Source organism: Bradyrhizobium sp. i1.15.2 (assembly GCF_040548425.1).
Lineage (GTDB): Bacteria > Pseudomonadota > Alphaproteobacteria > Rhizobiales > Xanthobacteraceae > Bradyrhizobium > Bradyrhizobium canariense.
Genome location: NZ_JBEPRQ010000006.1, coordinates 114,193 through 171,613, shown reverse-complemented (window position 1 = coordinate 171,613; position 57,421 = coordinate 114,193). Strand labels below are relative to the sequence as shown.

The 57,421-nt window shown below is 64.0% G+C and carries 49 protein-coding genes (2 of these 49 running past the window's edge); 26 read left to right on the top strand and 23 right to left on the bottom strand.

The genetic code is table 11. From position 1 onward, the window contains the following. Positions 1-65, top strand: partial view of an amino acid ABC transporter permease gene (locus ABIB80_RS14000; protein WP_354127699.1) — the final stretch only. 1,042 nt of this gene lie to the left of the window's left edge; only the last 65 of its 1,107 coding nucleotides appear in the window; its start codon lies off the left edge, out of view; its stop codon occupies positions 63-65. A gap of 70 nt (positions 66-135) precedes the next feature. Here the strand turns inward: ABIB80_RS14000 and ABIB80_RS13995 are convergent, their stop codons facing one another. From ABIB80_RS13995 to ABIB80_RS13985, 3 genes are all read right to left on the bottom strand, one after another. Beyond that, positions 136-1,554 carry an amidase gene (locus ABIB80_RS13995; RefSeq protein ID WP_354127698.1) on the bottom strand — a complete coding sequence of 473 codons (1,419 nt, stop codon included), beginning with the start codon at positions 1,552-1,554 and terminating at the stop codon, positions 136-138. A gap of 113 nt (positions 1,555-1,667) precedes the next feature. Next, positions 1,668-2,444 carry an SDR family oxidoreductase gene (locus ABIB80_RS13990; RefSeq protein ID WP_027568933.1) on the bottom strand — a complete coding sequence of 259 codons (777 nt, stop codon included), beginning with the start codon at positions 2,442-2,444 and terminating at the stop codon, positions 1,668-1,670. 5 nt (positions 2,445-2,449) lie between these two features. Then, positions 2,450-2,590, bottom strand: a complete 141-nt coding sequence (locus ABIB80_RS13985) for a hypothetical protein (RefSeq protein WP_198288235.1) — start codon at positions 2,588-2,590, stop codon at positions 2,450-2,452. 11 nt (positions 2,591-2,601) lie between these two features. Here ABIB80_RS13985 and ABIB80_RS13980 point away from each other — a divergent pair, with 11 nt between their 5' ends. Next, positions 2,602-3,675, top strand: a complete 1,074-nt coding sequence (locus ABIB80_RS13980) for a tartrate dehydrogenase (protein ID WP_219682664.1) — start codon at positions 2,602-2,604, stop codon at positions 3,673-3,675. 167 nt (positions 3,676-3,842) lie between these two features. On the opposite strand, the gene ABIB80_RS13975 is transcribed toward ABIB80_RS13980, so the two are convergent. From ABIB80_RS13975 to ABIB80_RS13960, 4 genes are all read right to left on the bottom strand, one after another. After that, positions 3,843-4,916 carry a malate/lactate/ureidoglycolate dehydrogenase gene (locus tag ABIB80_RS13975; protein WP_354127697.1) on the bottom strand — a complete coding sequence of 358 codons (1,074 nt, stop codon included), beginning with the start codon at positions 4,914-4,916 and terminating at the stop codon, positions 3,843-3,845. 121 nt (positions 4,917-5,037) lie between these two features. Then, positions 5,038-5,949, bottom strand: coding sequence for an NAD(P)-dependent oxidoreductase (locus ABIB80_RS13970; RefSeq protein WP_354127696.1), 912 nt, complete (start codon positions 5,947-5,949; stop codon positions 5,038-5,040). Positions 5,950-5,961: 12 nt separating this feature from the next. Continuing rightward, the gene (locus ABIB80_RS13965) at positions 5,962-7,212 is read right to left on the bottom strand and encodes a Zn-dependent hydrolase (protein ID WP_354127695.1); all 1,251 of its coding nucleotides are present in this window, start codon (positions 7,210-7,212) and stop codon (positions 5,962-5,964) included. 32 nt (positions 7,213-7,244) lie between these two features. After that, entirely contained in the window at positions 7,245-8,162 is a 918-nt protein-coding gene (locus ABIB80_RS13960) for a LysR family transcriptional regulator (RefSeq protein ID WP_354127694.1), read from the bottom strand. Between the two features lie 120 nt (positions 8,163-8,282). Between ABIB80_RS13960 and ABIB80_RS13955 the strand changes: the two genes are divergently transcribed. The 6 genes from ABIB80_RS13955 (at position 8,283) to ABIB80_RS13930 (ending at position 13,862) form a co-directional block, all read left to right on the top strand. After that, positions 8,283-9,098 (top strand): putative hydro-lyase, encoded by an 816-nt coding sequence (locus ABIB80_RS13955; RefSeq protein ID WP_354127693.1) that lies wholly within the window; start codon positions 8,283-8,285, stop codon positions 9,096-9,098. Between the two features lie 89 nt (positions 9,099-9,187). Then, on the top strand, positions 9,188-10,432 hold the full coding sequence (locus ABIB80_RS13950) for an ABC transporter substrate-binding protein (RefSeq protein ID WP_354127692.1): 1,245 nt from the start codon (positions 9,188-9,190) through the stop codon (positions 10,430-10,432). Positions 10,433-10,584: 152 nt separating this feature from the next. Continuing rightward, the gene (locus ABIB80_RS13945) at positions 10,585-11,463 is read left to right on the top strand and encodes a branched-chain amino acid ABC transporter permease (protein WP_007593739.1); all 879 of its coding nucleotides are present in this window, start codon (positions 10,585-10,587) and stop codon (positions 11,461-11,463) included. Further along, positions 11,463-12,446 carry a branched-chain amino acid ABC transporter permease gene (locus ABIB80_RS13940; RefSeq protein ID WP_354127691.1) on the top strand — a complete coding sequence of 328 codons (984 nt, stop codon included), beginning with the start codon at positions 11,463-11,465 and terminating at the stop codon, positions 12,444-12,446. The genes ABIB80_RS13945 and ABIB80_RS13940 overlap by 1 nt, the downstream gene beginning before the upstream one ends. Continuing rightward, the gene (locus tag ABIB80_RS13935; protein WP_007593737.1) at positions 12,443-13,174 is read left to right on the top strand and encodes an ABC transporter ATP-binding protein; all 732 of its coding nucleotides are present in this window, start codon (positions 12,443-12,445) and stop codon (positions 13,172-13,174) included. The genes ABIB80_RS13940 and ABIB80_RS13935 overlap by 4 nt, the downstream gene beginning before the upstream one ends. Beyond that, positions 13,158-13,862, top strand: coding sequence for an ABC transporter ATP-binding protein (locus ABIB80_RS13930; RefSeq protein ID WP_354127690.1), 705 nt, complete (start codon positions 13,158-13,160; stop codon positions 13,860-13,862). The genes ABIB80_RS13935 and ABIB80_RS13930 overlap by 17 nt, the downstream gene beginning before the upstream one ends. A 377-nt stretch (positions 13,863-14,239) precedes the next feature. On the opposite strand, the gene ABIB80_RS13925 is transcribed toward ABIB80_RS13930, so the two are convergent. Continuing rightward, positions 14,240-15,271, bottom strand: a complete 1,032-nt coding sequence (locus tag ABIB80_RS13925; RefSeq protein WP_354127689.1) for an IS110 family RNA-guided transposase — start codon at positions 15,269-15,271, stop codon at positions 14,240-14,242. A 170-nt stretch (positions 15,272-15,441) separates the two neighbouring features. Next, positions 15,442-16,110, bottom strand: a complete 669-nt coding sequence (gene otnC / locus ABIB80_RS13920) for a 3-oxo-tetronate 4-phosphate decarboxylase (protein WP_354127688.1) — start codon at positions 16,108-16,110, stop codon at positions 15,442-15,444. Between the two features lie 103 nt (positions 16,111-16,213). On the opposite strand from otnC, the gene ltnD reads away from it, so the two are divergent. From ltnD to ABIB80_RS13885, 7 genes are all read left to right on the top strand, one after another. After that, entirely contained in the window at positions 16,214-17,131 is a 918-nt protein-coding gene (gene ltnD / locus ABIB80_RS13915) for an L-threonate dehydrogenase (protein ID WP_007593728.1), read from the top strand. 14 nt (positions 17,132-17,145) lie between these two features. After that, positions 17,146-17,928, top strand: coding sequence for a 2-oxo-tetronate isomerase (otnI, locus tag ABIB80_RS13910; protein WP_354127687.1), 783 nt, complete (start codon positions 17,146-17,148; stop codon positions 17,926-17,928). Further along, the gene (gene otnK / locus ABIB80_RS13905) at positions 17,925-19,214 is read left to right on the top strand and encodes a 3-oxo-tetronate kinase (RefSeq protein ID WP_354127686.1); all 1,290 of its coding nucleotides are present in this window, start codon (positions 17,925-17,927) and stop codon (positions 19,212-19,214) included. Before otnI ends, otnK begins: the two co-directional genes overlap by 4 nt. 168 nt (positions 19,215-19,382) lie before the next feature. Then, on the top strand, positions 19,383-21,074 hold the full coding sequence (locus tag ABIB80_RS13900) for a methyl-accepting chemotaxis protein (RefSeq protein WP_007593721.1): 1,692 nt from the start codon (positions 19,383-19,385) through the stop codon (positions 21,072-21,074). Between the two features lie 273 nt (positions 21,075-21,347). Further along, complete coding sequence (locus tag ABIB80_RS13895) at positions 21,348-23,042, top strand: methyl-accepting chemotaxis protein (RefSeq protein WP_354127685.1); 1,695 nt, start codon at positions 21,348-21,350, stop codon at positions 23,040-23,042. A 165-nt stretch (positions 23,043-23,207) separates the two neighbouring features. Then, complete coding sequence (locus tag ABIB80_RS13890) at positions 23,208-26,387, top strand: efflux RND transporter permease subunit (RefSeq protein WP_007593719.1); 3,180 nt, start codon at positions 23,208-23,210, stop codon at positions 26,385-26,387. Further along, on the top strand, positions 26,374-27,576 hold the full coding sequence (locus ABIB80_RS13885) for an efflux RND transporter periplasmic adaptor subunit (protein WP_354127684.1): 1,203 nt from the start codon (positions 26,374-26,376) through the stop codon (positions 27,574-27,576). The genes ABIB80_RS13890 and ABIB80_RS13885 overlap by 14 nt, the downstream gene beginning before the upstream one ends. A gap of 102 nt (positions 27,577-27,678) precedes the next feature. Here ABIB80_RS13885 and ABIB80_RS13880 read toward each other — a convergent pair whose 3' ends face one another. Together ABIB80_RS13880 and ABIB80_RS13875 are read right to left on the bottom strand one after the other, a co-directional pair. Next, positions 27,679-29,196, bottom strand: coding sequence for an acetyl-CoA acetyltransferase (locus ABIB80_RS13880; RefSeq protein WP_354127683.1), 1,518 nt, complete (start codon positions 29,194-29,196; stop codon positions 27,679-27,681). A 117-nt stretch (positions 29,197-29,313) separates the two neighbouring features. After that, positions 29,314-30,447 (bottom strand): nitronate monooxygenase, encoded by a 1,134-nt coding sequence (locus ABIB80_RS13875; protein ID WP_354127682.1) that lies wholly within the window; start codon positions 30,445-30,447, stop codon positions 29,314-29,316. 304 nt (positions 30,448-30,751) lie between these two features. Between ABIB80_RS13875 and yghU the strand changes: the two genes are divergently transcribed. After that, positions 30,752-31,633 carry a glutathione-dependent disulfide-bond oxidoreductase gene (gene yghU / locus ABIB80_RS13870; RefSeq protein ID WP_007593714.1) on the top strand — a complete coding sequence of 294 codons (882 nt, stop codon included), beginning with the start codon at positions 30,752-30,754 and terminating at the stop codon, positions 31,631-31,633. A gap of 137 nt (positions 31,634-31,770) precedes the next feature. On the opposite strand, the gene ABIB80_RS13865 is transcribed toward yghU, so the two are convergent. The 3 genes from ABIB80_RS13865 to ABIB80_RS13855 form a co-directional block, all read right to left on the bottom strand. Next, on the bottom strand, positions 31,771-33,048 hold the full coding sequence (locus ABIB80_RS13865; protein ID WP_354127681.1) for an acyl-CoA dehydrogenase family protein: 1,278 nt from the start codon (positions 33,046-33,048) through the stop codon (positions 31,771-31,773). A gap of 274 nt (positions 33,049-33,322) precedes the next feature. Then, positions 33,323-33,703 (bottom strand): VOC family protein, encoded by a 381-nt coding sequence (locus ABIB80_RS13860; protein ID WP_027516798.1) that lies wholly within the window; start codon positions 33,701-33,703, stop codon positions 33,323-33,325. Positions 33,704-33,812: 109 nt separating this feature from the next. Beyond that, positions 33,813-34,592, bottom strand: coding sequence for an SDR family NAD(P)-dependent oxidoreductase (locus ABIB80_RS13855; RefSeq protein WP_354127680.1), 780 nt, complete (start codon positions 34,590-34,592; stop codon positions 33,813-33,815). A gap of 167 nt (positions 34,593-34,759) precedes the next feature. Between ABIB80_RS13855 and ABIB80_RS13850 the strand changes: the two genes are divergently transcribed. The 3 genes from ABIB80_RS13850 to ABIB80_RS13840 are packed head-to-tail and all read left to right on the top strand — an operon-like array spanning position 34,760 to position 36,925. Further along, on the top strand, positions 34,760-35,548 hold the full coding sequence (locus ABIB80_RS13850; protein ID WP_354127679.1) for an enoyl-CoA hydratase/isomerase: 789 nt from the start codon (positions 34,760-34,762) through the stop codon (positions 35,546-35,548). Positions 35,549-35,558: 10 nt separating this feature from the next. Next, entirely contained in the window at positions 35,559-36,545 is a 987-nt protein-coding gene (locus ABIB80_RS13845) for a phosphotransferase family protein (protein WP_354127678.1), read from the top strand. A 2-nt stretch (positions 36,546-36,547) separates the two neighbouring features. Then, positions 36,548-36,925 (top strand): DUF6285 domain-containing protein, encoded by a 378-nt coding sequence (locus ABIB80_RS13840; RefSeq protein WP_354127677.1) that lies wholly within the window; start codon positions 36,548-36,550, stop codon positions 36,923-36,925. Positions 36,926-37,145: 220 nt separating this feature from the next. On the opposite strand, the gene ABIB80_RS13835 is transcribed toward ABIB80_RS13840, so the two are convergent. Further along, on the bottom strand, positions 37,146-37,925 hold the full coding sequence (locus ABIB80_RS13835) for an enoyl-CoA hydratase-related protein (RefSeq protein ID WP_219683980.1): 780 nt from the start codon (positions 37,923-37,925) through the stop codon (positions 37,146-37,148). A gap of 208 nt (positions 37,926-38,133) precedes the next feature. On the opposite strand from ABIB80_RS13835, the gene ABIB80_RS13830 reads away from it, so the two are divergent. Then, positions 38,134-39,408 (top strand): acyl-CoA dehydrogenase family protein, encoded by a 1,275-nt coding sequence (locus tag ABIB80_RS13830; RefSeq protein ID WP_354127676.1) that lies wholly within the window; start codon positions 38,134-38,136, stop codon positions 39,406-39,408. Between the two features lie 196 nt (positions 39,409-39,604). Here the strand turns inward: ABIB80_RS13830 and ABIB80_RS13825 are convergent, their stop codons facing one another. Then, the gene (locus tag ABIB80_RS13825) at positions 39,605-41,182 is read right to left on the bottom strand and encodes a fatty acid--CoA ligase (RefSeq protein ID WP_354127675.1); all 1,578 of its coding nucleotides are present in this window, start codon (positions 41,180-41,182) and stop codon (positions 39,605-39,607) included. Between the two features lie 218 nt (positions 41,183-41,400). Further along, the gene (locus ABIB80_RS13820) at positions 41,401-42,273 is read right to left on the bottom strand and encodes an SDR family oxidoreductase (RefSeq protein WP_354127674.1); all 873 of its coding nucleotides are present in this window, start codon (positions 42,271-42,273) and stop codon (positions 41,401-41,403) included. A 116-nt stretch (positions 42,274-42,389) separates the two neighbouring features. On the opposite strand from ABIB80_RS13820, the gene ABIB80_RS13815 reads away from it, so the two are divergent. The 3 genes from ABIB80_RS13815 (at position 42,390) to ABIB80_RS13805 (ending at position 45,449) form a co-directional block, all read left to right on the top strand. Further along, on the top strand, positions 42,390-43,199 hold the full coding sequence (locus ABIB80_RS13815; RefSeq protein ID WP_354127673.1) for a crotonase/enoyl-CoA hydratase family protein: 810 nt from the start codon (positions 42,390-42,392) through the stop codon (positions 43,197-43,199). 129 nt (positions 43,200-43,328) lie between these two features. Then, positions 43,329-44,873: an acyl-CoA synthetase gene (locus tag ABIB80_RS13810; RefSeq protein WP_354127672.1), complete on the top strand. Its 1,545-nt coding sequence runs from the start codon at positions 43,329-43,331 to the stop codon at positions 44,871-44,873. A gap of 171 nt (positions 44,874-45,044) precedes the next feature. After that, positions 45,045-45,449 carry a YccF domain-containing protein gene (locus tag ABIB80_RS13805; protein ID WP_354127671.1) on the top strand — a complete coding sequence of 135 codons (405 nt, stop codon included), beginning with the start codon at positions 45,045-45,047 and terminating at the stop codon, positions 45,447-45,449. Positions 45,450-46,342: 893 nt separating this feature from the next. On the opposite strand, the gene ABIB80_RS13800 is transcribed toward ABIB80_RS13805, so the two are convergent. Beyond that, positions 46,343-47,260, bottom strand: coding sequence for an NADP-dependent oxidoreductase (locus tag ABIB80_RS13800; RefSeq protein ID WP_007593690.1), 918 nt, complete (start codon positions 47,258-47,260; stop codon positions 46,343-46,345). A 345-nt stretch (positions 47,261-47,605) separates the two neighbouring features. After that, positions 47,606-48,229: a TetR/AcrR family transcriptional regulator gene (locus tag ABIB80_RS13795; protein ID WP_007593689.1), complete on the bottom strand. Its 624-nt coding sequence runs from the start codon at positions 48,227-48,229 to the stop codon at positions 47,606-47,608. 124 nt (positions 48,230-48,353) lie between these two features. Here ABIB80_RS13795 and ABIB80_RS13790 point away from each other — a divergent pair, with 124 nt between their 5' ends. The 3 genes from ABIB80_RS13790 (at position 48,354) to ppc (ending at position 53,716) form a co-directional block, all read left to right on the top strand. Next, positions 48,354-49,232 carry an SDR family oxidoreductase gene (locus ABIB80_RS13790; RefSeq protein ID WP_354127786.1) on the top strand — a complete coding sequence of 293 codons (879 nt, stop codon included), beginning with the start codon at positions 48,354-48,356 and terminating at the stop codon, positions 49,230-49,232. Between the two features lie 194 nt (positions 49,233-49,426). Beyond that, complete coding sequence (locus ABIB80_RS13785; RefSeq protein WP_007593682.1) at positions 49,427-49,909, top strand: cupin domain-containing protein; 483 nt, start codon at positions 49,427-49,429, stop codon at positions 49,907-49,909. Positions 49,910-50,926: 1,017 nt separating this feature from the next. Further along, the gene (gene ppc, locus ABIB80_RS13780) at positions 50,927-53,716 is read left to right on the top strand and encodes a phosphoenolpyruvate carboxylase (RefSeq protein ID WP_354127670.1); all 2,790 of its coding nucleotides are present in this window, start codon (positions 50,927-50,929) and stop codon (positions 53,714-53,716) included. A 99-nt stretch (positions 53,717-53,815) separates the two neighbouring features. Here ppc and ABIB80_RS13775 read toward each other — a convergent pair whose 3' ends face one another. The 4 genes from ABIB80_RS13775 to ABIB80_RS13760 all read right to left on the bottom strand — a co-directional run. Beyond that, a complete protein-coding gene (locus ABIB80_RS13775) occupies positions 53,816-54,928 on the bottom strand; it encodes an SMP-30/gluconolactonase/LRE family protein (RefSeq protein WP_354127669.1) in 1,113 nt (370 codons plus the stop codon). 131 nt (positions 54,929-55,059) lie between these two features. Then, positions 55,060-55,974 carry an SDR family oxidoreductase gene (locus ABIB80_RS13770; RefSeq protein ID WP_007593675.1) on the bottom strand — a complete coding sequence of 305 codons (915 nt, stop codon included), beginning with the start codon at positions 55,972-55,974 and terminating at the stop codon, positions 55,060-55,062. A gap of 170 nt (positions 55,975-56,144) precedes the next feature. Then, a complete protein-coding gene (locus ABIB80_RS13765; protein WP_354127668.1) occupies positions 56,145-57,284 on the bottom strand; it encodes a thiolase C-terminal domain-containing protein in 1,140 nt (379 codons plus the stop codon). Between the two features lie 3 nt (positions 57,285-57,287). After that, positions 57,288-57,421, bottom strand: partial view of a Zn-ribbon domain-containing OB-fold protein gene (locus ABIB80_RS13760; protein WP_007593674.1) — the final stretch only. It continues 280 nt past the right edge of the window; 134 of the gene's 414 nt are visible here — the last part of the coding sequence; the start codon falls outside the window, past its right edge; its stop codon occupies positions 57,288-57,290.

Here is a 57,421-nt window from a genome sequence, read left to right as displayed (position 1 = left end):
ATTTTGTCTTCTGCTTCGCGATGTCGCGGTATAGCCGGAGCCTGGAGGCGGCAAGCGAAAGGTGAGTATCTCTCTTGTCCCGGACAAGGTGCTACGCGAAACGCTGCGCCGCATCCGGGGCACGAGAGCGGAGACCTAGTTCTTCACCCGCGGATCAATTGGCGTCGTGCCACGCACGCCCAAGATATCCTCCAGCGTCTTCGCGCCGGCGATCACCTGCGCATCAGCGCGCGGAGCCCCGACGACCTGCAGTCCGACCGGCAGGCCCGACGCCGTGAAGCCGCAGGGCAGCGAAAGCGCGGGACAGCAGGCGAGCGTGATCGCATAGACGATGCCGAGCCACTCGACGTAATTGTCGAACTTCTTGCCGGCGCATTCGGCGACATAGCGGTGCTCGATCGGGAAGGGCGGCACGATGGTGGTCGGTACCAGCAGCAGATCGTAGCTCTTGAAGAACTCGACCGCACGCGCGGTCATGCCGACGCGCTGCGCTTCGGCGCGTTCGAGCTGCTCGATCGTGAGCTTGAGGCCTTCTTCGATGTTCCAGATCACTTCGGGCTTGAGCAGGTCGCGTTTTGTGCGCAGCAGCTGTGCCTTGCTGATTGCGAAGTCGAACGCGCGCAGCACGTGGAAGCACTCATGCGCCTCGCGCCAGTCCGGATGTGCCTCCTCGACGATGACGCCGGCTTCGGCAAAGCGTTCCGCCGCCTTTCGCGTGATTGCTTTTACCTCGGGATCGACCGGCGTGATACCGAGGTCTGGCGAGTAAGCGATGCGCTTCGGTTTGCTGCCTGACTGCGCCGCCGAGAGAAACGAGGTCAACGGCGCGGGAAGCGACAATGGATCGGCCGCATAGTCGCCGCTCATGGCGTCGAGCAGCAGCGCGAGATCCTCGACGTTGCGTGCCATCGGACCGACGACGCCGAGATTACGATCGATGGCTGATTTTGGAGTATGCGCGACCCGGCCGATGCTCGGCCGCATCCCCACGACGCCGCAGAAAGCTGCCGGACTGCGCAAGGAGCCGCCCATGTCGGAGCCCTGCGCGAGCCAGGCCATGCCGGTGGCGAGCGCAACGGCTGCGCCGCCTGACGAGCCGGCTGCCGACTTGGACGTATCCCAGGGATTGAGCGTTGCGCCGAACACCTCGTTGAAGGTGTTGGCGCCCGCACCGAATTCCGGCGTGTTGGATTTGGCGTAGACGACCGCGCCGTTACCTTCGAGGTTCTCCACCATGAGGTCGGACTGTTTGGGCACATTGTCCTTGAAGATCGGCGAGCCCTGGGTGTTCAGCACGCCAGCAACGTCGGTCAGATCCTTGATCGGCACCGGCAGGCCTGCGAGTAATCCGCGCGCACCGGCCGGCTTCCGCATCAGCGCCTTTGCGCTATCCCGCGCGCGATCGAAGCACAGCGTCGGCAGCGCGTTGACCTTGCCGTCGACTTCGCCGATACGCTTCTCCAGCACATCCAACAGTTCCAGCGGCGAGACGTCGCCGGACCGCAGCTTGTCGACGACGGTGCAGGCGGTTTCGCGGATCAACTCTTGAGACAACTATTTTACTCCTGTACTTGTTCAAGCGTCATTGCGAGCGCAGCGAAGCAATCCAGTCTGTCAAGGCGGAAAGATTCTGGATTGCTTCGCTGCGCTCGCAATGACGAGATTAATCAACCCCAGCCCGCGCTGATGCCGCCGTCCACCGTGTAGATCACGCCGGACGTGTAGCCCGCGCGATCCGACGCCAGGAATGCCATGAGGTCGCCGATCTCGCGCGCATGCGCAGGCCTGCCGAGTGGCAGGCTCTTCTGGAATTCCTTGTAGCGGCTCTCGTCGCCGAACTGGTGCTTTGCCCGTGTCTTCAGCAGAGTGACGTGACGGTCGGTGCCGACAGGGCCGGGATTGATGCCGACCACGCGGATGTTGTCGGCGAGGCTCTTGCCCCCGAGCGCGCGGGTGAAGGCCATCAGCGCGGCATTCCCGGCGCTGCCGCAAATGTAGTTGGCGTCGAATTTCTCGCCGGCGGCGCCGATATCGTTGACGATCACGCCACCGCCCTTCGCCTTCATCTGCGCATAGATCATGCGCGTGAGGTTGATGTAGCCGAACACTTTCAATTCCCAGGCGTGGCGCCAGGTCGCCTCGTCGATCTTGTCGATGGAGCCGCCGGGAATGTCGCCGGCATTGTTGACGAGCACGTCGATGTCGGCGGCTTCCTTGGCGAGCCGCGTCAAATCCTCGCTCTTGCGCAAATCGACGATGCTCGTGGCGGCATCGATCTGGTGCGCCGAGCGCAAGCGCTCGGCCAGAGCCTTGAGCTGATCGCCGTTGCGGGCGGCGAGGAGGAGATGGCAGCCTTCCTCGGCAAAGGCCTCGGCGGCAGCTGCGCCGATGCCCTTGGACGCGCCCGTGATCAGGACGCGCTTGCCACGCAGATGCAGATCCATGGGAGTCACTCGCAGGAGAGGAACGGGAATAAAATCAGTAGGCGGTCGGCCGCGCCATGGTCAACATTGCAGTGCAGCGTTGCACTGCCGCCGCGTTTGGTCCATTGCAGTGCGGTCAAAAAGGCGGCGGCTGCCGGAGCAATCAAGGACGTTCTCGATGAGCAAGAAACAATACCGGATCGCGGTCATTCCTGGCGACGGCATCGGCAAGGAAGTGATGCCGGAGGGTCTGCGCGTTCTGGAGACCGCGGCGAAGAGGCACGGGGTGTCCCTTCATTTCGATCATTTCGACTTCTCGTCCTGGGACTATTACGAGAAGCACGGCCAGATGATGCCGGACGATTGGAAGGATAAGATCGGCAAGCACGACGCCATCTATTTCGGCGCGGTCGGCTGGCCGGCCAAGATTCCGGATCACGTCTCGCTGTGGGGCTCGTTGATCAAGTTCCGCCGCGAGTTCGATCAGTATGTGAATCTGCGCCCGGTACGGCTGATGCCGGGCGTTCCGTCCCCGCTGGCCAACCGCAAGCCCGGCGACATCGATTTCTGGGTGGTGCGCGAGAACACCGAAGGCGAATATTCTTCCGTCGGCGGCCGCATGTTCCCGGACACCGACCGCGAGTTTGTGACGCAGCAGACGGTGATGACCCGCATCGGCGTCGATCGCATCCTGAAGTTCGCCTTCGAGCTCGCGCAGTCGCGGCCGAAGAAGCACCTGACGTCGGCGACCAAGTCGAACGGCATCTCCATCACCATGCCCTATTGGGACGAGCGCGTGGAGGCGATGGCGAAGAAGTTTCCGGGCGTGAAGTGGGACAAGTACCACATCGATATTTTGACGGCGAATTTCGTGCTGCACCCGGATTGGTTCGACGTCGTGGTCGGCTCCAATTTGTTCGGCGACATCCTGTCCGATCTCGGCCCGGCCTGCACCGGCACCATCGGCATCGCGCCATCAGGCAACATCAACCCCGAGGGCAATTTCCCGTCGGTGTTCGAGCCGGTGCACGGCTCAGCGCCGGACATCGCGGGGCAGGGCATCGCCAATCCGATCGGCGCAATCTGGTCAGGCGCGATGATGCTCGAGCATCTCGGCGAGAAGCAGGCCGGCAAGTCGATCGTTGATGCGATCGAGCGCACGCTGGCGGAACGCACGCTCCGCACCAAGGATCTCGGCGGCAATGCCGACACTACGGCTTGCGGCAAGGCCGTTGCGGACATGGTGGATTAAGCAAGCGATCAACCACGGTGTCGTCCCGGCGAAGGCCGGGACCCATTACCCCAGGGAGTAGTTGCGGTACTCGCTGGTAACCGCGAGTCTTCGCCAAACCACTTCCTGTGGTTATGGGTCCCGGATCTGCGCTGCGCTTGTCCGGGACGACACCGGTTTATAATGGCTCAGCCCGCGATCTTCTCGATTGCCGCCTCATCGAGCCCAAACGTTTTCCCGGCCAGCAAAATATCCCGCCAGGTGGTCGGATCGACCGGGATGCCTTCCGCGAGCCGCTTCTTCTTCGTCTCGCGCTCGGGCTCGCCGGCGATCTTCACCTTGTCGACGCCGGGGGCCGGCGGTGAGCCCGTGTGCCACGCGACGAAGCTCTCGACTTCGCGCGCGAGATTCTCGGCGGTGCCGAGCTTGGTCGGATCGATGATGATCGAGAGCATGCCGTTGAGGACGTTGTACTTGCCATCGGACGGACCCTTGACCACCTGCCCGCCGGAGAGCGCGCCGCCGAGGATTTCGCACACCAGCGCGAGTCCCGAACCCTTGTGCTCGCCGAACGGCAGGATGGCGCCGTACGGCGGGATCACGGTGTAGCGCGGGTTGGTGGTCGGCTTGCCCTCGTTATCGATGATGGTGCCGGGCTCGAGCTCGACGCCCTTGTTGTGGGCGACGCGAGTCTTGCCCTGCGCGATCCTGCTGGTGGCGAAGTCGAGCACGATGGGGTCCTTGCCCGCGCGCGGGATTCCGACGCAGAACGGGTTGGTGCCGTGGCGCCCATCGCTGCCGCCCCAGGGCGCCACGATCGGGCGCGAGATCACGTTGACGAAGTGAATCGAGACCAGTCCGTGGTCGATGCACTGCTCGGCCCAGTGGCCGATGCGGCCGATGTGATGTGAGTTCGAGAGGCCGACGAGACACACGCCGTTGCGCTTGGCGCGCTCGGCTGCGAGCTCCATCGCTTCATGGCCGATGACCTGCCCGTAGCCGGTGAGGCCGTCGAGCGTGAGCAGCGGACCGGTGTCGAGCACGACCTTGACGTGCCGGTTCACGGCGAGGCCGCCCGTGGTGACGCTCTGGACATAGCGCGGGATCATGCCGACGCCGTGCGAGTCGTGTCCCTTGAGGTTGGCCTCGACCAGATTGGTGGACACGAGCTCGGCCTCGCGGTCCGTGGAGCCGCCGGCCTTGACGATGGCACTGACCGCTTCGATGAGCGGCTGTGCCTTGATGGTGCGATAGTCGGCCATTGTTGGTGCTCTTATCCCTTTCCAAGATTGCGGTGCGTAGGGTGGGTTAGGCGAAGCCGTAACCCACCTCTTCTGTCTTCGCGAACGTCGAGGGTGGTGGGTTACGCTTCGCTAACCCGCCCTACGTTTTCACGATCCGGCGGCAGTGCTCCCACGCCGCGCCAATCAGGTTCTCGCTCGCCTCCGGAGTCCGGAACGCCGAATGCGCCGACAACGTTACGTTCGGCAGCTTGGTCAGCGGATGATCGCCGGGCAATGGCTCGATGTTGAAGACGTCGAGGCCGGCATGGCGGATATGGCCCGACTTCAGCGCATCGATCATGGCGGCCTCGTCGACAACGGCGGCGCGGGCGGTATTGATGAGGATGACGCCCGGCTTCATTTTCGCGATCATCTCGCGGGTGATCATGCCGCGCGTCTCGTCGTTGAGCAGCAGATGCAGCGATATGACGTCTGCTCTCGCCAACACCGTGTCGAGATCGGTGAATTCCACGCCCGGATAGCTCTTCGGCGAGCGGTTCCAGGCGATCACCTTCATGCCGCTGCCCGAGGCAATGCGCGCGACCTCCGCGGCAATACCGCCGAAGCCGATCAGGCCGAGCGTCTTGCCCGTGAGCTGCATGCCGTCTTCGCGCAGCCAGTTTCCGCCGCGCATCTCGCGGTCCATCATCGCGATGACGCGGGCCGAAGCCCACATCAGCGCGATCGCGCATTCCGCCACCGCCGTGTCGCCATAGCCCTTGATCAGGTGCACGGAGATGCCGAGCTCAGCGAGCTCCTCCGGGTTCATGTAGCTGCGCGCGCCGGTGCCGAGGAACACGACATGCTTCAGCCCCGCGCACTTCTTTGCGACATCGGTCGGCAGCGCGGTGTGGTCGACGATCGCGATCTCGGCGCCGTCGAGGATCTCGGGATATTGCTCGGGCTTGATGTCGGGATCCCTGTGGATCCGCACCTTGGGATCGCCCGGTTGCTCCAGCCGCTCCAAGATCACGGCGAGGGCTTCATTGGCGTCGACGAAAACTCCGCGCATGATTCTCTCCGGTCAGGATGCGACGCCGGCGATCGCCAGCACCGTGTGCATGAGGACGTTGGTGCCCGCGGCGCAATCGGGCTGCGTAGCGTCTTCCAGCTCGTTGTGGCTGATGCCGTCCTTGCAGGGCACGAACACCATTGCGGCGGGCATGATTGTGTTGAGATTGCAGGCGTCGTGGCCGGCGCCGGAGGTAATGCGGCGAGAGGAGTAGCCGAGCGTCTTCGCCGCGTTTTCCACCGCTGCAATGAGCTTCGGATCGAAATGCGTCGGCGGCTTGCGCCAGACCAGGTCGATCTTCACCTCGACCTTGCGGCGTGCGGCGATCTCGGCAATCGCGCTGCGAAGATCGCGATCGAGCGCATCCATGATCGCGCCATCCGCACTGCGGCAATCCATGGTGAAGGCGATCTCGCCGGGAATGACATTGCGCGAAGGCTTTGCGATCACGGCCTCGCCGATGGTACCGACTGCCTTCGGCCCGTGCTTCCTCGCAATGGCCTCCATCGCCAGCACGATCTCGGACAGCGTCGCCAGCGCATCGCGCCGCAGTGGCATCGGCGTCGATCCGGCATGGCTCTCGAAGCCGGAAATCTTGCCATCGTACCAGAGCACGCCCTGGCCGGAATCGACCACACCGATGGTCTTGCCTTCGGCCTCCAGGATCGGGCCCTGCTCGATGTGCAATTCGACGAAGCAGCCGAGCTTCTGGAACCCGACCGGCTTGTCGCCGCGATAGCCGATGCCGTCGAGCGCCTGGCCGACGGTGGTGCCATCGGCGTCCTTGCGTGACAGGATGTCGTCAGTGGTGAAGTCGCCGACATAGGCGGCGGAGGCCATCATCGCGGGAGCGAAGCGCGAGCCCTCTTCGTTGGTCCAGTTCACGACGCAGATCGGCGCCTCGGTCTCGATGCCGGCGTCGTTCAGCGTGCGGATCACTTCGAGCGCACCGAGCGTTCCCAGGATGCCGTCATACTTGCCGCCGGTGGGCTGCGTGTCGAGATGCGAGCCGATGCCGACGGGCAGCTTCGACATGTCGCGTCCCTTGCGCAGGCCGAACTGCGAGCCGAGCGCATCGGTGTGCACCTCTAAGCCGGCGTCCTCGCAGGCCTTGCGGAACCAGTCGCGCACCAGCTTGTCCTCCGCGCTCAGCGTCAGCCGCCGCACGCCGCCCTTCGCCGTCGCGCCGAACTGCGCGGTCTCGTGGATGGAGCCCCAGAGGCGGGCGGAATCGATTTGCAAATTGGTGGCGGCTCGGCTCATGCGGTCAGTCTCTCAATTGTCCGGCGCCTGTTTCAATGACGCGCCGGCGCGGGCGCGTCAACTGCGAGGCTGCTCTGCGCAATCTGACATGCAAGCTCTGCGACCCGCTCCACCGCCACGACGTCGGGCGAGGCGAGCCAGCTCGCGGTGAATGTCAGCGGCGCGATTTTGAGATCGGTGTCGAGCAGTTGCAGTCGCCCGTCTGCGAGCTCGCTCTCGACGATGGCGCCGGGGATCACGGCGATGCCGAGACCCTCGACCGCCATGTGGATGACGGTCGCAAGCGAGGCGGAGGCGTGCAGCCGGATCGGCGGCAGCTCCGGCCGGTCGAACACTTCGCGCACGACTTCGTAGGGCCGCGTCTTCCGCGGAAACGTGATGATCGGAAACCGCGCCAGCTCGGCCCGCGTGACCGGTCCATGGCCAAGGCCGAGCGAGGGGCTGGCGAGAAAGCCGATCGGATAGTCGGCGAGGACGCGATTGTGCACCCCGGAGGCAGAGAGCGGCCCCACCACGAAAGCCAGCTCGATCTCCTGCGCAAGCAGGCGCGCGGTCAGGTTCGGCGTGATGTCGACCTCGATCTCCAGCGACAGGTTCGGATAGACCTCGTTCATGCTCTTCACCAGCCGCGGCAGCCAGGTGTGCACGATGGTCTCGGCGACGCCGAGCCGCATCACGCCGCGCATCGCCGAGCGGTCGCCGATCTCGGCGATCATCGCGGCGCGCAGGCCGATCAGCTTCTCCGCATAGACCATCATCTGCCGGCCGCTCGGCGTCGGCGAGGCCACGCGGTGGTCGCGGTTCAACAGCTTCACCCCCATCTCGCGCTCGAGCTGGGCGATGCGCTGCGAGATCGCCGGCTGGGTCGTGTTGAGGCGTGCTGCGGCGCCGCGAAAGCTGCCGAGCTTCACAACCCAGAGAAACGTCTCGATCGATCTGAAGTCCAGCATTGGAAGGATTTTCCCGTCCGATAAATGAAATTTATCGATATTGATTAGAAAGGAAGATTAGACTTTATAGCACGCGTGGTGTTGGCTTGTCTTTGTCGAGTTTATAGGCAGGTCGATCTCATGACTGTTTTGGTGGCAGTGCAGCAAACTGAAACGCCCGACACCCTCCCGAGCCGCAAGGCGCGGCTCGCCTACCGCGAGGGGCTGGTCGCCTCCACCGCCGGCGTTGCTCCCGGCTTCGTCCAGGGCAATCTGGCGATCCTTCCGGCGGAATATGCCGGCGCCTTCCACCGCTTCTGCCAGCTCAATCCCAAGCCGTGCCCGATCATCGGCATGTCCGATGTCGGCAGTCCGCACATCCCGGCGCTCGGCGCCGATCTCGACATCCGCACCGACGTGCCGCGCTACCGTGTCTGGCGCGACGGCGAGGTCGTGGACGAGCCGACCGATGTGACAAAGCACTGGCGCGACGATCTCGTGACCTTCGTGCTCGGCTGCTCGTTTTCGTTCGAAGAGGCGCTGCTCGACGAGGGCATGCCGATCCGCCACATCGAGCACAATGTGCGCGTGCCGATGTATCGCACCAACATCGCCTGCGGCGAGTCCGGTCCCTTCGCCGGTCCCATGGTGGTGTCGATGCGTCCGTTCAAGCCGGCGGATGCGATCCGCGCGGTGCAGATCACCTCGCGCTATCCGGCCGTGCACGGCGCGCCCGTGCATCTCGGCCATCCGCATCTGATCGGCATCAAGGACATCGCCAAGCCCGATTACGGCGATCCGGTCCCGGTTGGAGACGACGAGATCCCGGTGTTCTGGGCGTGCGGCGTGACGCCGCAATCGGTCATCAATGCTGCCAGGCTGCCGTTCGCGATCACGCATTCGCCGGGCCTGATGCTGGTGACGGATCTCAAGAACAGGACCATGGCCGTGATTTAGTGGGCAGCGTTTGCTGCTTCTTCGAGCTTTACCGCATCCATCAATCGCTTCATTCGATCAGCCGAAATTCAGTAACAGGGGACTTTGCCATGACGATCACTCGCCGCGACGTATTGTTGGGAGCCACCGCTACGGCCGCGCTCGTGCCGCTGGCAGCGCGCGCACAGACTTCGGAAGTCGTGATCGGCGTGATCTATCCGTTCTCCGGCGGCAGCGCGCAGCAGGGCGTCGATGCGCAGAAGGCCTATGAGACCGCGCTCGAGGTCATCAACAAGGCCACGGATTTCGACCTGCCGCTGGCCAAGGGCGAGGGCCTGCCGGGCCTCGGCGGCGCAAAAGTGCGCCTCGTGTTCGCCGACCATCAGGCCGATCCGCAGAAGGGCCGTGCCGAAGCCGAGCGCCTGATCACGCAGGAGAAGGTCTGCGCCATCATCGGCACCTATCAGAGCGCGGTCGCCGTCACCGTCAGCCAGATCTGCGAGCGCTACCAGATCCCGTTCGTCTCGGCCGACAATTCCTCACCCAGCCTGCATCGCCGCGGCCTGAAATATTACTTCCGCGCCTCCCCGCACGACGAGATGTACTCGGCCGCGATGTTCGACTTCTTCGATGTCTTGAAGAAGAAGGGCACCAAGATCGAGACGCTGTCGCTGTTCCACGAAGACACTATTTTCGGCACCGATTCCGCCAATGCCCAGGCCAAGATCGCCGGCGAGCGCGGCTACAAGATCGTCGCGGACATCAAGTATCGCGCCAACTCGCCCTCGCTTTCGGCCGAGGTGCAGCAGCTCAAGAGCGCCAACGCGGACGTGCTGATGCCGTCGAGCTACACCACCGACGGCATCCTGCTGGTGAAGACCATGGCCGAGCTCGGTTACAAGCCGAACGCGATCGTGGCGCAGGACGCCGGCTTCTCCGAGAAGGCGCTCTACGACGCCGTCGGCGACAAGCTCGAAGGCGTGATCTCGCGCGGCACCTTCTCGCTCGACCTCGCGCAGAAGCGTCCGATGGTCGGCAAGATCAACGAGATGTTCAAGACGCGGTCGGGCAAGGATTTCAACGATCTCACCTCGCGTCAGTTCATGGGCCTGATCATCCTCGCCGACGCCATCAGCCGCGCCAAGTCGACCGACGGCGAGAAGATCCGCGACGCGCTCGCCGCTACCGACATCCCGGGCGAGCAGACCATCATGCCCTGGAAGCGCGTCAAGTTCGACGAGATGGGCCAGAACAACGACGCCGACCCGGTGCTGCTGCAATATGTCGGCGGCAAGTTCGTCACCATCTTCCCGCCGCAGGCCGCGATCGCCGAGGCGATCTGGCCGATGAAGTAAGACACGGCGGGCGGGAGCACAGATCGTAGCTCCCGCCCTCATCCTGAGGAGCGGGCGCAGCCCGCGTCTCGAAGGACGAGGGCTGGGCCATCCTTCGAGACGCGCGCGGTGCGCGCTCCTCAGGATGAGGACGTAGTTGGGGGGACAGACTTTTGACAGCCCAAACCATTATCCAAAGTCTCGCGAGCGGCCTCCTCATGGGCCTGCTCTACGGACTGATCGCCGTCGGCCTCGCGCTGATCTTCGGCCTGATGGACGTCGTGAACTTCGCCCATGGCGAGTTCCTGATGATCGCGATGTATGTGAGCTTCTTCCTGTTCACGTTTTTCGCCATCGACCCCTTGCTGTCGGCGCCGCTGGTGGCCGCTGCCCTGTTCGTATTCGGAGCGGTGGTCTATTTGTTGATCGTACGCTTCGCCATGCGGGCCAAGGCCAACGCGGGCATGGTGCAGATCTTCTCCACCTTCGGCCTCGCCATCGTGATGCGCGGCCTCGCACAGTTCTTCTTCACGCCGGATTATCGCAGCGTTCCGCATTCATGGCTCGGCGGCAAGACGATCTCGATCGCCGGCGTCTTCTTGCCCGAGCCGCAGCTCATGGGTGCGCTGGTTGCGATCCTGGCCTTCGCCGGGCTCTACTTCTTCATCCATCGCACCGATTTCGGGCGCGCGCTGGAGGCCACCCGTGAAGATCCCGGCGCGGTGGCCCTCGTCGGCATCGACAAGAACCGCGTGTTCGCGCTCGGCTGGGGGCTTGGTGCGGCGCTGGTCGGCCTCGCCGGAGCGATCATGGCAAGCTTCTTCTATATCTACCCCGACGTCGGCGCGTCCTTTGCGCTGATCGCCTACGTCACGGTCGCGCTCGGCGGCTTCGGCAGCGTGTTCGGCGCTTTCGCCGGCGGGATCATTGTCGGCCTCGTCGAGGCCACCACCGCGCTGGTGCTGCCGCCGTCGCTGAAATCGGTCGGCATCTACGCCGTCTACCTGCTGGTCGTCTTCATCCGGCCGCGCGGCCTGTTCGGATCGATGTGATGGACAAGGATTTTGCCGCGCGGCGCCGCCGCGACCTCATCATCGCCGCGGTGCTGACCGCCCTGGCGGCGCTCGCTCCCCTGTTTATCAAGGACGTCTACGTCCAGAACATCCTGATCCTGAGTTTGATGTATGCGGCGCTGTCGCAGAGCTGGAATATTCTCTCCGGCTATTGCGGGCAGATCTCGCTGGGACACGCGCTCTATTTCGGCATCGGCGCCTACACCACCGAGCTGCTGTTCACCAAGTTCGGCGTGCTGCCATGGTTCGGCATGCTCGCCGGCGGCGCAGTCGCGGCCGCAATCGCGATGGGGCTTGGCTATCCCTTCTTCCGCCTGCGCGGCCATTATTTCGTGATCGCGACCATCGTCATCGCCGAGATCGGCTTGCTGCTGTTCCAGAATTGGGAATGGGCGGGGGCCGCGATGGGGATCACCATTCCGGTGCGCGGCGACAGCTGGTTGAAATTCCAATTCATGCGCAGCAAGCTGCCATACTTCTATTTCGCACTTGTGCTGTGCAGCCTCGCCTGGTTCGTCACCTGGTGGCTGGAGGACTCCAAATGGGGCTTCTGGTGGCGCGCGGTGAAGGACAATCCGGAAGCGGCCGAGAGCCTCGGCGTCGTCGTGTTCAACTCCAAGATGGGCGCGGCTGCCGTCTCCGCTTTCCTCGTTGCCATCGGCGGCGCCTTCTATGCGCAGTTTCTCGCCTATATCGATCCTGAAAGCGTCATGGGGTTCCAGTTCTCGCTGCTGATGGCGCTGCCGGCCGTGCTTGGCGGCATCGGCACCCTCTGGGGGCCCGTGTTAGGGGCGGCGATCCTGATCCCGATGACGGAGCTGACACGCTCCTATATCGGCGGATCCGGCCGCGGCGTCGACCTCATCGTCTACGGCACGCTAATCGTGCTGATTTCGCTCGCCCTGCCGCAGGGTCTGGTGAGCCTGTTCTCTCGTGCGAAGCGGAAGGGAGCCACGCGATGACCCCACTGCTTGAAACCCGCGGCGTCTGGCAGCGTTTCGGCGGCCTCGTGGCCAACAGCGACGTTTCGATTTCGGTCGGCCGCGGCGAGATCGTCGGTCTGATCGGCCCGAATGGTGCCGGCAAGTCCACGCTATTCAATCTCATCGCCGGGGTGCTGCCGCCGACGCAAGGCTCGATCTGGTTCGACGGCGAGGATGTCACCAGCATGCCGGCCGCCGAGCGCTGCCAGCGCGGCGTCGGGCGCACCTTCCAGGTCGTCAAGAGCTTCGAGACCATGACCGTTATCGACAACGTCATCGTCGGCGCTCTCGTGCGCAACACCGTGATGCGCGAGGCACGCCGCAAGGCGCATGAGGTGCTCGAATTCACCGGCCTTGCCGCGCGCGCCAACGTGCTCGCGAGCGACCTCGTGCCGGCCGAAAAGCGCCGCCTCGAAGTCGCGCGCGCGCTTGCGACGGAACCAAAACTTCTGCTGCTGGACGAAGTCCTCACCGGCCTGACGCCGACTGAGGCGCAGACCGGTGTGGCGCTGGTGCGCAAGGTGCGTGACGCCGGCATCACCGTGCTGATGGTCGAGCACGTCATGGAGATCGTGATGCCGCTGGTCGACCGCGCCATCGTGCTCGACCTCGGCAAGGTGCTGGTCGAGGGCAAGCCCACTGAAATCGTCCGCGATCCCAAGGTGATCAGCGCATATCTGGGAGATCGTCATGCTGTCGGTGCGTGAAGTCACGACCGCCTATCAGGGCCTGGTCGCGATCTCCGCGGTCTCGATCGAGGTCCAGGAGGGCGAGATCGTCTGCGTCGCCGGCGCCAACGGCGCGGGCAAGTCGACACTGCTGAAATCCATCGCCGGTGCCGAGCGCCCGCGCTCGGGCACGGTGACGTTCGATGGCAAGCGCCTCGACGGCATGGCGCAGCACCACATCACCGCCACCGGCATCGCCTACGTGCCGGAGAACCGCCGACTGTTTCCGCGCCTCTCCGTGCGAGACAATCTGCGCCTCGGCAGCTATCTCTACCGCGGCGAGGCCGACCGCGAGAGTCCGCTCGATCTCGTGTTCCAACTGTTTCCGCGTCTCTCCGAGCGCCTGGAGCAGCGCGCCGAGACGCTCAGCGGCGGCGAGCAACAGATGCTCGCCATCGGCCGCGCGCTGATGACGCGCCCGCGGCTGTTGATGCTGGACGAGCCCTCGCAGGGCATCATGCCGAAGCTGGTCGACGAGATCTTCCAGGCCGTGAAACGCATCCGCGACGCCGGCATGACCGTTTTGATCGTCGAGCAGCGCATGGCGGAATGCCTGGAAATCGCCGACCGCGCTTACATCCTGCAAACCGGCCGCGTGCTGATGCAGGGCTCGGCAAGCGAGATCAAAGGCAATCCGGATGTGCGCAAGGCGTATCTGGGGCTGTAGCTGCAAGCACACTGCCGTAGCCCGGATGAGCGAAGCGATATCCGGGGCAAGCGTTCCCGCATGTCGCTGCGCTCATACGGGCTACGATTGCGGGGGCTGTAGCGCCAACCGTCATGTATGGACGGCCCCCTCTCGGCAAGGGCTTTTGATGCTTCGGCAAACGGATCGGGGAGCGGTCATGTATACGGCCTCGAGAAGCGGCCATTGACCGCGGGCCCTGATGGAGATCGCAGATCGAATTCCAATCATTGCGGCGCGCTGTAACGCGCGATGACGATGCGGAGTGTTTCGATCTCGGTTTCCTGACCATTTGCCATCACACTTTAGGTGCCCTTCCGATAGGCATGGAGCGCGAGCGCGGCGGCTGTTGCCCTCAACTAGGCCGCAGCCGGCGCGCTCGCGCGGTCTCGGTAAGCTTCTCCTTTAACCAGCATGGCCCAGATGATCCGGGCGGTTTTGGCGGCGAAGGCCACCATGGCGACCTTGTAGGGTCTTCGCGCCAGCAGATCGCGCAGCCACGGATCGGTGACGCCGCGCGCCTTCTGTTGTCGCAGATGAGCACTGGCTCCGCTGATCAGCAGCGCTCGCAGCATGCGATCCCCCTGTTTGGAGATACGTCCCGGGCGATGCTTGCCCCCGGTACCGTGGTCCTTGCCGGTGATTCCGATCCAGGCCGCAAAGTCACGGCCAGAGCGGAATACTCTTGCGTCGGGCACTTTGGCCAGGACCGTGCTGGCGATGATCGGGCCGACGCTTGGGACATCCATGAGCCGTTTGGCGTCGCGGTCGCAACGGGCAGCCTTGGCGATCTGACGTTCAAGCACCCGTTCATCGGCATTGAGCGCCTGCCAGTGCTTGGCCAGCATCAACAGGGCACCCCGCATAATCTCCGGAACCTCCTGGCTCGGCTCCTCGAGCCGGGCCATCAACTCGCACAGCCCCTCATATCCTTGCGCCGCCACGATCCCGAGCTCACTCAAGGCTGCTCGCAAGGCGTTCGCCACCATCGTCCGCTGCCGCACCAGCAAGGCACGCGCGCTATGAACCGCCAGCGTTGCCTGTTGCGCGATGCTCTTCACCGGGACAAACCGCATCGTCGGCCGGGTCACAGCTTCGCAAACCCCTTCGACGTCGCGGCCGTCGTTCTTGTTGCGCTTGACATAGGGCTTCACATAACCCGGCGGCATCATCCGCACCTCATGGCCATATCGGCCAATCACCCGCGCCCAATGATGAGCGCTGCCGCAAGCCTCCATGCCGACTAGGCACGGCGGCAACTGCGCGAAAAACTTCTCGACCGCGGCCCGCTTAAGCTGGCGTCTCACCACCACAGCTCCCGACGCATCAACCCCATGAACCTGAAAAACGTTCTTCGCCAGATCCAAACCAATCGTGCTAATCTTCGACATGGACGGCTCCCTCTGTCTGGTTCGACTCAACATCACCAGTCTGGCACACTGATGCCGTTCGGGGGCCGTCCACCCCATCATTGCGAGCGCAGCGAAGCAATCCAGAATCCCTCCGCGGAAAGACTCTGGATTGCTTCGCTGCGCTCGCAATGACGAGGTTAGAGCCGAGCCTAATGCCCGTGCTCCGGCAGCATCCGCCCAAACACCTTCCCCAGATCGTTCACCTGCTCCGGCGACAAATACCGCGGGTTCATCCCGCGCAGCATCAGATACAGCTTCGCCGTCTCCTCCAGCTCCTCCGTCGCGAACACGGCTGCCTCCAGCGTGTCGCCCGCGACGACCGGGCCGTGATTGGCGAGCAGCACGGATGAGTATTTCCCTGCCAGCCCTCTGATCGCATCGGCGACCGCGGGATCGCCGGGGCGGTAATAGGGCACGAGCGCGGTGGCGCCGCATTTCATCAGATAATAGGCCGTCATCGGCGGCAGCGCGGCGCGCGGGTCGATCTCCGGGAGCATCGACAGCGCGACCGAATGGGTGGAATGCAGGTGCACGATCGCCCTTGCGCTCCCGCGCGTGGCGTAGAGCGCATTGTGCAGCGGAACTTCCTTGGTCGGCGCATCGCCCGAAACCAGTCGGCCCTGATCGTCCAGCCGCGACAATTTTGCGGGATCGAGGAAGCCGAGCGAGGCATTGGTCGGCGTCACCAGCCAGCCGCCGCCATCCAGCCTGACGCTGATATTGCCGGAGGAGCCGGGCGTCAGCCCACGTTCGAACAGGGACCGTCCGAAGCGGCAAATGTCTTCGCGCAGCAATGTCTCGTTGCTCATGGCCGTCATGTCCGTTTGTCTCACGCTTTGGCAGCGCGGCCAAGCCGTGTTATTCCGTTGCGAAGCTGCCGCAAAGGGCGGCCCTCCGGGAAACGTCGCAAGGATCAGTTGTATGTCCGCCTCCACGTCACAGAATCAGCGCATCGCCGTCATCGGGCTCGGCTCGATGGGGTTTGGCATGGCGACCTCGCTGAAGCGCGCCGGTCATGTCGTCACCGGCTGCGACGTCTCGGCCGATGCGGTCGCGCGTTTCGTGACGGAGGGCGGCGCCGGCGCCAAGACGCCGGCTGAAGCTGCCAAGGGCGCCGACATCGTCGTCAGCGTCGTCGTCAATGCGGCGCAGACCGAGACGATCCTGTTCGGCAAGGATGGCGTCGCCGAAACCATGGCCAAGGACAGCGTCTTCCTGTCGTCGGCGACCATGGATCCCGACGTGGCGCGGCGTCTCGCCAAGCAGTTGGAGGCGACCGGCCGGCACTATCTGGATGCGCCGATCTCCGGCGGGGCGCAGCGCGCAGCGCAGGGCGAGCTGACAATTCTCGCTTCCGGCAGTCCGGCTGCGTTTGAGAAGGCGCGGCCCGCGCTCGATGCCATGGCCGCAAAGCTCTACGAGCTCGGGGATGCCGCAGGCCAGGGCGCCGCCTTCAAGATGATCAACCAGTTGCTCGCCGGCGTTCATATCGCCGCCGCCAGCGAGGCGATCGCGTTCGCGGCCAAGCAGGGTCTCGATATCCGCAAGGTCTATGAGGTGATCACGGCGTCCGCCGGAAACTCCTGGATGTTCGAGAACCGCATGCCGCACGTGCTCGACGGCGATTACACGCCGCGCAGTGCGGTCGAGATCTTCGTCAAGGACCTCGGCATTATCCAGGACATGGCGCGCAGTGCCAGATTCCCGGTCCCGGTCTCCGCCGCAGCGCTCCAGATGTTCTTGATGACATCAGCCGCCGGCATGGGCCGCGACGACGATGCGTCGGTGGCGCGGATGTATGCGCAGGTCACCGGCGTCAAGCTGCCCGGCGACAAATAGACAAGAGGATTCCCATGCCCCGTTTTGCCGCCAATCTCTCGATGATGTTCACCGAGGTGCCGTTCCTCGACCGCTTCGACGCCGCCGCGGCAGCCGGCTTCACTGCTGTCGAGTTTCTCTTTCCCTATGAGCATCCGGCCGAGGCGGTCGGCGAGCGGCTCAAGCGCAACGGCTTGACCCAGGCACTGTTCAACCTGCCGCCGGGCGACTGGAATGCCGGCGAGAAGGGTTTTGCGGCGCTCCCGTCGCGATTCCCCGAGCTCAAGGCGAGCCTGGAGACCGCGCTGCCCTACGCCAAAGCGACCGGCGTCAAGCGGCTGCATTTGATGGCGGGCATCGCCAACCGTGGCGAGCGCGTCGCGATCGAGGCGTTCTACAAATCGGTGGCGTGGGCCGCCGAGTTCTTTGCGCCGCACAGCATCGACATCGTGCTCGAGCCGATCAATGCGCGCAACGTGCCCGGCTATTTCCTCAACGATTTCGGCTTCGCGCGCGACCTGATCCAGGAGCTGCGGCTTCCGAACCTAAAACTGCAGTTCGACATTTATCACTGCCAGATCATCCATGGCGACGTCACGATGCGGCTGCGCGAGATGATGCCGGTGATCGGCCACATCCAGATCGCCAGCATCCCCTCGCGCAACGAGCCTGATGGCGAGGAGCTGAACTATCCGTTCCTGTTCGACGAACTCGACCGGCTCGGCTATGCCGGCTTCGTCGGCTGCGAATATAATCCCCGCGGCAAGACCACCGACGGCCTTACCTGGTTCAAGCCTTATGCGGGAGTGAAATCGTGACAGTTGCCGCGAAAATCTCTCTTGGCTGCATTGCCGACGACTACACCGGCGCCTCCGACCTCGCCAACACGCTGACGCGCGCCGGCTTGCGCACCGTGCAGACCATCGGCGTGCCCGCGGACGATCTCGCGCTGCCCGAGGTCGACGCCGTCGTGGTGTCCTTGAAGAGCCGTTCGATCGAGGCCGGCCTTGCCGTGTCGCGCTCGCGCGCGGCTGACAAATGGCTGCGCGGCCGTGGCGCCGGCCACGTGCTGTTCAAGATCTGCTCGACCTTCGATTCCACTGATGCGGGCAATATCGGCCCCGTGATGGACGCGCTGCGCGCCGATTGCGGCGAGGCGACCGTGCTGGTGACGCCGGCCTTCCCGGAGACCGGCCGCACCGTCTACCAGGGCAATCTGTTTGTCGGCGCCGTGCCGTTGAACGAGAGCCCGCTGAAGGACCATCCGCTCAACCCGATGCACGATTCCAACCTGGTGCGCATCCTGGCGCGCCAGAGCAAAACGCAAATCGGCCTGGTCGATCTCGCCACCGTCACGCGCGGCGCGGATGCCGTGCGGACGCGGCTCGCCGAACTTGCGGGCAAGGGCATTGGCGCGGCGATCATCGACGCCGTGTTCGACCGCGACCTTGAGACCATCGGCCTCGTCGCTGTCCAGCATCGGCTGTCGGTCGGCGCCTCCGGCATGGGCCTTGGGCTGGCGCGGGCGCTGGTGTCGACAGGCAAGGTCACATCGACAGCGGCGAGCAGCGAGGCGAGGGCTGCCGTCGGCGGACCGGCGGCGTGCCTTGCCGGAAGCTGCTCGCAGGCGACGCTTCAGCAGATTGCCAATGCCGAGCGTGTCATGCCGGTGCTGCATCTCGATCCGGGCCGTATTACTACGGGCGAGGACGAGGCGCAGCGCGCGCTGGCCTGGGCGAAACCGCGACTGGCCGACGGTCCGGTCCTGATCGCATCGAGCTCGACGCCGGATCAGGTCGCCGCGCTCCAGGCGCGCCATGGTCGCGACGCGGCCGGTCACGCCATCGAGCAGGCGATGGCCGATATCGCCGAGGGTCTGGTGCTGGGCGGGGTGAAGCGCCTGGTCGTCGCCGGCGGGGAGACATCCGGCGCCGTGGTCGACCGGTTGAAGATTCCCGGATTTCTCGTGGGAGTAGAGATCGCGGCGGGCGTCCCGGTGCTGCGCGCGGTCGGTGCTGAAAAAGGCGACATGTTGCTTGCCTTGAAGTCCGGCAATTTCGGCGGCCCGGAGTTTTTCTCCGACGCGCTTGGGCTCATGCGCTGAGCGCAGGGCATTCTTAGCTGCCTGTTCATTTGTTTCAGGCTCGGTACTCGTGCGGAGTCGTTATTAACATCTGCTCAGGTGCTCTGGTGTTTGATTTCGGTACTGCTCCTTTTGGTTGATTCGTAAAATTCCGGACGCGCCGCCGCGCCAGCACAAAGAGACCCGATTATGCTCGCCACCATTTCCATTCGCGCCAAGATCATCAGTGTCGTGGCGTTCCTGCTGGTCGCGATGGCCGGCATGGGCCTGCTCGCCGTCATGAAGATGCGGTCGATGAACGCCAATACCACCGAGATCACCACGAGCTGGATGCCCAGCGTGCGGGTGCTGGGCGAGCTCCGGGCATCGGTCATCACCTATCGCAACGTGGTTCGTCAGCACATGCTGTCGGAAACCCTTGAAGACAAGCTCGCCAACGAGAAGACGGGCGCCACGGTGATCGAGGCGCTCGCCAAGGCCCGCAAGGCCTACGAGCCGATGATCACCTCGCCCGAAGAACGGAAGCTCTACAACGATTGGGCCAAGCTCTGGGACGACTATAAGAAGGGCACCGAAGACGTCATGGCGCTCTCGCGCAAGGAGGCCGGCAAGGTCCCGCATGAGGCCCAGGAGCTGAACACCAAGACGGTCAACAAGATCGGTCTCGAGGCGGACGCGATCCTGACCAAGGACATCGAGCTCAATACCAAGGGCGGAGACCAGGCCGCGCAGGACGCTGCGGATAGCTACAATTATGCCTTCATGCTGGTCTCGATCATCCTCGGCGCGGCCGTCGTCGTCGGGGTCGGCGTCGGCTTCTACCTGGTCCGGGACGTCTCCAGCGGCATCAACTCGATCATCGAGCCGATGCAGGCGCTGGGCAAGGGCGAGCTTTCCGCCGAAGTTCCTCATCGCGGTGAGAAGACCGAGATCGGCGCCATGGCCGATGTGCTCCAGATCTTCAAGGAAGCGCTGATCGCCAAGAAGGCCGCCGACGAGGCTGCCGCCGCCGATGCCGAAGCCAAGATCGAGCGCGGCCGCCGCGTCGACAACATCACCCGCGAATTCGAGACGATGATCGGCGAGATTGTCCAGACCGTGTCGTCGGCCTCGACTCAGTTAGAGGCCTCCGCCTCGACGCTGACCTCGACCGCCGACCGCTCCCAGCGGCTGGCGACCACCGTTGCCGGAGCGTCGGAGGAAGCCTCGACCAACGTGCAGTCGGTCGCTTCGGCGACCGAGGAGATGGCCTCGTCGGTGAGCGAGATCAGCCGCCAGGTCCAGGAATCGGCGCGAATGGCGGGCGACGCCGTCGGCCAGGCGCGCTCCACCACCGAGCGCGTCAGCGAGCTCTCCAAGGCGGCCTCGCGCATCGGCGACGTCGTCGAGCTCATCAACACCATCGCCGGCCAGACCAATTTGTTGGCGCTCAACGCGACCATCGAAGCCGCACGCGCCGGCGAAGCCGGCCGCGGCTTTGCGGTCGTCGCCTCCGAGGTGAAGGCGCTCGCCGAGCAGACCGCGAAGGCGACCGGTGAAATCGGCCAGCAGATCTCCGGCATCCAGGCGGCGACCAACGACTCGGTCGGCGCCATCAAGGAGATCTCGTCGACCATCGAGCGTCTGTCGGAGATTTCCTCGGCGATCGCGGCGGCCGTGGAAGAGCAGGGCGCCGCGACCCAGGAGATCGCCCGCAACGTCCAGCAGGCGGCGCAGGGCACCCAGCAGGTCTCATCCAACATCACCGACGTGCAGCGCGGCGCAACCGAGACCGGCACGGCCTCCTCGCAGGTTCTGTCGGCGGCACAGATGCTGTCCAACGACTCGGGCCGGCTCAAGACCGAGGTCAGCAAGTTCCTGACCAACGTTCGCGCGGCGTAGCTACGTCCGCGCGGCGTAACGACGGACGCGCGAGGTGTAAACTCCCGCGTCAACATCCATTGACGAACGAGCGGCGCCTCAAGCGCCGCTCTTTTTTTTCGAGCGCCGGTAGCCTGATGTCGGTAGCAGGTACCATCATGGGGTTCCGCGGAAGATGGACGGGTTGCCTTCTTCATCGATAGTTAAATTCGGCTTACGAGAATGGTCACAAGGACCGCCGGTAGCAGCCCTGATTTGAATCGCCGCTTATTTCATCCAACTTTTGGGGCTCGCATGCGCAAGAATTTACCCGTCACCGATGTCGAATATTCCGTCAGCGATGAGACGCTGATCGTCTCCCGGACTGACCTCAAGGGCAAGCTCACCTACTTCAACGACGACTTCCTTGCTGCAGCCGGCTTCACGTCCGCGGAGCTGATGGGCCAGCCGCACAACATCGTCCGTCACCCCGACATGCCGCCGGAGGCATTTGACAATCTCTGGGACACGCTGAAGGCCGGCAAGCCGTGGCTCGGCGCGGTGAAGAACCGCCGCAAGAACGGCGATTTCTACTGGGTGCTGGCGACGGCATCGCCCATTCGCGAGAACGGCCAGGTCACGGGCTTTACGTCGATCCGCACCAGATTGCCGGCCGATCAGCGCAAGCTGGCCGAAGAGGTCTACGCTGCAATCCGCGAGAAGAAGCCGCATGGTTATCGCGTTGACGCCGGCATCATCCGCCGCCGCTCGCTGCTCGACCATTTTGCGATCTTCACCAGAACGCTGAAGGCGCGCCTGGTCACCACGATGGCGCTGCAGCTGCTGTTCGTGCTTGGGCTTGGCATCGGCGGCGCGCTCTCGACCGGCGGCACGACTAGCCTGAGCCTGGCGCTGCTGGCCGCCGCCGGCGCTGCCGTCCTCGGCTTCGCCGGCCTTACGACCATGCGCGCCGTCCAGGGGCCAATGCAGCAGCTCAACGACACCTTGGTCAACCTCGTCCAGGACAAGCTGGACAACCGCATCGTGATCCGGCGCGACGACGAGATTGGCGAGGCGCTACGCAACCTGCAGACGGTGCAGACCATCATCCGTTTCAGCCGCGGCGAGGTCCAGGCCGTGCAGCTGCGCTCAGAGGCGCAGCGCAAGGCCGAGATGGCAAAGCTCGCGGACGCCTTCGAGGCCGCTATCGGCGAGATCGTGGAAACGGTCTCGTCAGCCGCGACCGAGTTGGAAGCGTCTGCTTCGACGCTGTCCACCACGGCGGGTCGCGCGATGGAGCTCGCTACCGTGGTCGCGGCAGGCTCCGAAGAAGCCTCAGCCAACGTGGATTCTGTCGCCTCTGCCGCGGAGGAGATGGCGGCTTCGGTTCGCGAGATCAGCCGCCAGGTTCAGGACTCGGCGCGGATCGCAGGCGAGGCCGTCAGCCAGGCGCAGATCACCACCGAACGCGTCAGCGAGCTGTCGCGCGCCGCGTCACGCATCGGCGATGTGGTAGAACTCATCAACGCGATCGCCGGTCAGACCAATCTTCTGGCGCTCAATGCCACAATCGAGGCCGCGCGCGCCGGCGAAGCCGGTCGCGGCTTCGCGGTCGTTGCCTCCGAGGTCAAGGCACTCGCCGAGCAGACGGCAAAGGCAACCGGCGAGATTGGCCAGCAGGTTGGCGGCATTCAGACGGCAACGCAGGACTCGGTCGGCGCGATTGGCCAGATCAGCGGCACGATCGCGCAATTGTCCGAGATTTCCTCGGCGATCGCGGCCGCCGTGGAAGAGCAGGGCGCAGCCACCCGGGAGATCGCTCGCAACGTGCAGCACGCGGCGGAGGGCACGCAGCAGGTGTCCTCGAACGTCGCCGAGGTCGAGCGCGGCGCCACCGAAACCGGGTCGGCCTCCTCACAGGTACTGTCGGCGGCACAGATGCTCTCGCGCGATTCCAACCGGCTGAAGCTCGAAGTGGGCAAGTTCCTCGGGTCGGTCCGCGCCGCATGAGGCGGCCGCATGGCCGCAGTGCGTGTTCTGCAGTGCGGTAGCAGGGAATTGAATGCAGGAAACCCGCCGGAGATTAGCGTTTCCGGCGGTGCTCGGGTAAAGGGTAAAGAGGATCCCCGTGGGGGCGGATTCCGTATCCTCGCTTGACCTGGAATTTCCCGGCGAATGATTGCTCTGGTCCGTATTGCCCTGAGCCGGCCCTACACGTTTGTCGTGCTCGCGCTCCTGCTCCTGATCATCGGACCGCTGGCGGCGCTGCGGACGCCGACCGACATCTTCCCGGACATCCGCATTCCCGTGATCGGCGTGGTCTGGCAGTACACCGGCCTGCCGCCCGACCAGATGTCGGGCCGCATCACCACGCCGTTTCAGCGCGCGCTGACCACGACGGTCAACGACATCGAGCACATCACCGCCAATTCCTATAACGGCTTTGGCATCATCAAGATCTTCTTCCAGCCGAACGTCGACATCCGCACCGCCAATGCGCAGGTCACCGCGATCTCGCAGACGCTGATCAAGCAGATGCCGCCGGGCGCGACGCCGCCTCTGATCCTGAATTACTCCGCCTCGACCGTGCCGATCGTTCAGGTGGCGCTGTCGGGTGACGGGCTGACCGAGCAGAACCTCGCCGATATCGGCATCAACCAGCTCCGCACGCCGCTGGTCACCGTGCCGGGTGCTGCGATCCCGTATCCCTTCGGCGGCAAGCAGCGCCAGATCCAGATAGACCTCGACCCCACCGCGCTCCAGGCCCGCGGCCTGTCCGGCCAGGACGTCGCCAATGCACTGGCTGCGCAGAACCTGATCACGCCTGTCGGCACCCAGAAGATCGGCACCTTCGAGTACAACATCCAGCTCAACAATTCGCCGCTGAAGATCGACGAGCTCGGCAATCTGCCGATCAAGACCGTCAACGGCGCGATGGTCTATGTGCGCGACGTCGCGACTGTGCGGGACGGCAACCCGCCGCAGACCAACATCGTCCATGTCGACGGCAACCGCTCGGTGCTGATGATGGTGCTGAAGGCGGGCGCGACCTCGACGCTCGACATCATCGCGGGCATCAAGCAGAAGGTGATCGACGTCAAGGACCAGCTGCCGGACGCGCTCAAGATCGGCTTCATCGGCGATCAGTCGGTATTCGTCCGCGGCGCCATCGAAGGCGTCGCGTTTGAAGGCGTGATCGCGGCGCTGCTCACCAGCGTCATGATCCTGCTGTTCCTCGGCAGCTGGCGCTCGACCGTCATCATCGCGGTCTCGATCCCGCTCTCCGTGCTCGGCGCCATCATCATGCTGTCGGCGATCGGCGAGACGCTGAACATCATGACGCTCGGCGGCCTGGCGCTCGCGGTCGGCATTCTCGTCGACGATGCCACCGTCACGATCGAGAACATCAACTACCATCTGGAGCAGGGCAAGCCGGTCGAGCAGTCGATCCTCGACGGCGCCAACCAGATCGTGACGCCGGCCTTCGTCTCGCTGCTCTGCATCTGCATCGTGTTCGTGCCGATGTTCTTCCTCACCGGCGTGGCGCGCTTCCTGTTCGTGCCGATGGCGGAAGCGGTGATGTTCGCGATGATCTGGTCATTCCTGCTGTCGCGTACCTTGGTGCCGACCATGGCCAACTATCTGTTGCAGGCACATGTCCATCACGAGGACGGCCCGCCGAAGTCGCGCAATCCCCTGGTCTGGTTCCAGCGCGGCTTCGAGGCTCGCTTCGAGCGCATTCGCGGCGGCTACCATAATTTCCTCGGGCTCGCGCTGGCGCACCGTCCGGTGTTCGTGATCGGCTTCCTTTGCGTGGTCGCCGCCTCCTTCGCGCTGGTGCCCTTCCTCGGGCGCAACTTCTTCCCCGCGGTCGATGCCGGCAACATCCTGATGCACGTCCGCACCCAGGTCGGCACCCGCGTGGAGGAGACCGCGAACCAGCTCGCCGACGTGCAGAAGGCGATCCGCAAGCTGATCCCGGGCGAGATCGAAACGCTGACCGACAACATCGGCATGCCGATCTCCGGCATCAACATGACCTACAACAACACCGGCGTGATCGGCCCGCAGGATGGCGACATCCAGATCAAGCTGAAGGAAGGCCACAAGCCGACCGAGGAGCATGTGCGCGTGCTGCGTGAGCAACTGCCGCGGCTGTTCCCCGGCGTCAGCTTCGCCTTCCTGCCGGCCGACATCGTCAGCCAGATCCTGAACTTCGGCGCGCCGGCGCCGATCGATCTGCAGATCCGCGGCGCCAATCTCAGCGCCAACTTCGCTTATGCCAACAATCTGCTGGCCAAGGTCCGCAGGATTCCCGGCGTCGCGGATGCGCGCATCCAGCAATCGCCGAACAACCCGACCTTCAACATCGATGTCGACCGCACCCGCGCGCAATATGTCGGCCTGACCGAGCGCGACGTCACCAACAGTCTCGTGGTCAACCTTGCCGGCTCCTCGCAGGTGGCGCCCACCTACTACCTCAACCCGGATAACGGCGTGTCCTATTCGATCGTGATGCAGACGCCGCAATACCAGATGGATTCGCTCAGCGCGCTGCAGACGCTGCCGATCACGGCCGCCGGAAATTCGCAGTCGCCGATCCTCGGCGGCATCGCCGACATCAAGCGCTCGACCTCGAGCGCGGTGGTCTCGCAATACGACATCCAGTCGATGGTGCAGATCTTCGCCACCACCTCGGGCCGCGATCTCGGTGCGGTCGCGACCGACATCCGCCAGGTGATCGCCGACACCGCCAGGGAGGTGCCGAAAGGCTCTTCGGTGGTGCTGCTCGGCCAGGTGCAGACCATGAACAGCGCCTTCACCGGCTTGTTGTTCGGCCTGCTCGGCGCGGTCGTCCTGATCTATTTCCTGATCGTCGTGAACTTCCAGTCCTGGTCCGATCCGTTCGTGATCATCACGGCGCTGCCCGCCGCACTCGCCGGCATCGTCTGGATGCTGTTCGCCACTGAGACGACGCTGTCGGTGCCGGCGCTGACCGGCGCCATCATGTGCATGGGCGTTGCCACCGCCAACAGCGTGCTCGTAATCTCGTTCGCGCGCGAGCGCTACGAAGAGCTCGGCGATCCCATCGCCGCGGCGCTGGAAGCCGGCTTCGTCCGGTTCCGCCCGGTGCTGATGACCGCGCTCGCCATGATCATCGGCATGGCGCCCATGGCCCTGGGGCTCGGCGAGGGTGGCGAGCAGAATGCGCCGCTCGGCCGCGCCGTGATCGGCGGCCTGATCTTTGCAACCTTCGCCACGCTGATGTTCGTTCCCGTGGTGTTCAGCATGGTACACAAGAAGCAAGGCGGCAAAGCCGCCGCCCCTTTGGAGACTCCGCATGTCGCCCACTGAATCCCGCTCCCCGGTGTCGCACCGGAAACTGGGCATTTTCGGCGTGGTGGCGCTGATCGCGGCGGGCCTGGTCGTGGGCACCGGCATCCGCGCGCGCGAGGAGCAGGGCTCCAAACTGAAGGCATGGACCGATGATCAGGCTGTTCCGAGCGTCGCGGTGACGCTGCCTAATGCCAAGGCTCTCAATACGACCATCGACTTGCCGGGCCGTCTCGAAGCCTATTATCGCGCGCCGATCTTTGCCCGCGTTCCCGGCTATCTCAAGAGCTGGAGCGCCGACATCGGTGCGCGGGTGAAGGCCGGTCAGGTGATCGCCGAGATCGAGGCGCCCGACCTCGACCAGCAACTGCTTCAGGCCCGCGCCGACCTCGCCAGCCAGCAGTCCAGTGCCAGGCTGTCGGAAGCCACCCTCAACCGCCGCAAGACGCTGGTCGCCTCCAACTTCGTCTCCGCGCAGGAGATCGACGAGCGTACCGCCGATCTCTCCAACAAGAACGCGGCGGTTCGCTCGGGCCAGGCCAATGTCGAGCGCCTCGAAGCGCTGGCCGGTTACAAGAAGATCACCGCTCCGTTTGACGGTGTGGTCACGGCGCGCGACACCGACGTCGGTGCGCTGATCAATTCAGGCGGCGGCTCGGGCCCGGCGATGTTCGTGGTCTCCGACATCACCAAGCTGCGCGTCTACATCAACGTGCCCCAGAACTACGTGCCCGCGATCAAGATCGGCGCCAAGGCCGCCATTGTGCTGCCGGAGTATCCGAACCGGACCTTCCAGGCGACGGTGGAAGCCTCCTCGCAGGCGGTTGACGTCGCCTCCGGCACGACGCGCATGCAACTTGGTCTCGACAATTCCTCGGGCGAGCTGATGCCCGGCGGCTACGCCAGCGTGAAGCTCAACCTGCAGCGCGACTCCGCGCCGCTCAGCATTCCCGCCAGTGCGCTGATCTTCAACGGCAGCGGCCTGCGCGTCGCAACCGTCGGTCCGGACGACAAGGTCCTGTTCAAGCCCGTGACCATCGCCCGCGACCTCGGCCGCGAGATCGAGCTCGCCTCGGGAATTGCAGCGGACGACCGCGTCATCACGGCACCACCGGACGGCCTTTCCGACGGCGATCAGGTCCGCGTGACCGGCACTGGTGCCAAGGGCAAGCCGGCGACGGCGTCGGAGACGCAGGCGCCGAAGGGGTAGGGTGAGTTTATAGGGTGGGTTAGCGAAGCGTAACCCACCATTGTTCGTCTCCGCGCAAGCAAAAGAGGTGGGTTACGCCTTCGGCTAACCCACCCTACGAGACTACGCCACGCGCCACTCCGGAACGCCATCCGCGGCCGTCGTGATCTCGCCCAGCGAACCCACCGGCGTGCGGTCCATGTTCAGCACTTGCGCCAACGTCGCCGTGTCGCCCGCGGGAATCCGCGCCAGCGTGCGCCTGTCGTCTTCCGTCCGCAGCATCACCACGCCATGCTCGACATCGCCGCTGCGGCCATAGAGCACCGTAAAGCTCTCGACCTTGCCCATGCCGCTCGGCTCCGTCACGAACTCCGGCACCGCGCGCTTGTTGCGGTCCGCCGCCGCCTGCACGCTCGTCTCCTGTGCCAATGCTTCACGCGGCGGCGCCTTCGACACCACCAGCGCATGATGCTTGGTGACGAAGCCGCCCTGGCCGTAGAGCAGGCCGAGCTTGGCGCCGTCGCGCAGGCGCCGCACCATCGCGCAGGCCGCATGGGTCATGTAGGTGTTGAGCGGCGCCCCGAAGAAGGTGAGGCCGCCTGTTACGGTCGGCTGCACGTCCGCACCCAGGCCCAGCGTCCGCCGCGCCATTTTGGGCACGCACGGGAAGCAGCTATAGAGCTCGATCGCGTCGAAATTCTTGCCGTCGCCGTCGGCGAGATCCATCACGGCCTTCAAAACGGCGTTCTGCGAATGGCTCTCGTAAAACTGGTCGCGCAAAAGATAGTCGCGCGGTTCCTCGGCCGAGGCGCCGCCGAGCGGGTAGACGAGCTTGTCCTCGGCGATGCCTGCCGCACGCGCCCTGGCGAGGCTGGTGAGCAGCAGCGCGCCGCCCATGTTGACGCTAGGGTTGGCAACCATGAGCTTGTTGTAGGGCCAGGCGATCAGGCGGTTGTCCGCGGTCGGCGTCGTGATTTCGTCGGGCGCATAGCGCCGCTTCAGCCAGGCATTTGGATTTTGCGCGGCGGCTTCTGAATAGCGCGACCACAGCACGCCTGACTCCGCCATCGCTTCGCGCGGCGTCTGGTCCCAATACGCCGAGGAGGCGGCCTCGTAGAATGGATACACCGTGACGGGCCGGAACACCCCGAGCTTCTGCGCCAGCGGCTTCTGATACGCTGCGCCGCGTTTCGGCTCCTCGACGTCATGGGCGAACGGCGTCCATGGCAGCTTCGCGCCGGCGCGCTCCGCCTTGGTCGCCGTCGACTGTGCCTCCGCGCCGCAGACAGCGGCAACACTGCATTCACCGCGCGCAATGCGCTTTGCTGCCTCGTGGATATAGCGGATCGGGCTCTCGCCGCCGACGGGGCCGTAATAGCAATGCGCGGGCGAGATGCCGAGTCGTTGCGCCAGCAACTGCTCCGGATCGCGATAGCGCCAGCTCAGGAAGTTGACGACGTCGAGCGATTGCACCTCCCCGAGCAGCTTTGCGCCGGCGTCTGCTTCCGCGCGCAGCAAGGCCTGTTCGAGCAGGTCCAGCGGCTCGAGGCCCTCGGTGATCTCCTTGGGGCGGTCGACGATCTCGCCGATGCCGACGATGACGGGGATGCGGTCTTCGGGGGTATTTTTCTTGTCTGTCATGCTTCAGTTCACGATGTCAGTTGTTTCGTCATTGCGAGCGCAGCGAAGCAATCCAGGATCTGTCCGCGGTGAGAGTCTGGATTGCTTCGCTGCGCTCGCAATGACGGTGTGCGGCGATCACTCCGCCACCAGCGCATTCATGTGCTCGACGGCTTCGGCGAACTCTTCCTTGAACTCCTGCACCACGGCGCCGGCCGATTTCACGCTGTCGATCAGCCCGACGCCCTGGCCGACGAAGTAACTCACGAGATCGCGCGCCTTGGCATTGCCGCCCGCCGCCGCGCGGTCGATCGCGTTGAAGGCGTCGCGGCTGACGATGCTTTGCAGCGGCATCGGCAATGCGCCGGGGCTCTCGGGTGCGCGGTCCCAGGCATCGGTCCAGACCGAGCGAAGCTGCCGTGCCGGCTTTCCGGTGCGGCCCTTCGAGCGCACCGCATCGCGCGACGATGCCGCGATCATCTTCTCGCGAAAGATCTCCGTGGTCTCCGACTCGACGGTGGCAAGCCACACCGAGCCGGTCCAGGCGCCCGCGGCACCCATCGCCATGCAGGCCGCCATCTGCCGTCCCGTCATGATGCCGCCGGCGGCGAGCACCGGCACGTCGCGGATATTCTTGATCGCCTTGATCACCTCCGGCACCAGCACCATGGTCGAGACCTCGCCGCAATGGCCGCCGGCTTCGGTGCCCTGGACCACGAGGATATCGACGCCGGCCGCGACCTGGCGCAGTGCGTGCTCCTTGGCGCCGACCAGCGCCGCAACCGGCACGCCGTGCTTCCTGCCCATCTCGATCATGGCCTTCGGCGGCACGCCAAGCGCATTGGCGATCAGGCGGATCGGGTGCTTGAACGAGACCTCCAGCAGCTCTAGCGCGGTCCTGCCATCGAACGGCTGCGGCTGGTTGTCGGCGACCTCGGTGGTCGTGAGTTCGATGTCGAATTTCTTCAGGAGATTGCGCGTGTAGTCGCGGTGCTCCTGAGGCACGCGCGCTTCAAGGCTCTTCCAGGTGACGTCCTTTTCGCCCGAGGTCGAGATGTTTTCGGGGATCAGCACGTCGACGCCGTAGGGCTTACCGTCGACGTGATCGTCGATCCATTTCAGCTCGCGCTCCAGCGTATCCGGCGTGTGCACGGTGGCACCTAACACGCCAAAGCCTCCGGCCCGGCTGACGGCGGCGACGACATCGCGGCAATGGCTGAAGGCGAGCAGGGGGAAATCGATGCCCAGCATGTCGCAGATCGGCGATTTCATCGTTCCCTCCGGCGGGCCTTCGCGTTGCTGTTGTCGCAATCTTGAGCGAAGGCTCATCGACGCTAGACCATCGTCTTGCGCTATGCCAATCCGGATTTGGCGGCGCATCTTGCGTGCACACGCCGTGTTACGCGAAGCCGCACGCATGGCTCGACAGATGCGGCCTCTGGTGCAGGTCGTCCTCGGCAACGTCGGATGCATGACGCGGTCGCGAGGCCCGCGCCGGACGCAGGGCCGGCAGGGCTTGCCATCGGCCGTCCGTGGGCTAATTAATGCAGACGCATCTTTTCGCCGGAGCCCCCTCATGACCGACACCCCCGCCTACGTGCCGCCCAAAGTCTGGACCTGGAACAAGGAGAACGGCGGGCAGTTCGCCAGCATCAACCGTCCCATCGCCGGTCCCACTCACGACAAGGAGCTGCCGGTCGGCAAGCATCCCTTCCAGCTCTATTCGCTGGCGACGCCGAACGGGGTCAAGGTCACCGTGATGCTGGAGGAGCTTCTGGCGCTCGGCCACAAGGGCGCGGAATACGACGCTTGGCTGATCAGAATAGGCAACGGCGACCAGTTCGGCAGCGGCTTTGTCGACATCAATCCGAATTCCAAGATCCCGGCGCTGATGGACCGCTCCGGCCCGGAGCCGATCCGGGTGTTCGAGTCCGGCTCGATCCTGTTCTACCTCGCCGAAAAGTTCGGCGCCTTCCTGCCGAAGGACATCAAGAGCCGCACTGAAGCGATGTCGTGGCTGTTCTGGCAGATGGGCAGCGCGCCCTATCTCGGCGGTGGCTTCGGCCACTTCTACGCCTACGCGCCGACCAAGATCGAATACGCCATCGACCGTTTCGCGATGGAGACGAAGCGCCAGCTCGACGTGCTCGACCGCCGGCTCGCCGACAACGAATATCTCGCCGGCAGCGAATACACCATTGCCGACATGGCGGTGTGGCCCTGGTACGGCGCGCTCGCCAAGGGGCTGGTCTATGGCGCGGGCGAATTCCTCTCCGTGCAGGACTACAAGCACGTGCAGCGCTGGACCGACCAGATCGCCAAGCGTCCGGCCGTCAAGCGCGGCCGCATGGTCAACCGTGTCTCCGGCGATCCCGCCAGCCAGCTCCACGAGCGTCACGACGCCAGCGACTTCGAGACCAGGACGCAGGACAAGGTCGGCGAGGTGGCCGCGTCGTAGGCGCATCGCTGAACATCGCAGTATTGTAGGGTGGGTTAGCGCTAGCGTAACCCACCTCTTTCGCTTCCCCGGAGACGAACAGTGGTGGGTTACGCTTCGCTAACCCACCCTACGGCAGGGCCGCGCTTGGCGAGACCTCACGCCATGCTCAGCTCGTGGCGTCCCACCACCATCCAGTGCACCTCGTCCGGACCATCCGCGAAGCGCAGGTGGCGGACGTCCTGATACATCTCGGCGAGCGGGGTCCAGTGCGAGATGCCGGTGGCGCCGTGCATCTGGATCGACTGGTCGATGATCTTGCAGGCGCGCTCCGGCACCATGGCCTTGACCATGGAGACCCAGACACGAGCCTCCTTGTTGCCGAGCACGTCCATGGCCTTGGCGGCCTTCAGCACCATCAGCCGCATCGCCTCGATCTCGCAGCGCGCCTGCGCGATGATCTGCATGTTGCCGCCGAGATGGGCGATCTTCTTGCCGAAGGCTTCGCGGGTGAGGCCACGCTGCACCATCAGGTCGAGTGCCTTCTCGGCCTTGCCGATGGTGCGCATGCAGTGGTGGATGCGGCCGGGGCCCAGCCGAAGCTGCGAGATCTCGAAGCCGCGGCCTTCGCCGAGCAGAATGTTCTCCTTGGGCACGCGCACGTTGTTGAAGCGCATGTGCATGTGGCCGCGCGGCGCGTGGTCCTGGCCGAACACGTACATGGGACCGAGCACCTCGACGCCGGGCGTGTCGCGCGGCACCAGGATCTGCGACTGCTGCTTGCTCGGCGCCGCATCCGGATTGGTCTTCACCATCACGATGAGGATCTTGCAGCGGGGATCGCCGACGCCGGAGATGTAATACTTCTCGCCGTTGATGACCCATTCGTCGCCGACGAGCTTGGCGGTGGTCGAGATGTTCTTGGCATCGGAGGAGGCGACGTTCGGCTCGGTCATGACATAGGCCGAGCGAATCTCGCCGTTCATCAGTGGCTTCAGCCACTTCTCCTTCTGCTCCTCGGTGCCGACGCGCTCCAGCACCTCCATGTTGCCGGTGTCAGGCGCCGAGCAGTTCATGCTCTCCGAGGCCAACGGGCTCTTGCCGAGCTCGGATGCGATATAGGCGTAGTCGAGATTCTTCAGGCCCTGGCCGGTCTCGTCGTCGGGCAGGAAGAAGTTCCAGAGGCCTTCCTGCTTGGCCTTGTTCTTGGCCTTCTCCAGTACCTCGAGCTGCTTCGGCGTGAAGCTCCAGCGGTCTTGTTTCCCTTCGCCTGCCTTGGCGAATTCGATCGACATCGGTTCGACGGTGTCGCGGATGAACTTCCTGACGTGATCATAGAGCGGCCGGACCTGGTCCGACATCCTGAGGTCGTTGAGCTCGTCGCCGGGATTGAGGGTGTAGTTGGTGGTGCGGGGAATATAGGTGTGTTTTGTCATTGTTCCTTCCGGGGTCGCTGAGATCGCGTTGACCCGGAGAATAGTCGCAGCGTCGCCAAAGTGCGAGCGCGCATTTTCTAGAGCGAGCCATGCCATACGATGGAATATCGCAGGGCGTTTGAAATGTTGTTTGAATGGGACGGTTGCCGCGAGCGCTGCTGTCATCGCCCGCGAAGGCGGGCGATCCAGTACTCCGTGACGGACATGATTGAATCGAGAAGCCGCGGCGTACTGGATTCCCCGCCTTCGCGGGGAATGACAGTGTTTGCTGTGGTTAGTTCGCCATCCGATGCATGGCGCAGATCTTATTGCCGTCGAGGTCGCGCAAATACGCGATATAGAGGTTGACGCCCGGGCCTTGGCGGATGCCGGGCGGATCTTCGCAAGGAACGCCGCCGGCAGCGATGCCGGCCGTATGCCATGCATTGACCTGCTCCGGCGAGTTGGCGGCAAAGCCGATGGTGCCGCCATTCGCAGGCGTCGCCGCTTCGCCGTTGATTGGCTTCGTCACCGAGAACACGCCGGTCTTGGTGATGTAGAAGATGCGATGGCCGTCGACCCGCGCCGGCCGCACCTCGAGCGTGGACAGCAAATTGTCGTAGAAGGCCTTGGCCTTGTCGAGGTCGTTGGTGCCGATCATCACGTGTGAAAACATTTTGCCCTATTTCCCTCATCTTGTAGCCCGGATGGAGCGCAGCGTAATCCGGGTCTTGTTTGCTTTTGGCCGTCCCGGATTGCGCTGCGCTCCATCCGGGCTACGAGAATCAAAACGCCGTATAGCCGCCGTCGATCACGAACGTATCCGCGGTGTGGTACGACGACGCCTTGCTCATCAGATACACTGCGATGCCGCCGAAATCGCTGGCTTCGCCAAAGCGGCGCACCGGAATGCGCGGCATCACGTTTGCGACGAATTTCTCGTTGGCCATCAGGCCCGAGGTCATGTCGCTCTTGATCCAGCCGGGCAGGATCGCGTTCGCGGTGACGCCGTGGCGCGCCAGCTCAACGCCGAGCGCGCGCACCAGCGCGTTGATCGCGGCCTTGGTCGCCGCGTAGTGCTCGTTGCGGGCGGTACCGAAGATCGAGGCGAGACTCGAAGTCGCCACCAGCCGACCGAAGGGATCGCCCGCATTGGCGCGCTCGGTCATGTGTTTTGCGGCCGCCTGGAACGCGTGGAACACGCCGTCGAGATTGGTCGCAAACATCCCACGCCATTCTTCCTCTGTGCGTTCGATGAAGGAGCGCCGGCCGCCGCCGCCGATGCCGGCATTGGCGAAGCAGCCGTCGACCCGGCCGAACATGTCGAGCGTGGCCTTCATCGCGGCATTGACCGAGGCCGGGTCGGAGACGTCGCAGCCCCGCGCGTCGACCTTGCCTGATAGCCCGGCCAGGCTCGCGGCAGCGCTGCTGTTCTTGTCAGGATTGCGGCCCCAGATCGAGACGTTGCAGCCCTGGCCGGCGAGCGCCTGCGCGATGCCTAGCCCGATGCCGCCATTGCCGCCGGTGATCACGGCGACCCGTCCCGAAAGGTCGAAAAGGTTCATGGCGCGTTTCCTGTTTTTTTGGCATGCGCGCATCAGCCGCTGCGCGCAAGATTGCTTGCTATGCTCTGATCACCATGGACAAGACCGTGCCAAAAATCAAATATGCGCCCCGGCAAAAGTAATTCCGGTCTGCGAAACTGGCGCAGGCCGCAACTCACGAGGAAACCATGCAGTTCAAACACGTCACGCTCGATCTCGATGGCTCGGTCGCGATCCTCAAGCTCGACCACCAGGAGGTGATGAACGCGGTCTCCGTCGACATGCTGGGCGGTCTCGCGGAAGCGCTCGACACGATCGAGGAGAAGAAGGACGAGGTGCGCTGCGTCGTGCTCACCGGCGTGGGGCGGGCGTTCTGCACCGGCGCGAATCTCCAGGGCCGCAACAACCAGTCGAAGAAGACCAAGGCCGGCCTGACGCTTGAGACCGGCTTCCATCCCTTCCTGCGCCGCATCCGCAATCTGCATTGCCCGATCGTGACCGCGGTCAACGGCCCCGCGGCCGGCGCCGGCATGAGCTTCGCGCTGCTCGGCGACATGATTTTATGCGCGCGGTCCTCTTACTTTCTTCAAGCCTTCCGCCGTATCGGCCTGGTGCCGGATTGCGGCTCGACCTGGCTCTTGCCGCGGCTGATCGGCAAGGCACGCTCGATCGAATTGTCGCTGATGGGCGAGCGGCTCCCGGCCGAGAAGGCGCTGGAATGGGGCCTCGTCAACCGCGTCTATGATGACGGCGTGCTGATGGAGGAGGCGATGAAGCTCGCGCATGACCTCGCCAGCGGCCCGACGGTCGCGCTGTCGCTGATCCGCAAGCTCTACTGGGACAGCCCGGAAAATTCCTTCGAGGATCAGCTCAATCTCGAATTCCAGTGCCAGCTCCGCGCCGGCGACACGGATGATTTCCGCGAAGGCGTCGGCGCCTTCTTGGAGAAGCGGCCGGCCAAATTCAACGGCAGGTGATCAAGGGCAAATGATCGAGGCCGAACTCTCCCGCAGCGTTGCGCGCTGGTGCCCGGGCGCAACTGGTGTCGCTGGCGTGGCAAGACTGTCCGGCGGCGCCAGCCAGGAGACCTGGCGCTTCGACATCGTGCATCCCGATGGGCCGATCGGTGCGATCCTGCGCCGCTCGCCGAAGGGGTATGGCGCGGCGCCGACGCGCGCGGCGGGTCTCGGCGCGGAAGCGCAGCTGATGCAGCTTGCCTATCAGGCCGGCGTGCCGTCGCCGCGCGTGATGCATGTGCTCGCGCCGGACGACGATCTCGGCACCGGCTTCATCATGCAGCGGGTCGAGGGCGAGACCATCGCGCGCAAGATTCTTCGCGATGATGAATTCGCCGCGACGCGGCCGCTTCTCGCGCGGCAGATTGGCGAGGTGCTTGCGAAGCTGCACGGGCTGCCGCGGGACAAATTGCCCGAGCTGCGCAGCCGGTCCGCGACCGAGGAGATCGCCGAGTTCGAGCGCGATTATCGCAGTCTGGACTGGCCCAAACCCGTGTTCGAGCTGGCGCTGCGCTGGCTGCGCGACCACGATCCGGGTCCTTCGGCCGAGACGACGCTGGTGCACGGCGATTTCCGCAACGGCAATCTCATCATCGGCGCCGACGGCGTGCGCGCGGTGCTTGACTGGGAGCTCGCTCATCTCGGCGACCCCATGGAGGATCTCGGCTGGGTCTGCGTTAATTCCTGGCGTTTTGGCGAGATCGACAAGCCTGTCGGCGGGTTTGGCTCGCGTGAGGAGCTGTTCGCCGGCTATGAGGCCGCAGGCCGCAAGGTCGATCCATCACGTGTCAAATTCTGGGAAGTGATGGGCACGCTGCGCTGGGGCATCATGTGCGGCGGCATGATGCAGCGATTTCGAGAAAGTCCGGACCATTCGATGGAACGCGCCATGATCGGACGCCGTGCCTCCGAGACCGAGATCGATCTGTTGCGGCTGCTGGTGCCGCGGGGGAGTTGACCATGCAGGACGAGCCGACCCCGATCGAGCTGACCAAGTCAGTCGCCGATTTCCTCCGCAACGATATCGCGCCGCTGATCTCCGGCCACCAAGCTTTCAAGCTGCGCGTCGCCATCAATATTCTCGATCTCGTGACACGGCAGTTGACGCTGGAGGAGGGGAGCGATGCCGCGGAGGTGGACCGGTTGCGCGCGTTGCTCGGCATGGACGGCGCGGTCACCGACCTCAACCGCGTACTCGCCGAGCGTATTGCGAGCGGCGAGGTCGATCTCGCGACGCCGGGGTTGGCCGAGCATCTGTGGGCGACCACGATGGACAAGCTTGCGGTCGACCAACCGAATTATGCATCGTACAAGCGGGAACTGTCGCGCGGCGGGTAGACCTCTCCTCGTCATTGCGAGGAGCGTAGCGACGAAGCAATCCAGACCGTCTCAGCGGAAAGATTCTGGATTGCTTCGCTACGCTCGCAATGACGGCGTTGATGCAGGCGCGCTACTCTCTTCGCATCGTCATGCCCGGGCTCGTCTCGGGCATCCACGTTCTTCGTGCCGCGCGGTGAGGCGTGGATGGCCGGGACAAGCCCGGGCATGACGGAAACAGCTACTTCCCCATCCATTTCGGCGGCCGCTTCTCCGCAAATGCCTTCGGTCCCTCGATGTAGTCCTGCGAGGCCGCCATCGCCTTCACGGCCGGATAGTCGCGCTGCTGCTCGATCGCCTGCTCCAGCGACACGCCGAGGCCCTTCTGGATCGCCTGCTTTGACGCGCGGATCGACATCGGCGAATTCTTGGTGATCATCTCAGCCCAGCGCAGCGCGGCCGTGAGCGCCTCGCCCTGCGGCACCACCTCATTGACGAAGCCGAGTTCGAGACCCTCTTTGGCGCTGACGTGGCGCGCGGTGAGGATCATGCCCATGGCGCGCTTCAGCCCGATCTGGCGCGGCAGCCGGTGCAGGCCACCGGCGAGTGCGGCGAGGCCAACGCGCGGTTCGGGCAGCGCGAAGGTCGCGTTCTCCGAGGCAATGATGAGGTCGCAGGCTAGCGCGATCTCGAAACCGCCGCCCATGGCCACGCCATTGACCGCGGCGATGATCGGCTTGTCGCAGTCGAAGCGCGCGGTGAGGCCGGCAAAGCCGCCCTTGTCCCAGCCGCGCTTGCCGCCGGCCGCCTGCCACTTCAGATCGTTGCCGGCGCAGAACGCCTTGTCGCCGCTGCCTGTGACGATCGCGATCCACTGCTCGGGATCGGCGGAGAAATCGTCGAACACCTTGTTGAGCTCGAAATGCGCGTCGGTGTGCAGCGCGTTGTAGACCTCGGGCCGCGACAGCGTGACGATCGTGATCGGCCCCTTGCGTTCCACCTTTGAGAATTTCAGCTCCATGGTCGCTCCCGCAGTTTCTCGTGAAGGAATATTGCCGGAATACTACCGCGCCACCGCGCTAGAGCACCATCGAATTGCGCAATGCGCCCTGCGCATCCGGTACGCCTCCCATTGCTTGACTTGGCGACGCTCTTCTCACCTTAATCGTGCGAAGCAAAGCTGCGCCCAGCGCCTTAACGCAAAACGAAAAAACACCCGGGAGAGAGCCGTGGATTTCTCATTGCCTGCCGATCTCGTCGCCTATCTCGCAGAGCTCGACCGTTTCATCGAACGCGTGATCAAGCCGCTGGAAGAGGCCGATGATAATATCCGCTTCTTCGATCATCGTCGCGAATGGGCCCGCACCGATTTCGAGAATGGCGGCCTGCCGCGCCACGAATGGGAAGCGCTGCTGCGCAAGGCCAAGGATCTCGCGGACGCGGCCGGTCATTTGCGATTTCCGGTGCCGAAGCAATATGGCGGGAAGGATGGCTCCAATCTCTGGATGGCCGTGATCCGCGAGCACTTTGCCGCCAAGGGGCTCGGCCTGCACAACGATCTTCAGAACGAGCATTCCATCGTCGGCAACTTCCCCGTCGCTACCATGCTCGATCGCTACGGACGCGACGACCAGAAGGCGATGATCGATGGCTCGATCAAGGGCAAGTACCGCATCACCTTCGGCCTGACCGAGCCAAATCATGGCTCCGACGCCACCCACATGGAAACGCGCGCGGTGCCCGCGACCCGCGACAACGTCAAGGGTTGGATCATCAACGGCGAGAAGATGTGGACGACCGGCATGCACGTCGCCACGCATTGCGCGCTGTTCGCGCGCACCAGCGGCAATGACGGCGATGCCCGCGGTATCACCTGTTTCCTGGTGCCGGCCAAGAGCCAGGGCGTGAAGATCGAAGAGTACATGTGGACCTTCAACATGCCGACCGATCATCCTCGCGTCAGCTTCACGGACGTGTTCGTTCCCGAGGACGCGCTGTTCGGCGAGGTCGGGCGCGGCCTGTCGCTGGCACAATGTTTTGTCCATCAGAACCGTATCCGGCAGGCGGCGAGTTCGTTGGGGGCAGCGGTCTACTGTATCAACGAGAGCGTGAAATATGCGCGCGAGCGAAAACCGTTCGGCAAGGCGCTGGCCGAGAACCAGGCGATCCAGTTCCCGCTGGTCGAGCTTGCGACCCAGGCCGAGATGCTGCGGCTGCTGATCCGCAAGACCGCCTGGGAGATGGACAAGCTCACTGAGGAGCAGATCGAGCGCACGCTCTCCGACCGCGTCTCGATGTGCAACTATTGGGCAAACCGCCTCTGCTGCGAATCCGCCGACCGCGCCATGCAGGTCCACGGCGGCATGGGCTATTCACGCCACAAGCCGTTCGAGCACATCTACCGCCACCACCGCCGCTACCGCATCACCGAGGGCAGCGAGGAGATCCAGATCCGCAAGGTGGCGGGATTTTTGTTCGGCTATATGGGGCCGGGGAAGCATTAGCTGTTATCGCGAGCGAAGCGATCCAAAGTCTTTCCAGAGAGACAGTCTGGATTGCTTCGTCGCAAGGGCTCCTCGCAATGACGGAGGAGAGAGGCGCGCATCCGCCTCCACACCGTCATTGCGAGCGAAGCGAAGCAATCCAGAGATGTCGCCATGGGCGGAGCTCCCGATTGCACCATCGCTTCTCGCAGTCGGCCTAATTCACCCTTCTATCCTTCCCCGCCCAATACGGCTCGCGCAATTGCCGCCGCAAAATCTTGCCTGACGGATTGCGCGGCAGCGCCGGCAGGAACTCCACGCTCTTCGGCGTCTTGAACCCCGCGATGCGCTCGCGGGTGAAGTTGATGATGTCGGTGGCGGTCGCCTGCTTGCCCGGCTTCATCACCACGACGGCCTTCACCGCCTCGCCCCATTTGTCGTCGGGTATGCCGATCACTGCGGCTTCCGCGACGTCGGGATGATCGCACAGCGCGCTCTCGACTTCGGCCGGGTAGATGTTTTCGCCGCCGGAGATGATCATGTCCTTGATGCGGTCATGGATGTAGAGATAGCCGTCTTCGTCCATGTAGCCGGCGTCACCGGTGCGCAGCCAGCCGTCGCCGCGCAGCGTCGCGGCGGTCGCTTCCGGCAGATTCCAGTAGCCTGCCATGTTGGAGCCCGAGCGTGTCGCGATCTCGCCGACCTCGCGCGGCGGCAGCGGCTTGCCATCGACATCGAGGATCGCGATCTCGACGCCCGGCAGCGCCTTGCCGGCCGAGCGCATCCGCTCCAGCCCCTCGATATGATCCTCCGGCGGCAGCGCGACGATGGTGCCGGTGGTCTCGGTCATGCCGTACATCTGCACGAAGCCGCATTTGAAGATCTCGATGCATTCCTTCAGCAGCGCCGCCGGTATCGGCGAGGCGCCGTACAGCATGTATTTCAACCGCGAGAAATCGACAGTCCTCGCGCGCGGCTGCCGCACCACGAACTGCATCGCGGCGGGCACCATGAACAGTTTTGTGATGCCGGACTGTTCGAAAAAATCCAGCACTTTTGTCGGATCGAACTCGCGCGCGATCACGCCGCGGGCGCCGTGATAGAGCCCCATCACGCCCCAGCCGGAACCGCCGATATGGAAGATGGGCATCGCGACCAGCGACACGTCGTCGGTCGACCACCGGTTCCACTCCGGCTTGTCCTCGGCATTGCCGGTTTGCACGAGGTTGAGGAAGTTCGCATGCGACAGCATCGCGCCCTTCGGCTTGCCCGTCGTACCCGACGTATAGAGCTGAATCGCGATGTCCTTCGCGTCGATCGGCACCTTGGGATCATCGCCACTCTGTGCATCGCGCCAAGCTGTAAAATCCTGCCATTCCGGCGCGCCACCTTCGGTGGTGATGACGCTGCGCACGCCCGGCAACTGGCCCTTGATCTGGCGGACCAGGGCGATGAACTCAGGTCCCACGAACAGCACCGGCGCTTTGCAGTCGCTCACGATGAAGGCGACCTCGGGGCCCGCGAGCCGCCAGTTCACGGGCGCCATCACCACGCCGGCCTTCATGGCGCCCATCAGCAGCTCGAAATAGATGTCGCTGTTCTTGCCGAGATAGGCGATGCGCTCGCCGCGTCTCACACCCATGGCGATCAGCGCGTTGGCCACTTTATTCGTCTTGACGTCGAATTCGGCAAAGCTGGTGACGCGGCCTTCGAACTCGAAGGCGATCGCGTTGCCGCGGCTCTTGGCGCGCTCGCGCACCACGTCGGCGAGATTGGCCAATGGCTGTGTGGTCATGTTTCTCCCATACCGTCTTGTTCTTATGCTGCGGAGTGTGGCGTCATCCGCAGGGGAAGACAAGACGGGGGAGGTACGCCATGGCTTCAACGTCGTCGTCCTGGCGAAAGCCAGGACCCATAGCCACAAAACGCAATTTGGCGAAGACCGGCCATGACCAATCTTCGCCAAAAAGCATTCGGTGGTAATGGGTCCTGGCTTTCGCCAGGACGACTACGTCACCCCCGCTTCGCACGATCCTTTTCGTTCTGCGCCATGATGCTCTCGCGCGCGGTTTTCCAGTCGTCGTCGGTCCAGTCGCGGAGCTGGTAGAAATTGCCGCCCATGGCGAGCGCCTGCGCGCCGTCCATGGCGATGGTCTCGCCGGAGATCCAGTCGCAGCCGCCCGAGATCAGGAACACGGCGACGTTCTGCAATTCCTCCATGGTGCCGACGCGGCCCATCGGGTTCATCGCCTTGGTGCGCGCGCCGGCTTCGTCGCCGGGCTTGATGCGCTTGCTCATGCCCTCGGTCGGGATCTCGCCCGGTGCGATCGTGTTCAGCCGGATGCCGTAGCGGCCCCATTCGGTGGCGAGCGACATCGTCATGGCGTGGATCGCCGACTTGCTCATCGCCGACGGCACCACATAGGGCGAGCCGTTGCGCACCCAGGTCGTGGTGATCGAGACGACGTTGCCGGGCTGCTTCAACGCGATCCAGCGCTTGCCGACCGCTTGCGTCACATAGAACGTGCCGTGCATGACGATGTTGGCGACGGCGTCGAAGCCGCGCGGCGACAGTTCCTCGCTGCGCGAGATGAAATTGCCGGCGGCGTTGTTGATGAGATCGGTGAGGGGGCCGTCGCGAAAGATGGTCTCGATCATCTCCTCGACCGCGAGCGCGTTGCGGATGTCGACGCCGTGGCTGCTCACGCGGCCGCCATACTCGGCCATCAGCTCGGTCGCGGTCTCGTCGCAAACGATCTTGCGCCGGCCGCAGATGTGCACCTCGGCGCCGAGCTGGAGGAAGCGCGCCGCCATCGACTTGCCGAGCCCGGTGCCGCCGCCGGTCACGAGGATGCGCCGTCCCGCCAGAAGATTTTCCTTGAACATGGCTGTTTTCCCCGTTGCGATTGTCGATTAATTGATCGATTGACTAAATCCGGCCGCCGTCGTCCTGTAAAGCGGCACCGAACAAGAACAGCAGGGAACCAGGGGAGAATTCATTCATGGAAGAGCGCGTCTCGATCTCGATCTCGGAAGGCGTCGCCGATGTTCGGCTGGTGCGCGCGGACAAGATGAATGCGCTGGATCAGGCCATGTTCGAGGCCCTTGTCGCCGCAACCGACCGGCTTTCAAAGGACAAGAGCGTGCGCGTCGTCGTGCTGTCTGGCGAGGGCCGCGCCTTCTGCGCCGGTCTCGACATGGGGCGTTTTGCCGCCATGAAGGAGAAGGGCGGCAACGGAATTCCGGGTGGCGAAAATCGCGATCTCACCAAACGCACGCACGGCCAGGCGAACTTTGCGCAACAGGCGGTGTGGGGCTGGCGCCAGCTTCCGGTCCCGGTGATCGCCGCGATCCAGGGCGTCGCCTTCGGCGGCGGCTTCCAGCTCGCGCTCGGCGCCGACATGCGCTTCCTGACCCCCGATGCGCGGATGTCGGTGATGGAAATCAAATGGGGTCTGGTGCCCGACATGGCGGGCACGCCGATCCTGGCCTCGCTCGTACGCGACGACATTTTGCGCGATCTCACCTACACCGGCCGCATCTTCTCCGCGCAGGAGGCGATGGCTTACGGTCTCGCCACGCGCATCTGCGACGACCCGCGCGCGAGCGCCCTCGAAGTCGCGCGCGAGATCGCGGGAAAAAGCCCCGATGCGATCCGCGCCGCAAAACGCCTGCTCAACAATCTCTCGGTCGATCCGGGCCCCGCGCTGCTTGCCGAGTCCGTCGAGCAGCAGAAGCTGATCGGCAGTGCGAACCAGACCGAGGCGGTGCGCGCCAATCTGGAGAAGCGCGCGCCGAAGTTTGCGGATTAGCGCAGACCTCATCCCGAGGAGCCGCGAAGCGGCGTCTCGAGGGATGGGCCACGGGCTCTCATGGTTCGAGACGGCGCCTTGCGCCTCCTCACCATGAGGGGCAACTTCAACAACAAAGAAAAACCAACAATGAGCGAAACGTCAAATTTCCTCGGCATCGTCTCCGGTGAGCGCAGCCGCTCCCATGCCGAGGTCGCTGATCGTGCCGATCGCATCGCCGCGGGCCTCAGCCAAATCGGCGTCAGGCAGGGCGATTGCGTCTGCATGTTGATGCGCAACGACATTGCCTTTCTGGAAGCTGCCTACGCCGCGATGCGGCTGGGCGCTTACGGCGTGCCGATCAACTGGCACTTCAAGCCGGAGGAGATCAACTACATCCTGACCGACACCGGCACCTCCGTGCTGATCGGCCATGCCGACATGCTGCATGCCCTGCGCGATGCGATCCCAAAAGGCGTCATCGTGCTCAGCGTGCCGACGCCGCCGGAGATCCTGTCCAACTACAAGATCGATCCCGATCATCTGAAGACGCCGGACTTTGCGATCGATTTCGAACCTTGGCTCGCACAGCACCAGCCCTATGACGGCCCGATCGTGCCGCAGCCCATGAACATGATCTACACCTCGGGCACGACAGGCCATCCCAAGGGCGTACGGCGCAATGCGCCGACGCCGGAGCAGGCGGCCGCCGGCGAGCGCATGCGCGCGATGATCTACGGACTGAAGCCCGGGGCGCGCACGATCCTGCCGGGCCCGCTCTATCACTCCGCGCCGAACTCGTTCGCCATCCGCGCGGGAAAACTCGGCGGTGCACTGGTGCTGATGCCGCGCTTCGAGCCCGAGGAATTTCTCGGGCTGATCGCCCGGTACAAGATCGACACGATCTTCATGGTCCCGACGATGTTCATCCGCCTGATGAAGCTGCCGGAGGAGGTGCGCAGGAAATACGACGTCTCCTCGCTGCGCCACATCATTCACGCCGCAGCACCCTGTCCGGCGGACGTCAAGCGCGCCATGATCGAGTGGTGGGGGCCGGTGATCTACGAATTCTACGGCTCGACCGAATCCAGCGCCGTCACCTTCGCGACCTCCGAGGATGCGCTAAGGAAACCCGGCACCGTCGGCAGGATTTCGCCCGGCGCCGAGCTGCGCTTCATCGGCGATGACGGACGCCTGCTGGGCGTGGGCGAGATCGGCGAGATCTATTCGCGCATGGCCGGGATGGCCGATTTCACCTACCACAACAAACCGGAGAAGCGCGCCGAGATCGATCGCGACGGCTTCATTACCTCCGGCGACGTCGGCTATATCGACGAAGAGGGCTACGTCTTCATCTGCGACCGCAAGCGCGACATGGTGATCTCGGGCGGTGTCAACATTTACCCGGCAGAGATCGAGTCTGTTCTGCATGCCGTGCCCGGCGTGCATGATTGCGCGGTGTTCGGCATTCCCGACGCAGAATTCGGCGAGACCTTGATGGCCGTGGTCGAGCCCCAGGCGGGCATCACGCTCGACGCCGCCGAAATCCGCGCCCGGCTGAAGGCCTCGCTCGCCGACTACAAGGTGCCAAAACACATCGAGATCCGCGCCGGGCTGCCGCGCGAAGATTCCGGCAAGATCTTCAAGCGCCGCCTGCGCGATCCCTATTGGGAGCAGGCGGGGCGGAAGATCTGACGGTGCGTAGTGCGTAGCCCGGGTGAGCGAAGCGATACCCGGGATAATAAGCCCCGGATGTCGCTTCGCTCATCCGGGCTACACACGCCCGTGAATTCGTGAGCGGCTTCGTCGACCGCAACCTCGCTCATCGTGCTATACTCACGGGATCACCGTCTCGCGGATCATCCCATGGCTCCCGTTTCCATCCTGCTCAACCTGCTCTGGATCCTCATCGGCGGCGCCTGGATGGCGCTCGGCTGGCTGATCGCCGCGGTCATCATGGCGATCACCATCATTGGCCTCCCGTGGGCGCGGGCAGCGTTCAACATCGCGGTCTACACGCTGATGCCGTTCGGCTCGCGGGCGGTCAGCCGCTATGAGGTCACCGGTGTCGAGGATGTCGGCACCGGCCCGCTCGGGGTGATCGGCAACATCATCTGGTTCGTGCTGGCTGGCTGGTGGCTGGCGCTCGGCCATCTCCTCACCGCCCTGGCCCTCGCGATCACCATCATCGGCATTCCCTTCGCCTGGGCCCACCTCAAGCTCGCGGGCATCGCGCTCTGGCCGGTCGGCAAGGTGATCGTGCCGGCTTAGGGGAACTCGTAAGCGTCCCCGCGGCACATCCTTCGAGACGCCTGCCGTTGGCGGGCCCTCAGGATGAGGGCGGAACACGTGGCTGCAACGAATCCCGACGCAACTCAGCCTCATCCTGAGGAGACCGCGAAGCGGTCGTCTCGAAGGACGAGGCGCTTGCTCAGCTCGTAAGACGGGTAGAGCGCCAGCGAAACCCATCAATCCGTCCGCCGATGATGAAGCATGATGGGTTTCGCAAGGGCTCAACCCATCCTACGCGCTGATTCGAAGTGGACCACGACTGCTTTCGACCGGGCGTAGGTATCCTGCCCCTCGGCAATGCGTCAGATTCATTGCAACTTTTTCCCGGCTTCATTGTTGAAGATCGGGAGCGAACGCGGCCGCAATGTGCCGCGTGGGCTGGCCCTTGGCTCATTCTTATCGGGAGGCGATTGCATGAAGTGGCTTTGTTTGATCGGCTTTGTGGCGGGGGGCGTTGCTTTAATACCCTCACCTTCTGCTTCGGCGATGCCCGCTGCCAAGCCGGACGCACTGGGCGCGTCACAGACTGCCACTATCGAGGTCAAGGGCGGCCACGGACACGGCGGTGGCCACGGCTGGGGTCATCACGGCGGCCGTGGTCATCATTACGGTTGGGGCAGAGGCCGAGGTCATCATTATGGCTGGCGGCACCATCACCACTGGTGAGCGTCACGATTGTCCCGAGATCGGAGTTGGTACCGACGTTAATACGGACCGCGAAGCACATCCGGGAGCTTGAGGACCAACCAAGCTCGTAGGATCGGTAGAGCGTGAGCGAAACCCATCAAACCGTCCGCCGATGACGAAGCATGATGGGTTTCGCAAGCGCTCGGCCCATCCTGCACGCTGCGTGCATCAATGCGCATGCGCCCTCAGGGACGAACGCGAATGATCGTATTCCCCTTGCGTCGCCTGGTCGGGTTTAAGGCGGCGACGGCATCGTCGAAGATCGAGACGTTGCCGATGTTTGTCCGCAATCGTCCGTCCCGCACCCGCTGGACGATCTCACTCAGTTGGGCACGATCGGCCTCGACGACAAAGTCGACCGCCAGGCCGTCGGAGGGTCGCGCCTCTGCGGGCCCGACGATGGTGACCAGTGTTCCTCCGGCTCGAATCAATGCTGCGGACCGCTTCTGGATGTCACCGCCGATGACATCGAACACCAAGTCGACTTTGCCGATGTCTTCCAGGGCATCGTTGTCGAGGTCGACGAACTCCTTCGCGCCGAAGTCGAGCACCGTCTGACGGTCGGCGGCGCGTCCGGTGCCGATGACGTGGGCGCCGGCCTCTCGTGCGAGTTGCGTCACCATCGACCCGACTGCACCGGCCGCGCCGTGTGCGAGGACGCTTTGCCCCGCCTGAAAGCGGCCGTGCTGGAACAGCCCTTGCCATGCCGTCAGGCCCGAGATCGGCAGGCTTGCGCCCACCGTGAAGTCGACGTCGCCCGGGAGCGGCGCGAGATTGCGTGCCTCGATCGCCACATACTCGGCGAGCGTGCCGTCGCGATACCAGTCCGCGAGGCCAAACACCCGCTGTCCTACCGACAACCCCGTAGTGCCATATCCGAGAGCGGTGACCACTCCAGCCAACTCGTGCCCAGGGATCGACGGTGTTCGGTCACGCTCGAGGCGATCGGTCCAGGTCGAGGGCCATGTCAGCTCGGTCGGAACAAATCCCGACGCATGAACCCGAACAACGACATCGTTTATCGATGCCTGCGGTTCGGGCCGCTCCACCAGCTTCATCCCGGCCGTTCCCGCGGCCCGTTCCCTCACAACGATCGCCTTCATAGGATTATCTCCTCGGTCATTGTCTGTTGGTGCAACTGTTGCAGGCAGCGTAAGCACAACGGCTATCTACAAACTGCCGGGCAGTGTGGAAGTGTCCGCGATCTGCGCTGTCCGGATTGACCAGCTCGTACTGAGACTGCCGATCGGGTTCGCTTCGGTCGCGGTACTAGCAGCTAGATGCGTCGCGCCTGGTCATGAAACCAGTACCAAGATTGCAAATTCTGGCTGTACCAAGCGCATTCAGGCGGCGCTCAGATTGCGCTCGTAGGATGAGGAGAGCGCCAGCGGCACCCATCGATCCGTCCGCCGGTGACGAACCAGGAAGAGTTTCGCAAGGGCTCCAGATTAAGACGACGATGCGATCCCTTGTTCCAACAACACTCTGGCTGCCTCGCGGTTAGCCTCGACGATGGCGGGATCACGCGTTGACTGTGCGATCACGAGCGAGCCTTCGAACAGCGACAGGATCTGGATCACGGCCCTTTCGGGTTTGCTCAATGACAAGGGCTCAACGAGTGACGCAACGAAGTCGTGCAACTTTGTAAAATACGCTGCGATGGTCGCCTCTACGCCCGGGGAGTTTGCCTCCGGGCCGAATTCGGCCATTCCTTTGGCGAACGGACAGCCGCGGAACGAAGGCGCAAGGAGCGGTTGTTCGAGTGCGTCGAAAACAGCGAGAACGCGCTCCACTGGCGTGAGACCGGCTCGCTCGGTGGAGGTCGAAAGCATCTGAAACCAGACGGCGCTCTTGTAGCGCAGATAAGTGGCGATGAGGTCGGCCTTCGAGGGAAAGTGCTTGTAGAACGTCATCTTGGCCACGCCGCTTTCGGCGATGATCCGGTCGATTCCGACGGAGTTGATGCTGAACCGGTAAAACAGGTCTGACGCCGTCTTCAAAATGCGCTCGCGCGGGGCGAGCGCATCGAGCGGTTGAATATCCACGTCCACGAAATCAAGCAGCGTGCTCATCGATCGTCCTTAACCGAGCCGTATGCGTCGCTGGACAGACTATTCTGTCAATCTAGGGATTGCAAAGACATACAGGTCTGTCTATAGATTCATTATTCCTTGGATTTCAGAGAAAGATCGTGAGATGAGCGGAAAAGTTGTGGTTGTGACGGGTGCGAGCAGTGGTTTTGGGAAACTCACCGCCTTGGAGCTCGCAAAGCGGGGTCACACGGTGGTTGCTGCCATGCGCGATGTCGCAGGAAGAAATGGCCGTGTTCGCGACGAGCTTGTCGAAGCGGCAAAGGCTGAAGGGCGTGCGCTCCAGGTCCTCGAGATGGACGTCGCCGACGAACAATCCGTCAACGCCGCGATCGCGGAAGTCGTCCGGCAGCACGGCCGGGTCGATGCCCTGGTCAACAACGCGGGAATGATGCCCGTCGGCGTCACGGAAGCCTATACGGTCAAGGATATCGAATCGCAGTTCGCCGTGAACTTCTTCGGCGCCGTTCGTACCGATCGTGCCGTTCTGCCGCACATGCGGGCTGCCGGCAGCGGCGTCCTCGTCCATGTCACGTCGCTCATGGGGCGGGTGGTCTTCCCGTTCTTCGGTGTCTATTCCGCCAGCAAGTTCGCGCTCGAAGCCCTCGCGGAAGCCTACCGCTACGAGCTTTCGAGCTTCGGTGTGGATTCGGTCATCGTCGAGCCAGGCCCGTTCCCGAGCAACCTTCTTCCATCCAGCCCTGAACCCTCCGACCAAGACGTGCTGAAAACCTATGGCGGTGTTGCGGCGATCCCGGGTCAGATCAAGCAGCACTCCAACGATGGAAACGACCCGCAGAATCCGCCGCAGCCCCAGCTCGTCGCGAATGCGATCGCGCAGCTGGTCGAGGCCACGGAACGGCGGCCTCTGCGGACGGTCGTGATGCCCGAAGGCATGGATCTCGGTGTCCAGCGTCTGAACGAGGCCGTCGCCCCGATTCAGAACGACCTTCTTCGCGCGCTCGGCATGGCGAGTATGATTTGACGCGAAGGCGATAAGCACACTGTACAGCTCGTAGGAAGGATAGAGCGTGAGCGAAACCCATCACCGTCCGCCGATGACGAAGCATGATTGGTTTTGCGAGCGCCAAACCCATCCTACGCGTGCTGACGACCCATGGCAGAGAAAGACCACTTGGAGTAGAGTAGCGGCGCCGGATATTTTCAACGGAGCCCGAGATGTCCTTTCTCAAGTTTGGGATCGGTTTGTTGGCCGTCCTTGCGACGAGTGGATTTTGTGCGGCCCTCGCGGAAGATAATTCACTTGAATACAAGCGCGTGACGGCGACCGAACTGAAGTGGAGCCCGCTGCTTTCGATGCCTAAGGGGACGCAATCGGCGGTGCTACACGGCAATCCGGGCAAGCCGGGCCTCTATACCGTTCGACTCAAAGTACCGGCGAATTCCAAAATGCCTGTGCACTCTCACCCCGATGAACGCGTTCGCGTCATCATTTCGGGGACGTACTATTCTGCGCTGGGCGACAAGGTCGATGCATCGAAGCTCCTGAGCTTTCCCCCCGGTACGTTTTCGCACGTGCCGCCAAAGGTGTGGCAGTTTGCGGAAACCAGGGACGAAGAGGTGATCTTCGAGATTACCGGGATTGGACCGACAGGCATCGACTATTTGAACGCCGAGGATGATCCTCGAAAGCAAAAATAACGTTGGTCGACCTGCCGAGCGCTTCAGCACTCGTAGGATGGGTAGAGCGCAGCGAAACCCATCAATCCCTCCGCCGCAGACGAGGCATGATGGGTTTCGCAAGCGCTCTACCCATCCTACGCGGCCCAAGGCAGAGCGGATGGCTCTCTCACACCATAGCCATGTCCGCTCGTGGCAGTGGGTGGGGCGCTCAGTCGACGCCGAGCACACCATTCCTCGCGTTGCCCGACAAGCAAAACACGCCACGTGCAGGTCAAGCACCGGGCCGTCGAATATTCTGATTGACCGAATTCTTCTCTTCGGGTAAACCGCAGCCATCCCGGCCCGCTAAAAAGGGCGTTTCGCGATCGTCACGATACGTGAGCCGGGATGCGATGGACGCGGCAGCGCCGGCGCGTGACGAGGTGGCAGGGCGGGCTATGCCTGTGAGCCATCGCGATCTGCGCGAACGACCCGGCGCTGTCACATCGGTTCTTTTCGGCTTCGGTGGCGAGCACGCGCAAGCTTCCGGATGTCCGGGGAGGGACGTCCGCGGACGGCAAAAGCGTGTGGTCCTGACGCCCGGGGTCTGTGCGTCAAGGCTTGCGGTGATGTGCGGCCCGACCGGGTGCGCGCATCGATCATCCGCAAGGCGACGGGGGCAAAAGTGCATCGCTCCCCGGGGAGAGCGCGCCATAAGCCGTAAAACCATCGCGCAGGGAAGGCCGGATGTTCCGGCATCACCTGTGGTCACCCCGCGTGCGTTTTTCGCGTGCGGACCCTGGGTGCCAGCTGGCGCCGGCCTTCCCTGCGCCCTTTCTTTGCGACGAGGGCGAAACGGACAGCAAAACTCGGGCGCCCGCGCCGCGAGACCGCGGACGTGTGCAGTGACGAGTTGCAGGCAAATCTCTCGTGCCCGGGACACGAATGGCACCGATGGTGTGCGCCGCCACCAAGTTCACCTTGCACTGCGGCAGAAGAATATCGCACACTCGATCGGGCCGGGAGCCATAGGGAGCTCTACAAGGGGAGCGAGCCATGTCCCTCCAGACCATATCATCCGACACCGCCGATCAGCGCCCCAACCGTCCCGAGGATGTCCAGGCGCTGGAGGCGGACGCGCGGATGCGGGACGACATCCGCCTGCTCGGGCGCATCCTCGGCGACACCGTGCGCGACCAGGAGGGCGCCGAATTGTTCGATCTGGTCGAGCGCATCCGCCAGACCTCGATCCGATTCCACCGCGATGAGGACCGGCTCGCCCGTCGCGAGCTCGAGCAGATCCTCGACAGCATGTCGACCTCGGAGACGGTGCGGATCGTCCGCGCCTTCAGCTATTTTTCCCACCTCGCCAACATCGCCGAAGACCAGAACAACATTCGCCAGATGCGCGCCAACAAGGGCGGCGGCTCCGGCGTGCTGGCCGAGACCCTCGCCCATGCCAGGGCTGCGGGCATCGGTGCCGATGCTCTGCGCAACTTCTTCAAGAGCGCGCTGGTCAGCCCAGTGCTGACCGCGCATCCGACCGAGGTCCGCCGCAAGAGCACCATGGACCGCGAGATGGAGGTCGCAGCCCTGCTCGATCGTCGCGAGCGCGTCGCGCTGACGGCCGACGAGGCCGCCGCAAGCGACGAGCAGCTCCGCCGCGAAGTATTGACGCTGTGGCAGACCAATCTGCTGCGCCGGACCAAGCTCACCGTGCTCGACGAGGTCGCCAACGGCCTGTCGTTCTACGATTACACGTTTCTCCGCGAGGTGCCGCGGCTGGTCAACACGCTGGAGGACCGGCTGGAGGAGGGCGGCGAGCAGGCGGCAGGCGAGCTCGCCTCGTTCCTGCGCATGGGCAGCTGGATCGGCGGCGACCGCGACGGCAATCCCTTCGTCACCGCCGACGTGATGCGCGGCACGCTGCGGCTGCAGTCGAGCCGGGTGATGCAGTTCTATCTCAATGAGCTGCACGTGCTCGGCTCCGAGCTGTCGATCGCGGCGCATCTCGCCGACGTGTCCGAGGAGTTGCGCACGCTGGCGGAGCGCTCGCCCGATACCTCGCCGCACCGGAGCGGCGAGCCCTATCGCCTCGCGGTCTCCGGCATCTATGCGCGCCTGACCGCCACGGCTGAAATGCTTCAGGTCGAGATCACGCGGCGGCCGGTCGGCAAGGGCGCTCCCTATGACAGCGTCGGGGAGTTCAAGGCCGATCTCGACGTGCTGCACCGCTCGCTGATCTCCAACAACGCCGGCGTCATCGCCCGCGGCCGGCTGCGGCTGCTGCGGCGTGCGGTGGACTGCTTTGGATTCCATCTGGCCCGGCTCGACATCCGCCAGAACTCGGCGGTGCACGAGCGCACCATCGCCGAGCTGATGGACGCCGCCAACCCCGGCATGTCGTATCTCGCGCTCGGCGAGGACGCGCGTATCTCCCTGCTCACCAACGAGCTGCGCTCGACGCGCTCGCTGGTGTCGCCATTCGTCAAGTACAGCGACGAGACGATGGGCGAGCTCAACGTCTTCCATGCCGCAGCAGAAGCGCATGCGAAGTTCGGCTCGGATGCCATCCCCCAATGCATTATCTCGATGTGCAAGAGCATGTCCGACATGCTCGAGGTCGCGGTGCTCCTGAAGGAGGTCGGCCTCGTTCATCCCTCCGGGCGCAGCGCCATCAACATCGTGCCGCTGTTCGAGACCATCGAGGATTTGCAGGCGTCTTCCACCATCATGGACCGCATGCTCTCGCTGCATGATTACCGCCGGCTGGTCGACAGCCGCGGCAGCGTGCAGGAGGTCATGCTGGGCTATTCCGACTCGAACAAGGACGGCGGCTTCGTCACCTCGGGCTGGGAGCTCTACAAGGCCGAGATCGGCCTCGTCGATGTGTTCGAGCGCCACGGCGTGCGCCTGCGTCTGTTCCATGGCCGCGGCGGTTCGGTCGGCCGCGGCGGCGGCCCGAGCTACGATGCCATCATCGCCCAGCCCGGCGGTGCGGTGAACGGCCAGATCCGCATCACCGAGCAGGGCGAGATCATCTCGTCGAAATACTCCAACGCCGAAGTTGGCCGCAACAATCTGGAGATCCTTGCCGCCGCGACGCTGGAGGCGAGCCTGCTGCATCCGCGCCAGAGCGCGCCGCGGCGCGAATATCTGACCGCGATGGACGAGCTTTCAAGTCTCGCCTTCAAGGCCTATCGCGGCCTCGTCTACGAGACCGACGGCTTCGTCGATTATTTCTGGGCGTCCACCGTCATCAACGAGATCGCGACGCTGAATATCGGCAGCCGCCCGGCCTCGCGCAAGAAGACCCGGGCGATCGAGGACCTTCGCGCCATCCCCTGGGTGTTCTCCTGGGCGCAATGCCGCCTGATGCTGCCCGGTTGGTACGGCTTCGGCAGTGCCGTCGAGCAATGGATCGCGGAGCATCCCGACAAGGGCATGCCGTTCCTCAAAGAGCTCTACAAGGAATGGCCGTTCTTCCGCATGCTGCTGTCGAACATGGACATGGTGCTGGCGAAAAGCTCGATCGCCATCGCGTCGCGCTATGCCGAGCTCGTGCCCGACGAGGCGCTCCGCGAAAAAATCTTCGGCCGCATCCGCCGCGAATGGCATTCCTGCATCGAGACGTTGCTGGACATCATGGGCCAGGACCGTCTGCTGCAAGGCAATCCACTGCTGGAGCGCTCGGTGCGCCACCGCTTCCCCTATCTCGACCCGCTCAACCATGTGCAGGTCGAGCTGCTGAAAGAGCACCGCGCGCAGAATCCGGACGAGCAGGTGCTGCGCGGGATTCAGCTGACGATCAACGGGATCTCGGCGGGGTTACGGAATACGGGGTAATTCAGGCCCGTCGTTCCGGGGCGATGCGAAGCATCGAACCCGGAACCTCGAGATTCCGGGTTCGGCTCTGCGAGCCGCCCCGGAATGACGGCGGGTCGTTCAACAGAAATGCGCGCCCTGCGTCTCCACGTACACCGCATAGAGCGACTGGCTCGCGGTCATGAACAGGCGGTTGCGCTTCTTGCCGCCGAAGCAAACGTTGGCGCAGGTCTCGGGCAACAGGATCTGCCCGATGCGCGCGCCGTCGTTCGGCGCGAACACCTGCACGCCGTCGTAGCCGGGGCCAACCCAGCCCGCGCCGACCCAGATATTGCCCTCAGTGTCGACCCGCAACCCATCGGGAAAGCCTGATTTGCCGTCGAGCTTCATGTCGATCAGCTTCTTCGGGTTCGACAGCTTCGCCCCGTCGATGTCGTAGGACCACACCACGTTCTCGGCTTGCGGATAATGCGTGATGCCGGTGTCGCAGACATAGAGCTTCTTGTAGTCGTGACTGAAAGCGATGCCGTTCGGCTTGAACGGCTCGTCGGCCACCTTCGCGACCTGGCCGCTCTGCGGATCAATGCGATAAACCGCTTCCTTCTGATACGGCTGCAGCGAGCCGGTATTGGCAAGCTTGCCCTCATAGATGCTGATCGCGCCGTAGCCGGGATCGGTGAACCAGATCGCCTTGTCGTTGGGATGCACCACCATGTCGTTCGGGCCGTTGAGCGGCTTGCCGTTGGCCTGTTCGGCCAGCGACGTCACCGAACCATCATGCTCGTAGCGGACGAGGCGGGTGCGCTCGGCGCTGATCTGGCGGCCCTCGGTGTCGAACGAGTTGCCGTTGGCCTCGTTCGACGGCTTGTGGAATTGCTCGGAGATATGGCCGTCGTCGTCGAGGTAGCGCAGCTGCCGGTTGGCGGGGATGTCGCTCCAGACGAGATATTGCCCCTGCGCATTCCACGCTGGCCCTTCCGCCCACAGGCAGCCGGTATAGAGCCGCTTGATCGCGGTGTTGCCGACCTTGGCCTTGAAGCGCTTGGGATCGATGGCAATGATGTCAGGATCGGGATAGCGCTGCGGCTCGGCATTGGCGCCGAAGTCGCGGGCGTCCGCGTTCGAGGCGAGCAGGGCAGACGCGGCGACAGTCGCGGCGCCCTTGAGCAGCGTGCGACGGCCGAGGCCGCTGCTTGCAGTCGTGTCGCCGGAGTTGGTCAGTATTCTTGTCATGGTTTCCTCCCAAAATTGTGTTGGGAGGAAATGATCCGCCAGCAATCGGGCGTAAAGCGGAGCGATCTCCGGAGTAAGATAACCGGAGATCGCAGGGCAGAGATGCCGCAAATGCGGTCCGACGGGATTCCTTACACGGGATCCCAAGGGAAGATGTCGGCGGAGCGGTCGAGCTTGTAGAACGATCCCTTCAGCGCCGGCATGCCATGTTCCGCGATCGACTGCGGCGTCCAGCCTTCGCTCCGGTGCACCGAGCGCAGCGGACGGTTCTGGCTGAACAGGAACAGCTCGTTCATGCGTGCCCCAAAGATCTGCCCGGAGACGTCCTTGGCGGCATCGGAGAGCAGATAGGCGCAGACCGGCGCGATCTTCTCCGGGCCCATCTGCTTGATCTTCTCGACGCGCGCCTTCTCGGCTTCGGTCTCGGTCGGGATGGTGCCGATCATGCGGGTCCAGGCGAACGGCGAGACGCAGTTGGAACGGACGTTGAAGCGGCCCATGTCGAGCGCGATCGACTTCGACAGGCCGACGATGCCGAGCTTGGCGGCGGCGTAATTGGCTTGTCCAAAGTTGCCGATCAGGCCGGAGGTCGAGGTGAAGTGCACGAACGATCCGGACTCCTGCTCGCGGAAGATCCGCGCCGCCGCGTGGCTGACGTAGAACGAGCCCATCAAATGCACCTTGATGACGGCCTCGAACGCTTCCACGCTCATCTTGTGGAAGATCATGTCGCGAAGGATGCCGGCATTGTTGACCACGCCGTCGAGCCGGCCGAAATGATCGGTCGCGGTCTTCACGATCTTGCTCGCGGGGATGGCTTCGGCCACCGACTCGAAATTGGCAACCGCGGTGCCGCCGCGCTTCTTGATCTCCTCGACCACTTCCTCGGCGGGCGCGGCGCTGGTGCCGGCGCCGTCAGCGGCGACGCCGGGATCGTTGACGACGACCTTGGCACCCTCGCCAGCGCAGAGTAGCGCGATCTCCCGCCCGATGCCGCGGCCTGCGCCGGTGACGATGATGACCTTGTCTTGCAGTGATTTCGTCATGTGGGTTCTCCTGTTGTCTTACCTCGCCCCGCTTGCGGGGAGAGGTCGGATCGCATCGACGATGCGATCCGGGTGAGGGGGGACTCTCCACGAGTCCGAGTGTGTGGAAGCAGCCCCTCACCCCAACCCTCTCCCCGTAAGAACGGGGAGAGGGAGAGGCGAGCAGCTCATTACCTCTCGTTCGTAAACACGATCGTGCCCGACGCGGCGAACATGCCGCCGACGCCGTGGCACACCGAAATCTTCGCATTCGCGACCTGCGCTGGCGCAATACCGCGCATCTGCCGCACGCTCTCCTGAAGCGCATACATGCCGTACATGCCCGAATGCATGTAGCTCAAGCCGCCGCCATTGGTGTTGAGCGGCAGCTTGCCGCCTGGCCGCGTGTTGCCGTCGGCGATGAACTTGCCGGTCTCCTCGTGCGGCATGAAGCCGAGATCGCCGAGGCCGAACAGCGGTAGATGCGCAAACGCGTCGTAGATCATGAGATGGTCGACGTCCTTGTGCGCGATACCAGCCTCCTTGAAGGCGAGGGGACCGGCGGTCTTGAACGCGCGCGAGGAGTTGAACGTCTCCATCTGGCTGACCATCGGCGTCTCCACGCTCTCGCCGGTGCCCATGATGTAGACGGGCTTGCGCGGAAAATCCCTGGCACGGTCCGCCGAGGTCAGGATCAGCGCGCCGCCGCCGTCGGTGACGAGGCAGCATTGCAGCAGGCGGAACGGATAGGCGATCATGCGCGAGTTGAGGACGTCGGCGACCGTGATCGGATCCTTCATCATCGCGCGCGGATTCTTGGCCGCCCATTCCCGCTGCACCACCGCGACCGAGGCGAGTTGCTCGTGCGTGATGCCATAGGTCTTCATGAAGCGCAGCACGGGAATCGGGAACATGCTGGGCGGGCCATAGACGCCGAACGGCGCCTCGAACTGCCCTTGCAGGCTGTCGGGGGGAATCGAGCGCGGCGCCTTGCCGATCATCGACTTGCCGCTCTCTGCATGGGTGATCAGCACGGTCTTGCACAGGCCGGCCTCGATTGCCGCGGCGGCATGGCGGACATGCAGCATGAACGAGCAGCCGCCGACCGAGGTGCCGTCCACCCAAGTCGGCTTGATGCCGAGATAGTGACAGACCTGCTGCGGCGTTTCGACCGCGGTGGCGAAACCGTCGATGTCCGACAGCTTCAGGCCGGCATCGGCGATAGCATTGAGCGCCGCATCCGCGTGAAGCTGGAGCTGCGAGGCGTTGGGGATGACACCGAGCTCGGTGGTCTCGGCCGCGCCGACGACGGCAACCTGGTTGCTGCGCATGGTCTATCCCTTCGCCGGACGGAATACGGGGAGGGTGACCTTATCGTCGAGCGCCTCGAAGGCGACCTCGAGTTTCATGTCGAGCTCGAGCGCCTCCGGTGTCTGCGGGCAGTCGATGATGTTGCTCATCATCCGCG

Bases quoted from the DNA above. Each gene is read 5' to 3' on its own strand.
- ABIB80_RS13970 (WP_354127696.1), bottom strand. From the start codon at position 5,949: ATGCGCGGAGTTTTCGTCGACGCCAATGAAGCCCTCGCCGTGATCTTG.
- ABIB80_RS13865 (WP_354127681.1), bottom strand. From the start codon at position 33,048: ATGACAAAACACACCTATATTCCCCGCACCACCAACTACACCCTCAAT.
- ABIB80_RS13815 (WP_354127673.1), top strand. From the start codon at position 42,390: ATGGAAGAGCGCGTCTCGATCTCGATCTCGGAAGGCGTCGCCGATGTT.
- ABIB80_RS13765 (WP_354127668.1), bottom strand. From the start codon at position 57,284: ATGCGCAGCAACCAGGTTGCCGTCGTCGGCGCGGCCGAGACCACCGAG.
- ABIB80_RS13860 (WP_027516798.1), bottom strand. From the start codon at position 33,703: ATGTTTTCACACGTGATGATCGGCACCAACGACCTCGACAAGGCCAAG.
- ABIB80_RS13965 (WP_354127695.1), bottom strand. From the start codon at position 7,212: ATGAGCCGAGCCGCCACCAATTTGCAAATCGATTCCGCCCGCCTCTGG.
- ABIB80_RS13935 (WP_007593737.1), top strand. From the start codon at position 12,443: ATGACCCCACTGCTTGAAACCCGCGGCGTCTGGCAGCGTTTCGGCGGC.
- ABIB80_RS13835 (WP_219683980.1), bottom strand. From the start codon at position 37,925: ATGGAGCTGAAATTCTCAAAGGTGGAACGCAAGGGGCCGATCACGATC.
- ABIB80_RS13940 (WP_354127691.1), top strand. From the start codon at position 11,463: ATGGACAAGGATTTTGCCGCGCGGCGCCGCCGCGACCTCATCATCGCC.
- ABIB80_RS13890 (WP_007593719.1), top strand. From the start codon at position 23,208: ATGATTGCTCTGGTCCGTATTGCCCTGAGCCGGCCCTACACGTTTGTC.
- ABIB80_RS13785 (WP_007593682.1), top strand. From the start codon at position 49,427: ATGTCCTTTCTCAAGTTTGGGATCGGTTTGTTGGCCGTCCTTGCGACG.
- ltnD (WP_007593728.1), top strand. From the start codon at position 16,214: ATGTCCGCCTCCACGTCACAGAATCAGCGCATCGCCGTCATCGGGCTC.
- ABIB80_RS13820 (WP_354127674.1), bottom strand. From the start codon at position 42,273: ATGTTCAAGGAAAATCTTCTGGCGGGACGGCGCATCCTCGTGACCGGC.
- ABIB80_RS13925 (WP_354127689.1), bottom strand. From the start codon at position 15,271: ATGTCGAAGATTAGCACGATTGGTTTGGATCTGGCGAAGAACGTTTTT.
- otnI (WP_354127687.1), top strand. From the start codon at position 17,146: ATGCCCCGTTTTGCCGCCAATCTCTCGATGATGTTCACCGAGGTGCCG.
- ABIB80_RS13790 (WP_354127786.1), top strand. From the start codon at position 48,354: ATGAGCGGAAAAGTTGTGGTTGTGACGGGTGCGAGCAGTGGTTTTGGG.
- ABIB80_RS13875 (WP_354127682.1), bottom strand. From the start codon at position 30,447: ATGAAATCGCCGATCTGCGACATGCTGGGCATCGATTTCCCCCTGCTC.
- ABIB80_RS13805 (WP_354127671.1), top strand. From the start codon at position 45,045: ATGGCTCCCGTTTCCATCCTGCTCAACCTGCTCTGGATCCTCATCGGC.
- ABIB80_RS13850 (WP_354127679.1), top strand. From the start codon at position 34,760: ATGCAGTTCAAACACGTCACGCTCGATCTCGATGGCTCGGTCGCGATC.
- ABIB80_RS13955 (WP_354127693.1), top strand. From the start codon at position 8,283: ATGACTGTTTTGGTGGCAGTGCAGCAAACTGAAACGCCCGACACCCTC.
- yghU (WP_007593714.1), top strand. From the start codon at position 30,752: ATGACCGACACCCCCGCCTACGTGCCGCCCAAAGTCTGGACCTGGAAC.
- ABIB80_RS13840 (WP_354127677.1), top strand. From the start codon at position 36,548: ATGCAGGACGAGCCGACCCCGATCGAGCTGACCAAGTCAGTCGCCGAT.
- ABIB80_RS13960 (WP_354127694.1), bottom strand. From the start codon at position 8,162: ATGCTGGACTTCAGATCGATCGAGACGTTTCTCTGGGTTGTGAAGCTC.
- otnC (WP_354127688.1), bottom strand. From the start codon at position 16,110: ATGACGGCCATGAGCAACGAGACATTGCTGCGCGAAGACATTTGCCGC.
- ABIB80_RS13795 (WP_007593689.1), bottom strand. From the start codon at position 48,229: ATGAGCACGCTGCTTGATTTCGTGGACGTGGATATTCAACCGCTCGAT.
- ABIB80_RS13855 (WP_354127680.1), bottom strand. From the start codon at position 34,592: ATGAACCTTTTCGACCTTTCGGGACGGGTCGCCGTGATCACCGGCGGC.
- ABIB80_RS13800 (WP_007593690.1), bottom strand. From the start codon at position 47,260: ATGAAGGCGATCGTTGTGAGGGAACGGGCCGCGGGAACGGCCGGGATG.
- ABIB80_RS13880 (WP_354127683.1), bottom strand. From the start codon at position 29,196: ATGACAGACAAGAAAAATACCCCCGAAGACCGCATCCCCGTCATCGTC.
- ABIB80_RS13990 (WP_027568933.1), bottom strand. From the start codon at position 2,444: ATGGATCTGCATCTGCGTGGCAAGCGCGTCCTGATCACGGGCGCGTCC.
- ABIB80_RS13885 (WP_354127684.1), top strand. From the start codon at position 26,374: ATGTCGCCCACTGAATCCCGCTCCCCGGTGTCGCACCGGAAACTGGGC.
- ABIB80_RS13900 (WP_007593721.1), top strand. From the start codon at position 19,383: ATGCTCGCCACCATTTCCATTCGCGCCAAGATCATCAGTGTCGTGGCG.
- ABIB80_RS13810 (WP_354127672.1), top strand. From the start codon at position 43,329: ATGAGCGAAACGTCAAATTTCCTCGGCATCGTCTCCGGTGAGCGCAGC.
- ABIB80_RS13825 (WP_354127675.1), bottom strand. From the start codon at position 41,182: ATGACCACACAGCCATTGGCCAATCTCGCCGACGTGGTGCGCGAGCGC.
- ABIB80_RS13775 (WP_354127669.1), bottom strand. From the start codon at position 54,928: ATGACAAGAATACTGACCAACTCCGGCGACACGACTGCAAGCAGCGGC.
- ABIB80_RS13980 (WP_219682664.1), top strand. From the start codon at position 2,602: ATGAGCAAGAAACAATACCGGATCGCGGTCATTCCTGGCGACGGCATC.
- ABIB80_RS13930 (WP_354127690.1), top strand. From the start codon at position 13,158: ATGCTGTCGGTGCGTGAAGTCACGACCGCCTATCAGGGCCTGGTCGCG.
- ABIB80_RS13845 (WP_354127678.1), top strand. From the start codon at position 35,559: ATGATCGAGGCCGAACTCTCCCGCAGCGTTGCGCGCTGGTGCCCGGGC.
- ABIB80_RS13770 (WP_007593675.1), bottom strand. From the start codon at position 55,974: ATGACGAAATCACTGCAAGACAAGGTCATCATCGTCACCGGCGCAGGC.
- ABIB80_RS13950 (WP_354127692.1), top strand. From the start codon at position 9,188: ATGACGATCACTCGCCGCGACGTATTGTTGGGAGCCACCGCTACGGCC.
- ppc (WP_354127670.1), top strand. From the start codon at position 50,927: ATGTCCCTCCAGACCATATCATCCGACACCGCCGATCAGCGCCCCAAC.
- ABIB80_RS13895 (WP_354127685.1), top strand. From the start codon at position 21,348: ATGCGCAAGAATTTACCCGTCACCGATGTCGAATATTCCGTCAGCGAT.
- ABIB80_RS13975 (WP_354127697.1), bottom strand. From the start codon at position 4,916: ATGGCCGACTATCGCACCATCAAGGCACAGCCGCTCATCGAAGCGGTC.